34 protein-coding genes (2 of these 34 cut by a window edge) are annotated in these 57,671 nt (G+C 36.0%); 32 read left to right on the top strand and 2 right to left on the bottom strand.

Annotation, left to right across the window (positions count from 1 at the left end; all coding sequences use genetic code 11):
* From GON26_RS14795 to GON26_RS14665, 27 genes are all read left to right on the top strand, one after another.
* On the top strand, nucleotides 1-146 hold the 3' portion of the coding sequence (locus GON26_RS14795; RefSeq protein ID WP_160375557.1) for a c-type cytochrome. It extends 1,186 nt beyond the left edge of the window; the window shows 146 of its 1,332 coding nt (coding positions 1,187-1,332); its start codon lies off the left edge, out of view; it ends in the stop codon at nucleotides 144-146.
* Between the two features lie 32 nt (nucleotides 147-178).
* Complete coding sequence (locus GON26_RS14790) at nucleotides 179-3,232, top strand: TAT-variant-translocated molybdopterin oxidoreductase (RefSeq protein ID WP_160375556.1); 3,054 nt, start codon at nucleotides 179-181, stop codon at nucleotides 3,230-3,232.
* A gap of 28 nt (nucleotides 3,233-3,260) precedes the next feature.
* Nucleotides 3,261-4,661, top strand: a complete 1,401-nt coding sequence (nrfD, locus tag GON26_RS14785; RefSeq protein ID WP_160375555.1) for an NrfD/PsrC family molybdoenzyme membrane anchor subunit — start codon at nucleotides 3,261-3,263, stop codon at nucleotides 4,659-4,661.
* Entirely contained in the window at nucleotides 4,654-5,178 is a 525-nt protein-coding gene (locus GON26_RS14780) for a DUF3341 domain-containing protein (protein WP_041516373.1), read from the top strand. Before nrfD ends, GON26_RS14780 begins: the two co-directional genes overlap by 8 nt.
* Before the next feature lie 8 nt (nucleotides 5,179-5,186).
* Nucleotides 5,187-5,732: a c-type cytochrome gene (locus GON26_RS14775; protein WP_160375554.1), complete on the top strand. Its 546-nt coding sequence runs from the start codon at nucleotides 5,187-5,189 to the stop codon at nucleotides 5,730-5,732.
* Between the two features lie 27 nt (nucleotides 5,733-5,759).
* Nucleotides 5,760-7,322 (top strand): quinol:cytochrome C oxidoreductase, encoded by a 1,563-nt coding sequence (locus tag GON26_RS14770; RefSeq protein WP_160375553.1) that lies wholly within the window; start codon nucleotides 5,760-5,762, stop codon nucleotides 7,320-7,322.
* Between the two features lie 19 nt (nucleotides 7,323-7,341).
* Complete coding sequence (locus GON26_RS14765) at nucleotides 7,342-8,529, top strand: cytochrome c oxidase subunit II (RefSeq protein ID WP_160375552.1); 1,188 nt, start codon at nucleotides 7,342-7,344, stop codon at nucleotides 8,527-8,529.
* Nucleotides 8,530-8,560: 31 nt separating this feature from the next.
* Nucleotides 8,561-10,360, top strand: coding sequence for a cytochrome c oxidase subunit I (locus GON26_RS14760; RefSeq protein ID WP_160375551.1), 1,800 nt, complete (start codon nucleotides 8,561-8,563; stop codon nucleotides 10,358-10,360).
* A gap of 183 nt (nucleotides 10,361-10,543) precedes the next feature.
* Nucleotides 10,544-11,566, top strand: coding sequence for a Holliday junction branch migration DNA helicase RuvB (gene ruvB, locus GON26_RS14755; protein WP_160375550.1), 1,023 nt, complete (start codon nucleotides 10,544-10,546; stop codon nucleotides 11,564-11,566).
* Between the two features lie 110 nt (nucleotides 11,567-11,676).
* The gene (queG, locus tag GON26_RS14750; RefSeq protein ID WP_160375549.1) at nucleotides 11,677-12,600 is read left to right on the top strand and encodes a tRNA epoxyqueuosine(34) reductase QueG; all 924 of its coding nucleotides are present in this window, start codon (nucleotides 11,677-11,679) and stop codon (nucleotides 12,598-12,600) included.
* Nucleotides 12,601-12,868: 268 nt separating this feature from the next.
* A complete protein-coding gene (locus GON26_RS14745) occupies nucleotides 12,869-29,227 on the top strand; it encodes a PKD domain-containing protein (protein WP_160375548.1) in 16,359 nt (5,452 codons plus the stop codon).
* A gap of 448 nt (nucleotides 29,228-29,675) precedes the next feature.
* Entirely contained in the window at nucleotides 29,676-30,101 is a 426-nt protein-coding gene (locus tag GON26_RS14740) for a CBS domain-containing protein (protein WP_160375547.1), read from the top strand.
* Between the two features lie 159 nt (nucleotides 30,102-30,260).
* Nucleotides 30,261-32,552 (top strand): NADP-dependent malic enzyme, encoded by a 2,292-nt coding sequence (locus tag GON26_RS14735; RefSeq protein ID WP_160375546.1) that lies wholly within the window; start codon nucleotides 30,261-30,263, stop codon nucleotides 32,550-32,552.
* A gap of 78 nt (nucleotides 32,553-32,630) precedes the next feature.
* Complete coding sequence (gene ruvA, locus GON26_RS14730; RefSeq protein WP_160375545.1) at nucleotides 32,631-33,212, top strand: Holliday junction branch migration protein RuvA; 582 nt, start codon at nucleotides 32,631-32,633, stop codon at nucleotides 33,210-33,212.
* Between the two features lie 24 nt (nucleotides 33,213-33,236).
* A complete protein-coding gene (gene sov / locus GON26_RS14725) occupies nucleotides 33,237-40,484 on the top strand; it encodes a T9SS outer membrane translocon Sov/SprA (RefSeq protein WP_160375544.1) in 7,248 nt (2,415 codons plus the stop codon).
* Nucleotides 40,485-40,569: 85 nt separating this feature from the next.
* Entirely contained in the window at nucleotides 40,570-40,950 is a 381-nt protein-coding gene (gene gcvH / locus GON26_RS14720; protein WP_160375543.1) for a glycine cleavage system protein GcvH, read from the top strand.
* Nucleotides 40,943-41,320 carry a VanZ family protein gene (locus GON26_RS14715; protein WP_160375542.1) on the top strand — a complete coding sequence of 126 codons (378 nt, stop codon included), beginning with the start codon at nucleotides 40,943-40,945 and terminating at the stop codon, nucleotides 41,318-41,320. The genes gcvH and GON26_RS14715 overlap by 8 nt, the downstream gene beginning before the upstream one ends.
* 115 nt (nucleotides 41,321-41,435) lie before the next feature.
* Nucleotides 41,436-42,179 carry a deoxyribose-phosphate aldolase gene (gene deoC / locus GON26_RS14710; RefSeq protein ID WP_160375541.1) on the top strand — a complete coding sequence of 248 codons (744 nt, stop codon included), beginning with the start codon at nucleotides 41,436-41,438 and terminating at the stop codon, nucleotides 42,177-42,179.
* Between the two features lie 18 nt (nucleotides 42,180-42,197).
* Nucleotides 42,198-44,318, top strand: a complete 2,121-nt coding sequence (locus GON26_RS14705; protein ID WP_160375652.1) for an energy transducer TonB — start codon at nucleotides 42,198-42,200, stop codon at nucleotides 44,316-44,318.
* 304 nt (nucleotides 44,319-44,622) lie between these two features.
* The gene (cyoE, locus tag GON26_RS14700) at nucleotides 44,623-45,525 is read left to right on the top strand and encodes a heme o synthase (protein WP_160375540.1); all 903 of its coding nucleotides are present in this window, start codon (nucleotides 44,623-44,625) and stop codon (nucleotides 45,523-45,525) included.
* 2 nt (nucleotides 45,526-45,527) lie between these two features.
* Complete coding sequence (locus tag GON26_RS14695; protein ID WP_160375539.1) at nucleotides 45,528-46,115, top strand: cytochrome c oxidase subunit 3; 588 nt, start codon at nucleotides 45,528-45,530, stop codon at nucleotides 46,113-46,115.
* A gap of 42 nt (nucleotides 46,116-46,157) precedes the next feature.
* The gene (locus GON26_RS14690) at nucleotides 46,158-47,138 is read left to right on the top strand and encodes a cytochrome c oxidase subunit 3 (protein ID WP_160375538.1); all 981 of its coding nucleotides are present in this window, start codon (nucleotides 46,158-46,160) and stop codon (nucleotides 47,136-47,138) included.
* Nucleotides 47,139-47,156: 18 nt separating this feature from the next.
* Complete coding sequence (locus GON26_RS14685; RefSeq protein WP_160375537.1) at nucleotides 47,157-47,507, top strand: cytochrome C oxidase subunit IV family protein; 351 nt, start codon at nucleotides 47,157-47,159, stop codon at nucleotides 47,505-47,507.
* Between the two features lie 77 nt (nucleotides 47,508-47,584).
* Nucleotides 47,585-48,250 carry a hypothetical protein gene (locus GON26_RS14680; protein WP_160375536.1) on the top strand — a complete coding sequence of 222 codons (666 nt, stop codon included), beginning with the start codon at nucleotides 47,585-47,587 and terminating at the stop codon, nucleotides 48,248-48,250.
* Nucleotides 48,251-48,261: 11 nt separating this feature from the next.
* Nucleotides 48,262-48,951, top strand: coding sequence for an SCO family protein (locus tag GON26_RS14675; protein WP_160375535.1), 690 nt, complete (start codon nucleotides 48,262-48,264; stop codon nucleotides 48,949-48,951).
* A gap of 1 nt (nucleotide 48,952) precedes the next feature.
* A complete protein-coding gene (locus GON26_RS14670; RefSeq protein ID WP_160375534.1) occupies nucleotides 48,953-49,537 on the top strand; it encodes a DUF420 domain-containing protein in 585 nt (194 codons plus the stop codon).
* The gene (locus GON26_RS14665; protein ID WP_160375533.1) at nucleotides 49,527-49,793 is read left to right on the top strand and encodes a hypothetical protein; all 267 of its coding nucleotides are present in this window, start codon (nucleotides 49,527-49,529) and stop codon (nucleotides 49,791-49,793) included. Before GON26_RS14670 ends, GON26_RS14665 begins: the two co-directional genes overlap by 11 nt.
* A gap of 5 nt (nucleotides 49,794-49,798) precedes the next feature.
* Here the strand turns inward: GON26_RS14665 and GON26_RS14660 are convergent, their stop codons facing one another.
* Together GON26_RS14660 and GON26_RS14655 are read right to left on the bottom strand one after the other, a co-directional pair.
* Entirely contained in the window at nucleotides 49,799-50,386 is a 588-nt protein-coding gene (locus GON26_RS14660) for a hypothetical protein (RefSeq protein ID WP_160375532.1), read from the bottom strand.
* Between the two features lie 34 nt (nucleotides 50,387-50,420).
* On the bottom strand, nucleotides 50,421-51,830 hold the full coding sequence (locus GON26_RS14655) for a DUF4403 family protein (protein WP_160375531.1): 1,410 nt from the start codon (nucleotides 51,828-51,830) through the stop codon (nucleotides 50,421-50,423).
* Between the two features lie 175 nt (nucleotides 51,831-52,005).
* Here GON26_RS14655 and GON26_RS14650 point away from each other — a divergent pair, with 175 nt between their 5' ends.
* The 5 genes from GON26_RS14650 to GON26_RS14630 form a co-directional block, all read left to right on the top strand.
* Nucleotides 52,006-52,707, top strand: coding sequence for an ABC transporter ATP-binding protein (locus tag GON26_RS14650; RefSeq protein WP_160375530.1), 702 nt, complete (start codon nucleotides 52,006-52,008; stop codon nucleotides 52,705-52,707).
* Nucleotides 52,700-53,944 carry an ABC transporter permease gene (locus GON26_RS14645; protein ID WP_160375529.1) on the top strand — a complete coding sequence of 415 codons (1,245 nt, stop codon included), beginning with the start codon at nucleotides 52,700-52,702 and terminating at the stop codon, nucleotides 53,942-53,944. Before GON26_RS14650 ends, GON26_RS14645 begins: the two co-directional genes overlap by 8 nt.
* A 2-nt stretch (nucleotides 53,945-53,946) precedes the next feature.
* Entirely contained in the window at nucleotides 53,947-55,212 is a 1,266-nt protein-coding gene (locus tag GON26_RS14640; protein WP_160375528.1) for an ABC transporter permease, read from the top strand.
* Between the two features lie 38 nt (nucleotides 55,213-55,250).
* A complete protein-coding gene (locus GON26_RS14635) occupies nucleotides 55,251-56,369 on the top strand; it encodes an efflux RND transporter periplasmic adaptor subunit (protein ID WP_160375527.1) in 1,119 nt (372 codons plus the stop codon).
* A 78-nt stretch (nucleotides 56,370-56,447) separates the two neighbouring features.
* On the top strand, nucleotides 56,448-57,671 hold the 5' portion of the coding sequence (locus tag GON26_RS14630) for a TolC family protein (RefSeq protein WP_160375526.1). Its footprint extends 162 nt past the window's final position; the window shows 1,224 of its 1,386 coding nt (coding positions 1-1,224); it begins with the start codon at nucleotides 56,448-56,450; its stop codon lies beyond the right edge, outside the window.

The following is a 57,671-nucleotide window of genomic DNA, read 5'->3' as shown; positions in this document are numbered from 1 at the left end:
TTGATTGCCATAGAAAAACTGATGTTAAGATGGAAGGAAACGCATATTATGATAAAATTCATGCTGAACTTTCTAAAAAATACGGTGTAGAGAAATTGACTGCAGCGCAAATGGGAGGTTTAGAATGCGGTAAATGCCACTATTAATCGAATTATTAAGATTTTAATATTTATATACAATGTCATCAAACAAAAAATACTGGAAAAGTGTTGAAGAGCTAGAAAATAGCTCTATTGTTGAGGCGCTTAGAAATAACGAATTTGTTGAAGAAATTCCTACTGATGAATTTTTAGGAAATGCAGATGCTTTAGCTACATCTGGAACTTCACGTCGTGACTTTTTAAAGTACGTAGGATTTAGTACTGCAGCCGTAACTCTTGCTGCTTGCGAAGGTCCTGTTCACAAGTCTATCCCTTATGTGTTACAACCAGAACAAATCATTCCTGGTGTTGCAGATTATTATGCAACTACGGTTTTTGATGGTTTTGATTTTGCTAACCTTTTAGTGAAAACTCGTGAAGGTCGTCCAATTAAAATTGATAACAATACTATTTCTGGAGCTAAGTTTTCAGCCAATGCTAGAATTCATGCGTCTATATTATCATTATATGATAGTATGCGTTTGAAAGAACCTAAATTGGATGGAAAAGATAGTAGCTGGTCTGCTGTTGATTTAAAAATTAAATCAAGTCTTGCTGATGCAAAAGCAAAAGGCGGGCAAGTGGTATTGTTGACTAATACTTTGGCAAGTCCATCAACTGAGAAATTAATTGGTGAATTTATTGCTAAAAATCCAAATGCAAAACACGTTGTTTACGATGCTGTTTCTTCTTCTGAAGCTTTAGATGCATTTGAAACTGCTTATGGAGAAAGAGCTTTAGTTGATTACGATTTTTCAAAAGCTTCTTTAATTGTTTCTGTTGGTGCTGATTTCTTAGGAGACTGGCAAGGTGGTGGATATGATTCAGGTTATGCCAAAGGTCGTATTCCTCAAAACGGAAAAATGTCTCGTCATTTTCAGTTTGAATCAAATATGACTTTATCTGGAGCTGCTGCTGATAAGCGTGTTCCGATGACTATTGCGAATCAAAAACAAGCTTTAGTTCAAATATATAATATTGTTGTTGGTGGTAATGTGGCTGTTTCTTTAGATGGCCCTTTTAAAACTGAAGTAGTGAAAGCTGCTCAACAACTTAAAGCTGCTGGTTCTAAAGGAGTTTTAGTATCTGGTATAGAAGATAAAAATGCACAATTATTAGTATTAGCAATCAACCAAGCGTTGGCTAGTGAAGCTTTTAGTACAGCAGGTACAAGACAAATTAGAAAAGGTTCTAATGCTGTAGTTGCTCAATTATTGAAAGATATGAATGCGGGAAGTGTTCATACTTTGATTATGAGTGGAGTAAATCCTGTTTATACTTTGGCTGATGCTGCTTCTTTTGAAGCTGGATTGAAAAAAGTAAAAACTTCGGTGGCATTCTCTTTAAAGGAAGATGAAACTGCTTCTCTTACTACAATTGCTGCTCCAGCACCTCATTACTTAGAGGCTTGGGGAGATGTTATGATTACAAAAGGCACCTATAGTTTGACTCAGCCAACTATTCGTCCTATTTTCAATACAAAACAATTTCAAGACGTTTTATTGTCATTAAACGGAACTCCTGGAAGTTTCTACGATTATATCAAAGCTAATTCAGCTGGTATTACTGCAGGTTCTTCTTGGAATAAAGTATTACATGATGGTGTTTTTGTAATTGGTTCTACTGCATTATCCGGTGGAGCTGTTGATGCTGCTAGTGCTGCAAGTGCGCTTTCAAAATCAAGATCTGCAGGTGATTTCGAATTAGTATTATATACTAAAACAGGTATGGGTGACGGACAACAGGCAAACAACCCTTGGTTACAAGAGTTTCCGGATCCAATCACAAGAGTTTCTTGGGATAACTATGTAACTGTTTCTAATGCAGATGCTAAAAAACTTGGATTATCTAATGAAATTGTTGCAAACGGAGGTTTAAACGGAAGTTATGCTACAATTACAACTGCAGATGGAGTTAAGTTAGAAAACGTTCCGGTAATTGTTCAGCCAGGTCAAGCTGTTGGTACAGTAGGTTTAGCTGTGGGTTACGGTCGTAAAGCTGCTTTGAAAGAAGAAATGATGGTAGGTTTAAATGCTTACTCTTTATATAAAAACTTCAATAGTGTTCAATCTGTATCTATTGCGAAAGCTGGAGGAGAGCATGAATTTGCTTGTGTTCAGGGTCAGAAAACATTAATGGGTAGAGGAGATATTATCAAAGAAACTACTCTTGAAATCTTCAATACAAAAGATGCTGAACATTGGAACGAACAACCAATGGTATCTTTGGATCACCAGGAAGTAAAAGCTACAACTGTTGATTTATGGGAATCATTTGATCGTACTACGGGACATCACTTTAATCTTTCAATCGACTTAAACGCTTGTACTGGATGTGGAGCATGTGTTATTGCTTGTCATGCTGAAAACAACGTTCCTGTTGTAGGTAAAGCAGAGGTAAGAAGAAGTCGTGATATGCACTGGTTGCGTATTGACAGATATTATTCTTCTGAAAGTACTTTTGAAGGAGATAATGAAAGAAAAGAAGGTATCGCAGGTTTGTCTAGTTCATTATCTACATTTAATGAAATGGAAAAAGCAGGTGAGAACCCTCAGGTAGCTTTCCAGCCAGTTATGTGTCAGCACTGTAATCACGCGCCATGTGAGACAGTTTGTCCAGTTGCTGCTACATCTCACGGTCGTGAAGGTCAAAACCATATGGCATACAACAGATGTGTTGGTACTCGTTACTGTGCTAACAACTGTCCTTATAAAGTACGTCGTTTCAACTGGTTCTTGTATAACAAAAACAGTGAATTCGATTACCACATGAATGATGATTTAGGGCGTATGGTATTAAATCCAGACGTAAACGTTCGTTCTCGTGGAGTTATGGAAAAATGTTCTATGTGTATCCAAATGACACAAGCTACTAAGTTAAAAGCGAAAAATGAAGGACGCCCAGTTGCTGATGGAGAATTCCAAACAGCTTGTTCTAATGCTTGTTCTTCTGGAGCAATGATCTTTGGAGATGTTAATGATAAAGATAGTAAAGTAGCTAAATTAGCTGCTGACGAAAGATCATACCACTTGTTGGAGCATGTTGGAACAAAACCTAATGTGGTTTACCACGTTAAAGTTAGAAATACTTAAGAAATATTAAAAATCAATTTAAAGGATTATGTCTCATATATACGATTCAAGTATTAGAAAACCTTTAGTTATAGGTGATAAAACTTATCATGATGTAACAGTAGATGTAGCTGCGCCTGTTGAAGGCCCTGCAAACAAACAGTGGTGGATTGTATTTTCAATCGCATTAATAGCCTTCCTTTGGGGATTAGGCTGTATAATTTACACCGTATCTACCGGTATCGGAACTTGGGGATTAAATAAAACAGTAGGTTGGGCTTGGGATATCACAAACTTTGTTTGGTGGGTTGGTATTGGTCACGCAGGAACATTAATTTCTGCAGTATTATTACTTTTCCGTCAACGTTGGAGAATGGCGATTAACCGTTCAGCAGAAGCAATGACTATTTTCTCTGTTGTTCAAGCAGGTTTATTTCCAATTATTCACATGGGCCGTCCGTGGTTAGCATACTGGGTTTTACCTATTCCAAATCAATTTGGATCTCTTTGGGTAAACTTTAACTCACCATTACTTTGGGACGTATTCGCAATCTCTACTTATCTTTCAGTATCATTAGTTTTCTGGTGGACTGGTTTATTACCTGATTTTGCAATGCTACGTGATAGAGCTGTAACTCCTTTTACAAAAAGAGTTTATTCTATATTAAGTTTTGGATGGAGCGGTAGAGCAAAAGACTGGCAACGTTTTGAAGAAGTTTCTTTAGTTCTTGCAGGTTTAGCTACTCCACTTGTACTTTCTGTACACACTATTGTATCTATGGACTTTGCTACTTCTGTAATTCCGGGATGGCACACAACAATTTTCCCTCCATACTTCGTTGCAGGAGCGGTATTCTCAGGGTTTGCAATGGTAAATACCTTGTTGATCGTAATGAGAAAAGTTTCTAACCTTGAAGCGTATATCACATTACAACATATCGAATTGATGAACATCATTATCATGATTACAGGTTCTATCGTTGGTGTGGCTTACATCACTGAGTTATTTGTAGCTTGGTATTCAGGTGTAGAGTATGAGCAATATGCATTCTTAAACAGAGCTACTGGACCTTACTGGTGGGCATATTGGGCAATGATGACTTGTAACGTTTTCTCTCCACAATTTATGTGGTTCAAAAAATTAAGAACAAGTATCATGTTTTCATTTGTAATTTCGATTGTAGTAAACATCGGAATGTGGTTTGAAAGATTCGTAATTATTGTTACTTCTTTACATAGAGATTACCTTCCATCTTCTTGGACAATGTTTTCACCAACATTTGTTGATATTGGAATTTTTATCGGAACAATTGGTTTCTTCTTCGTGTTATTCTTATTATATTCTAGAACATTCCCTGTAATTGCTCAGGCCGAAGTTAAAACTATTTTGAAAGCAACAGGAGATAATTACATTAGAGAAAGAGCAAATAAAGATTCACACCATGAGTAATAAAGTAATATACGCCATTTATAATGACGATGATATTTTGATGGATGCAGTAAAGAAAACCAGAGCTGCACATCATCATATTGAAGAGGTTTTTACTCCATTCCCAGTTCACGGATTGGATAAAGCAATGGGTCTAGCGCCAACAAGATTAGCAATTTGTGCTTTCTTATACGGATGCGTAGGTATTTCTGTTGCAACAACGATGATGAGTTATATTATGATTCATGATTGGCCACAGGATATCGGTGGAAAACCAAGTTTTAGTTTCATTCAAAATATGCCTGCTTTTGTGCCTATTATGTTTGAGATGACGGTATTTTTTGCAGCTCACTTAATGGTTATTACTTTTTATATGAGAAGTAGATTATGGCCATTTAAAGAAGCGGAAAACCCTGATGTAAGAACAACAGATGACCATTTTTTGATGGAAGTTGCTGTAAACGATAACGAAGCAGAACTTGTTTCTTTTTTCGAAGGTACAGGAGCTGTTGAAGTTAAAGTAATTGAAAAGAATTAATTGTAGCTATGAAAAGGATATATAAAATAACACTTTTAGTTGGTATAACTATTTTAGTTTCATCTTGCCACAATAATTCGGCACCGAACTATCAGTACTTCCCTAATATGTATGAATCTGTAGGATATGAAACGTATTCTGAAGCTTCTGTATTTAAAGGTGGAAAAGAAGGACAACTTCCTGCTGAAGGAAGTATCAATAGAGGTTTTGAGCCTTATGAATATGAAAATTCAACTGCTGGTTACGAATTAGCTAAAGCTAATTTAAAATCACCTTTGACAGAAGAAGAAAAAGCTTCTGAAAAAGGAAAAGAACTTTTCGAAATTTACTGTATGAGTTGCCATGGTGCTTCTGGAAACGGTAAAGGTAAATTGGTTGAGAGAGAGAAATTTCTTGGAGTACCTAGCTATAAAGACAGAGTTATTACTGAAGGAAGTATCTTTCACGTTGAAACTTATGGTTTAAATGCAATGGGTTCACATGCAAATCAATTAAGTGCCCACGAACGTTGGTTAGTTGCTGACTATGTTCTAAAACTAAAAAGCCAATTATAATTGTTGAACAAACTGATCGTAATAGATATGTACACATTTTCAAGTAAATTAAAAACGTTTTCTTTCATTCTAATGGCCGTTGGTATATTAGGGATTGGATTTGGTTTTTTAAACGCTCCTAAAAATATTGAAGAGGTAGAAACTCTTCTTGCAAAAGAAGCATCTGAGCACGGTGGAGGACATGGTGAAGCTGCTCCGGCACATCATGAGGAATCTGCTGAGGCAACTCACCACGAGGAAAAACCAGAAGCTGTTCATCATGAAGAAGCTAAAGATGCACATGCTGAAGTTGCTGTAACGGCTGATTCAGTTGTTGCAAATAAAGATTCAGTTGTTGCCAATGCGGAAGTTGCTCACGAAGTAAAAGCTGAAGAAGCACATGAAGTAGCTGTTGCAGAGACTACTGTTGCTAAACATGAAGTAAAAGCTGAAAAACATGAGGAAGTTTCTCATGAGGAGCATGATCCTAAAGCGCACGCAGAACATGTTTTACACCAATTGCAAAACAAACCTTGGTCTGCTTTGTATGTAGCTTGTATTTTCTTCTTGTTACTTTCAATGGGAGTTTTAGCTTTTTATGCTATTCAACAAGTTGCTCAGGCAGGTTGGTCTCCTGTATTGTTTAGAGTTATGCAGGGTATCACAGCTTATTTGCCTGCTGGTTCTATCATTTTCTTTATTATTCTTGTGCTTTGCGGATTACACTTTAATCATATATTTGTTTGGTTAGGTGAAGGAGTTACAGATCCTACACATGCAAATTATGATGCTATTATTGCTGGTAAATCTGGATATTTAAACTTTCCATTTTGGATTGTTAGAGCGGGAGTATTTTTATTAGGATGGAACTTATACCGTCACTATTCAAGAAAAAACTGTTTAGCTCAGGACGAAGCTAATGATGATTTCTTCTACAAAAAGAATTTTAAATTATCTGCTGGATTTTTAGTATTCTTTATTGTTTCTGAGTCTATCATGTCTTGGGATTGGATTATGTCATTTGATCCACACTGGTTCAGTACTTTATTTGGATGGTATGTATTTGCTTCTTTCTTTGTAAGTGGTATTACTACTATCGCATTAGTTACTATTTATTTAAAATCTAAAGGATATTTAGAATATGTAAATACAAGCCACATCCACGATTTAGCAAAATTCATGTTTGGTATTAGTGTTTTCTGGACGTATTTATGGTTCTCACAATTTATGTTGATCTGGTACGCTAATATTCCTGAAGAGGTTACTTATTTCGTTACGAGAATTCAATTATACAACTTGCCTTTCTTTGGAGCTGTAGTTATGAATTTTGTTTTCCCATTATTGATATTAATCAATACAGATTTCAAACGTCTTAACTGGGTTATTGTTATGGCTGGTATTGTTATCTTATTAGGACACTATGTTGACTTCTTTAATATGATTATGCCTGGTACAGTTGGTGACAGATGGTTTATTGGAGTTTCTGAAATTGCATCTATTCTTTTCTTCTTAGGTTTATTTATTTTCGTAGTGTTTACTGCATTGAGTAAGTCTCCTTTGTTAGCAAAAAGAAATCCTCTTATAGAAGAGAGTAAACATTTTCATTATTAATATTTAAAGAAATAAACAGATGACAAGTTTGTTGGTAATTATAGTTTTAGTTTTATTAGCAGTTGCATTGTGGCAATTGACCAAGATATTTGATCTTACTCAAGTAGGATCTTCTTCGGACGATTCGCAAGTTGCATCAGATAATGACAATAATATTCAGGGATATATTATGTTTGGCTTTTTGGCATTCATTTATATCTTCACGATATACGGTTTACTAAAATGGGGGCATTTAGCACTTCATACACCGGCTTCTGAGCATGGTACTTTAGTAGATAGTTTGATGAATATTACTTGGGTATTAATCTTTACTGTTCAAGTTATTACTCAAGGTTTATTATATTGGTTTTCTTTCAAATACAAAGGGAACAAAGATAAAAAAGCATTATTCTTTGCTGATAGCAATAAATTAGAAGCAATCTGGAGTATTATTCCATCTGTTGTTTTAGCTGTTTTGATTCTTTACGGATTGTATGCTTGGAACAATATTATGTTTGTTGACAAAGATGAAGATGTAATCGAAATCGAATTATATGCACAACAATTTAAATGGACTGCCAGATATGCTGGTCCAGATAATGTTTTAGGAAAAGCAAACGTTCGTTTAATCGAAGGTATAAACACTTTAGGTGTAGATATGTCTGATCCTAATGCTCAGGATGATATCGTAGTTTCTGAATTGCATATACCAAAAGGTAAAAAAGTACATTTCAAAATGCGTTCTCAGGACGTATTGCACTCAGCTTATTTCCCTCACTTTAGAGCGCAAATGAACTGTGTTCCCGGAATGGTTACTGAGTTTGCTTTTGTGCCAACTTATACTACTGCAGAATACAGAGAGTTACCATTTATGGTTGAAAAAGTTTCAAATATCAACAAACTTAGAGCTCAAAAGAGTGCTGATTTAGTTGCTAAAGGTGGAACTGCTTTAGATCCTTATACATTTGATTATTTATTATTATGTAATAAAATTTGTGGTGCTTCGCATTACAACATGCAAATGAAAGTTGTTGTTGATTCGCCAGCTGATTACAAAAAATGGTTAAGTGAAAAAACAAGTTTAGCACAAGATATTAAAGCTGCTGCGGCTGCGGAAAAACCAGCTGAAGGTACAGAAGTTGCGAAAGATAGTAGTATCGCAAAAGATACTGTGAAAGCAGTTATCGATACAGTAAAAGCTGTTGTAGCTAAAGTGGCTATGAAATAATATTTATTAAGAAAATTTAAAGTATACATATATGTCAGCAGAAGCACACGATCACGGACACGATCACGAGCACGAACATCATCATCATAAAGACACTTTCATTACTAAATATATTTTTAGTATTGATCACAAAATGATTGCTAAACAATACCTGATTACAGGTATTATAATGGGAGTTATTGGTATTGCAATGTCTTTACTTTTTAGAATGCAATTGGCGTGGCCTGAAGAGTCTTTTAAAATCTTTAATGTTTTATTAGGAGATAAATTTGCACCGGATGGTGTAATGGCTAATGATATTTATCTGGCTTTGGTTACAATTCATGGTACCATCATGGTATTCTTTGTTTTGACAGCCGGATTAAGTGGTACTTTTAGTAACTTACTTATTCCACTTCAAATTGGAGCCCGAGATATGGCGTCCGGATTTATGAATATGATTTCATACTGGTTGTTTTTCTTGTCTGCTGTAATAATGTTATCGTCTTTATTTGTTGAGGCTGGACCAGCTTCTGCAGGTTGGACAATTTATCCACCATTAAGTGCTTTACCACAAGCGATTCCAGGTTCTGGAACAGGTATGACTTTATGGTTAGTTTCTATGGCTATTTTCATTGCATCTTCATTAATGGGATCTTTGAACTACATCGTAACTGTTATCAACTTAAGAACAAAAGGAATGTCTATGACTAGACTTCCATTAACAATCTGGACATTTTTTGTAACAGCTATTATTGGTGTTATTTCCTTTCCAGTATTATTGTCTGCTGCATTATTATTGATTTTTGATAGAAGTTTTGGAACTTCATTTTTCTTGTCTGATATTTATATTGCAGGAGAGGTTTTACACTATCAAGGTGGTTCTCCAGTTTTATTTGAGCACTTATTTTGGTTCTTAGGACACCCTGAGGTTTACATTGTAATCTTACCAGCAATGGGTCTTGTTTCTGAAATTATGGCTACGAATTCTCGTAAACCAATCTTCGGATACAGAGCGATGATTATGTCTGTTCTTGCCATTGCGTTTTTATCAACTATTGTTTGGGGTCACCACATGTTCCTTTCAGGAATGAATCCTTTCTTAGGATCGGTATTTACTTTTACTACATTATTGATTGCAATTCCATCTGCTGTAAAAGCGTTCAACTGGATTACAACTTTATGGAAAGGTAACTTACAATTTAACCCTGCTATGCTGTTCTCTATCGGAATGGTTTCTACTTTCATCACTGGAGGTTTAACAGGGATCATTTTAGGAGATAGTACTTTAGATATTAACGTTCACGATACGTACTTCGTAATTGCTCACTTTCACTTAGTAATGGGTATCTCTGCACTTTACGGAATGTTTGCTGGTATTTACCACTGGTTCCCTAAAATGTACGGAAGAATGTTAAACAAAAATTTAGGATATATTCACTTTTGGGTAACAGCAGTTTGTGCTTACGGAGTTTTCTTCCCAATGCACTTTATCGGATTAGCTGGTTTACCAAGACGTTATTATACAAATACAAATTTCCCATTGTTTGACGATTTACAAAACGTAAACGTTTTAATTACAATGTTTGCATTAATCGGAGGAGCTTTCCAATTGGTATTCTTGTACAATTTCTTTAGTAGTATTTTCTACGGTAAGAAAGCAGTTCAAAATCCATGGAGATCAACTACTCTTGAGTGGACTACTCCGGTAGAACATATTCACGGTAACTGGCCAGGTGAAATTCCTCATGTGTACCGTTGGCCGTATGACTACAGTAATCCAAATCATGATGTAGATTTTGTACCGCAAAATGTACCAATGAAAGAAGGTGAAGAAGTTTTACATCACTAAAAATATTTTAAAAAAGACCATCTGAAAAGATGGTCTTTTTTTGTTTTATTACAAATGGATTATAAATTCCAATACTTTAAATTCCAGTTTCAGTTCAAATTTGAAATTTAAAGTATTGGGATTTCCTTTTTTATTTGAAATTTATCTATTTTACAAACTGATTACTTTGTTTATCTTTGTAAGATGAATGAAAATCTAGACCCGACTACAAAAGGATATAACCCAGAAGAATTAGATCTCGAAAAAAGATTGCGTCCGCTGTCATTTGATGATTTTGCGGGACAAGATCAGGTATTAGAGAACTTAAAAGTTTTTGTTGCAGCCGCTAATCAGCGTGGCGAAGCACTTGATCATACTTTATTTCACGGGCCTCCTGGATTAGGGAAAACCACTTTGGCTAATATTTTGGCCAATGAATTGGAAGTTGGTATAAAAATCACATCTGGACCAGTTTTAGACAAACCAGGTGATTTGGCTGGATTGCTGACCAATCTTGACGAAAGAGATGTTTTGTTTATTGATGAAATTCATCGTTTAAGCCCAATTGTCGAAGAATATTTATATTCGGCAATGGAAGATTTCAAGATTGATATTATGATCGAATCGGGCCCAAATGCCAGAACAGTTCAAATCAATCTGAATCCTTTTACGCTTATTGGCGCTACAACTCGTTCAGGATTACTTACTGCTCCAATGCGTGCTCGTTTCGGAATTTCATCACGTTTACAATATTATACCACCGAACTTTTAACAACAATTGTCGAAAGAAGTGCATCAATATTAAAAATGCCTATTTCATTGGACGCTGCCATCGAAATTGCGGGCCGTAGTCGTGGAACACCTCGTATTGCTAATGCTTTATTACGTAGGGTCCGTGATTTTGCGCAAATAAAAGGCAACGGAACAATTGACATAGAAATTGCCCGTTACGCCTTAAAAGCCCTGAATGTCGATGCTCATGGTCTTGACGAAATGGATAACAAAATTCTGTTAACCATTATCAATAAATTCAAAGGAGGACCCGTTGGACTTTCGACATTGGCGACAGCAGTATCCGAAAGTAGCGAAACAATCGAAGAAGTCTATGAGCCGTTCCTGATTCAGGAGGGATTTATCATGCGAACTCCTCGCGGGCGTGAAGTGACTGATAAAGCGTATAAACATTTAGGAAAAATCAATACCAATATTCAAGGCGGATTATTTTAATTTAGGAGCTTTTTCCAGCCATCCACTATATCTTTGCCTGCCTAAAGAAGGCAAGCAAAGGATGCCGTTTCTGTCTGGGCTAGGCATTTCGTTTCATATAACATTTAGCATTGATAAATTCGAAAGAAACATATTCAAAATTCATAAAATCCGAAGCAAAAAGACTTGGTTTTCTTTCTTGTGGTATATCTAAAGCTGGTTTTCTGGAAGAAGAAGCGCCAAGATTAGAAGCCTGGCTCAATAACAATCATCATGGGCAAATGTCCTATATGGAAAACCATTTTGACAAGCGTCTTGACCCGACCCTGTTAGTTGATGATGCAAAAAGTGTGGTTTCACTTTTATTAAATTATTATCCTTCCGAAGCTCAAAATTCAGAGAGTTTCAAAATTTCCAAATATGCTTACGGACAAGATTATCATTTTGTCATCAAAGAAAAATTAAAAGAGTTACTGCATTCCATTCAAGAGAATATTGGTGAGGTTTCAGGCCGAGCATTTGTAGATTCTGCACCCGTTTTGGATAAAGCTTGGGCTGCCAAAAGCGGTTTGGGCTGGAGAGGAAAAAACAGCAATTTATTAACTCAAAAAGTAGGTTCTTTTTATTTTATTGCCGAGCTTATTCTAGACCTTGATCTGGAATATGATTACGCGACAACTGATCATTGTGGTTCTTGCACGGCTTGTATTGACGCTTGTCCAACCGAGGCAATTGTGGCTCCTTATGTGGTAGATGGTAGTAAATGTATCTCGTATTTTACCATCGAACTAAAAGAAAATATTCCTCATGAAATGAAAGGAAAATTTGATGATTGGATGTTTGGTTGTGATACCTGCCAGGATGTTTGCCCCTGGAATCGATTCTCAAAATCACACTCAGAACCATTATTCAATCCCAATCCTGACTTACTTTCTTTTACTAAAAAAGACTGGACAGAAATGACAGAAGAGACTTTTAGAATCGTTTTCAAAAATTCCCCAATTAAAAGAACCAAGTTCGAAGGTTTGAAACGAAATATTCTTTTTATGAAGTAATTTCTTTTCATTTACGATTTTTCACCTGCTGATATTTTTTCAAAAATCTGATAGATTGTTAATTTAATTTCATTATTTTTTATAAGAATTTTATTTCTTATATGTAATTAATTAAAAATCAAACAGTTGCGTTTGATTTTTGCTTAAAGTGTAACTACCTAATAATCAGTCTATTTATTAGGGTTTTACAGGTTTTTTTTATAAATTTGTGTTAAAGCCCCCAGTCTTATATTTTTTCGCCTTTGAATTTAATTCCAAAATTGTGATTATGAAAATAAATTACTCTGATGAATTTTTTAAAAGATTAAACAAGACTTTCTTCTTTTTTTTATTTCTAATACTTCCAATTTATGCTTTTTCGCAGGACTGTACTGTAAATGCAAATGTTGAACGTTCTATTTGCCCAGGTGGAGAAACTGGTATGGCGCCAGATAGATTTTATTTATTAGGTACTTCTAATGCCGGTAGTGGTTTTTTACAAAATCCTGTATGGACTCAGATTTCTGGGCCAGCAGTAAACATAGTTGACCCAAATTTAGTGCAAAGTTTAGTTACAGGAGCAGCTCCGGGTAATACTTATGGTTTTAGACTTACGGCTCAATGTCAGGATGGCTCTACAATATTTGATGACGTTCTAATAACAGTGAAACCTTTAACACTTGCAAAAGCAGGGGATGATAAAACCTATTGTCAGGGTACTTATCCTTTAGCAGGTAATCCAGTTGGAGCATCTGAAACAGGGACATGGTCAATTCAGGGAGGAAATAATGCAGGAATTAGTATCAGTAATCCCGGTTCGCCAACTACTAATATTACCGTTTCCGGTACTACATCCGGAACCACAACTTTACGATGGACAATAAATAATACAAGTTCAAATTGTCAGTCCTATGATGAAGTAGTAATTACTACTTTAGGAGGAGTGATGCCTGTTACGGCAGGATCTAATGTTACTCTTTCAAATTGTTATTCTTCGACACAATCGTATCAGCTAAATGGTAGTTATGGTGGAAATGAAAACGGAAGTGAAGAGCAAAAAGGGGTTTGGACAGTGGTTTCAGGGCCAACTGTGCCTGGGTTTTCAAATTCAAATGATAATAATACAACTGTCAATGGGTTAGTCGAAGGAGTTTATGTTTTAAGATGGACAGTTTCTGGGCCTTGTGCCAATGGTGTCGCAGAAGTTACCATAACGGTCCCTCCGCCAACTGCAGATGTTACGGATGTAGGTGATGCAAATTTGATATATTGTGATGGGCGTACCTCAACTGTTTTGCAAGGAACGGTTCCTTTATATGTAAATGAAAGCGTGGTTTGGTCACAAACAGGAGGTCCATCAGCAACGATTCAAAGTCCGAATTCACCTTCCACGGTTGTTTCAGGCATGATTACTATAGGTACTTATAATTTTGTTTATACGCTAAACAATAGTGCTACTGGTTGTACTAGTACAGGGAATTATAATGTTACTCTTGAAGAGATAATGTCAATATCTGGTACTGATCAGGTTTTAGCCTGTGATGTTTCTTCTGCAACTATACCCGTTACAACTTCAGGAAATGGACAATTAAGCTGGCAGATTGTAGATGGACCCACACGTATTATTCCTAATCCTTTTTATCCTTCGTATCCAACACCAACGGTTAATTTTTCAGGAAATTCACTCACTGTTGATAATTTGAATTATTCAGGAACTTATATTATTAGATTAATAAAAGCACCAAATCTTGGTAGCCAATGCGAAACGGTTTATGATGATGTTTATGTTACAGTTTCTAATCAACCCGATAATTCAAGTGCTGGTACTACACAAACTTTAAATTGTAGTTCGACTAGTGCTACGCTAGCCGGAAGCATCCCAACAAATGGTGTGGGTAGTTGGTCACAAGTATCAGGTCCTTCTGAAGCAATATTTAATAATGTTAAAAATCCTCAAGCACAAGTTACAGGCTTAGTAAATGGACGTTATGAATTTAGATGGACCATATCAGGAGGTGCGGCTTGTAGTGTTACACAAGATACTGTTGAAGTTTTAGTATCAAGTACTACTCCTACGGCATCAGAGGCAGGTCTGGATCAAACAGTCTGCTTTGGAGCTCCATTTGTATTACAGGGAAACACTCCTATCATTGATGAAACAGGAACTTGGACAGTTACACCAAGTGCTGGTGTAGTTTTTAGTGATGTAAACGATCCAAATGCTACAGTAACGGGCTTAGCGCAAAATACCGTTTATACTTTTACCTGGACTATTGTAAATGGATGTGGTACTAGTTCTTCAGATGTTGTCATTACAACTACAACTACCGAGGGAGCAAATGCAGATGCAGGAGCTGATCAATGCCTGGCAACGGGTGTAACTTCTATAAGTTTAACGGCAAATAATCCTTCACCTGGAACGGGTTTATGGACAAAAATAAGTGGAACAGGGGGAACAATTACTAATCCAACACAATTTAATACAACGGTTACTGGGGTTAGTGATGGCAATTATGAGTTTAAGTGGACGGTTACAAATGTTGGTTGTTCCGATGGAGAAGATACAGTAACTATAACTATTGCGCCTACAATTACAGTTGCAACGGCGGGACCAGATCAGAATTTTTGTGGAGACACAGTTACCGTTACAGGAAATACTCCAGCTGCAGGTGAAAGTGGTTTGTGGGAATTTGTTAGTGGCGGTGATGGTCCAGTGATCACTAATCCAACTAGCCCAACTACTACAATTACGGGTTTAACTGCTGGTTCTTGGGTTTACAAATGGACTATTTCCAGAGGAGTATGTGCAGTCTCATCAGATTCTGTGCAATTAAATATAGACCAGGCTCCTTCAACTGCTGTTGCGGGACCTGACCAGGTAGTTTGTAATCAAACCAGTGTAACGCTTGCAGCGACTGCTCCTTCAGTTGGTAGCGGAATTTGGTCATTAGTTAGCGGACCGAATTCACCCGTTTTTTCAAACGTTGCTTCAAATACTTCAACAGTATCAAATCTAGTTACAGGAGAATATATTTTGGAATGGACAACCTATACCGGTATAAATTGTCCTCCAAGTAAAGATCAGGTAAGCATTAAAGTGACTGAGGTTGCAGTAGCAGGCTCTGATTTTAGTACTTGTTTAGTAGGGCCTCTTTTGTTATTTGGAAATCCTACCAGTACTGGTACTTGGTCTTATGTTTCAGGAGGTACTACAGCTCCGACAATAACAACCACAGGAAACAATAGTGCTGCGGTTACAGGACTAACACCTGGAGTTTATGTTTTTAGATATACAATTCCAGCACAAGGATCTTGTCCGCAAAGTTCAGATGATATTCAGGTGACAGTTAATGGTCAGATTACAGGGACTCCGAATGCAGGACCAGATCAAACTTTATGTAGTGCTGGTAGTCCAACGATTCAATTAGATGCTAGTCCAGATACAGAGACAGCTGGGACATGGACTGTTCTTTTCGGGCCATCAGGAGGAACATTTAATGATGCAACATCGCCTAATGCAATATTTACACCTTCTGCTACAGGATTTGGAATTTATGTTTTCGAATGGAAGGTGAGTTCAGGAACTTGTAGTGAATCTGATCAGGTGAGAGTAGAATATGCAGCCTCACCATCAGCGGCAGTTATTGAGGGAGATAATGCTATTTGTGGCTCTACAACAGAACTTACGGCAACAACACCAACAATTGGAACAGGAAAATGGACTCAGGATTCTGGACCAACAACCGCAGTCTTTAGTTCGACTATTTTGCCTACTACGACAGTTTCAAATTTAACCACAACCGGAGGGGTCTATGTTTTTAGATGGACTGTCACAAATGGCGCCATTTGTACGCCTACAACAGATACCGTACAGATTACAGTTACAGCCAATTTAACAACACCAAATGCGGGCCCAGATCAAACAATTTGCCAAACAGAAATTGCAACTTTAGCAGCAAATGCAATAACAGTAGGATCTGGTCAGTGGTCAAGATTATCTGGCCCGGCTGGTACTTTTTCTAATAATACAAGTCCAACTTCAACCTTTACTCCAACAGGCGGAGCGGGAACTTATGTTTTGCGTTGGACCTCAACTAATCTTAGTTGTTCTTTTACCGATGATATGTCGCTAACTGTTGACCCTTTACCAACCACTTCGGTTGCAGGATCTCCGTTTTCAGTATGTCAATTTGAAAGTGTTAATTTAAATGGAAATTCTCCAACAGTTGGTACAGGTCTATGGTCACAGGTATCCGGTCCGACAACTGTAGTTTTTGAAACTCCAAATTCGCCTACAACAGCTGTTTTAGGTACACAAACTGGAAGCTATGTTTTTCAATGGACTATTTCAAATGGATCTTGTCCTCCAAGTTCTAGTAATGTTACAGTAACAATTAATCCCTTGCCTCCTTTGGCAGTTGCAGGACCAGATCAAACTATATGTAATATTTCAACCGTAACACTTGCAGGAAATAACCCTTCTCCGGCAACGGGCTTATGGTCTTTTGTATCTCCTGCAAATGGAGCAATAATTACAAGTCCTACCACTTTTAATACAACTGTGACGAATTTACCTGTTGGTATAACAAGATTAAAATGGACAACAAGTAATGGTTCATGTACTCCATATTCTGATGAAGTAAATATTATTAGACCATCAGACTTGATTACTTCTCCAATTACAAGCGATACTGTAATCTGTCAGGGAGGAACAATAAGTTTAACTACTAATCCATCAGGAAGTATAGCGCCTTATACTTATCAATGGCAAACATCAGCTAACGGAACAAGTGGCTGGACAAATGTTTCTGGTCAAACTAATGCTTCATTTACCACTGCAAGTTCTTTAGTTACTGGTATTTATTACTATAGAGTAATTGTTAACAGTTCATGTGCACAGGTTACAAGTAATGTGGCAAAACTAACCATCATTGCAGATCCTGTAATTACAACTCAACCCGTTGGAAATACAATTTGTTCTGGAGCAACTCATACTATGACAGTAGCGGCAACTACAACTAATGGTGCGGCTGGAACAATAGCGTATCAATGGCAAAGTTCTACAAGTTCTACTTCAGGTTTCGTAAACGTTACAGGAGGAACTGGTGCTACTTCAGCCACTTATACTACCGCAGCTTTGACTTCTAATTTATATTATAGAGTGAGAGTTACGCAAGCCGGAAGCGGTTGCGAAACTTTTACTAATCCGGCACTTGTAAGTGTTGTAACATTTACAGCACAGCCCTCAGCTCCGGCTCCAATTTGTATTGGAGGTGTCGTAACCGTTAGTGTTACGGCTTCATTAGGTGGAGGTTCAGGAAATATAACCTATCAATGGCAAAGTTCTGCAAATGGAACTTCAGGTTGGGCAAATGTTTCTGGTGGTACTGGTTCAACAACTGCTTCTTATACTTCTGGAGGATTGTCAGCTTCAACTTTTTATCGTTGTATAGTTACTTCTTCCACAACAAATTGTTCCATTACTTCTAATGCGGTTCAGGCAGTTGTAGTCGCAGACCCTGCAATTTCTACACAGCCAACAGGAGGTACAATTTGTACGGGAGGTACTTTTACTCTAACAGCTACAGCCACAGGAGGTACCCCAAGTTTAAATTATCAATGGTATAGTAGCGCAGACAATATTAGCTTTGCTTTAATATCCGGAGCAACCTCAAATACTTTTACAACCCCTGCACTTACAGCTTCTACTTATTATAGAGTTGATGTTTCGGCAACAGGAAACGGATGTGGAGTGGCTACTTCAAATAGTGCATTGGTAACAGTTATCGTTGATCCAACAGTAACGCAACAACCTGTAGGAAGTACAATTTGTTCAGGAGCTACTCATACAATGAACGTGGTTGCTTCATCAAATCCTGCTGGAGGTGCATTAGCTTATCAATGGCAAAGCTCTGCAAATGGAACTTCGGGTTGGGCAAATGTTACAGGAGGAACAGGAGCTACTTCGGCTACTTATACAACTGCAGCTTTAACTTCAAATTTATATTATAGAGTTAGGATAACTCAAGGGTTAAATGGTTGTGAAGTTTTTTCAAATGCGACACCAGTATATGTTACTAGAATAACTACTCAGCCAGTAACTCCTGCTGCTATTTGTATTGGCGGAATAGTCAATCTAAATGTTGTAGCCACATTAAGTGGTGGAGCAGGTACATTAAGTTATCAATGGCAAAGTAATACTGGAAGTTCTTGGGTTGATGAAGGGAACGCTTCTGCTACAACGGCTAATTTTACTTCGAATGCTTTATCAGTTACAACCCGATTCAGATGTATTGTAACATCATCTACTACAAATTGTAATTTAACTTCTAATGAGGTTACAGTGACGGTAGTTCCAGACCCATCTATTACTACTCAGCCAGTAGGCACAACAATTTGTTCTGGTGCAAATCATACGATGAGCGTTGTGGCAACAAATGGTACTCCTGGTTTAACCTATCAATGGTTAAGTAGTACAAATAATAGTATATTTACAGCTATATCCGGAGCTACATCAGCAACATATTCAACACCAAATTTAACACAAACTACTTATTATAGAGTCGATGTATCGGCAAGCGGAAATGGTTGCACAACGATAAATTCGTCAGTCGCTACAGTAGAGGTTTTATCAGATATTAAAATAACTGCAGATCCTCAAAGTACAAATGTTTGTAGTGGCTCTACAGCAAATTTAAGCGTAGCGGTTAGCGAAGGAACGGGTAGTTATAGTTATCAATGGAAAACTTCAAATTCAGTAGCTGGTCCATTTACTGATATATCTGGAGCAAATGCTTCAACATATACAACACCAGTGTTAACTCAAAATACATTTTACCAGGTTGTAATTTCAGACAATGGTTTAGGTTGTGATCCTATAACCTCTAAAATTGCAGCAGTTATTATACCAAGTATTGTTACGCAACCTGCAACTCCAGCTACAGTTTGTGTTGGAGGAACAGTTTCAGTTTCAACTTTGGCATCTGCTAATAATGGATCAGCAACTTTTGCTTATCAATGGCAAAGTTCTGCAAACGGGACTTCAGGATGGGCAAATGTAACTGACGGAACTGGAGCAAATGCAGCAAGTTATACTTCGGGACCGTTAACAGTAAACACTTATTTTAGATGTATAATTACATCATCAACTCCTACATGTACCCTTACAACAAATGTAGTAATGGCTAATGTGATTCCAGATCCAACTATTGCGACGCAACCAACGGGAGGAATCATCTGTGAGGGAGCCACTTTTACATTGTCAGCTACGGCATCAAATGGCTCAGGTAGTTATAGCTATCAATGGCAACAATCATTGGACGGAACAACAGGTTGGGCAAATATTTCAGGAGCAAATGCAACGACTTATACAACCGATGTTTTAAACATTGACACCTTTTATAGACTTCAGGTAACAGATTCAGGAATTGGCTGTGGAGTAGTAAATTCATCAGCAGCTCTTGTAGAAGTTTCACCAGACATTAAAATTAATACAGACCCACAATCTGTGAATATTTGTAGTGGAACTACCACTACTCTAAGTGTTGTAGTTAGTGAAGGAACTGGTGCTTATAGCTATCAATGGAAAACTTCAAATTTTATAGCGGGTCCATTTATAGATATATCTGGAGCAAATGCGTCAACATATACAACTCCGGCATTAACACAAAATACATTTTACCAAGTTTTGGTTTCTGATAGTGGTTTAGGATGTGATCCTGTAACTTCTGAAATAGCAGCAGTTATCATTCCAAGTATTGTTACGCAGCCTTTGGTGCCAGCTACAGTTTGTGTGGGAGGAACAATTTCGGTTTCAACTTTAGCATCTGCTAATACTGGTTCAGCAACTTTTGCTTATCAATGGCAGAGTTCAGCAAATGGAACATCAGGCTGGGCAAATGTATCCGATGGAACAGGAGCAAATACGCCAAGTTATACTTCAGGACCTTTAGCTGCAGATACTTATTTTAGATGTGTCATAACATCATCAACTCCTGCTTGTACACTTACTACAAATGTTGTAATGGCAACAGTAATTCCAGATCCAACCATTTTAACACAACCTAGTGGAGGAAATATTTGTGAAGGAGGAACTTTTACTTTGACAGCTTCAGCAGCCGATGGTTCGGGGGGATATGCTTATCAATGGCAAAAATCATCAGATGGAATAGCGGCTTGGTCAAATATTGCAGGGGCAAATTCGACTAGTTATACAACAGATATTTTAAATGTTGATACTTATTACAGATTACAAGTAACCGATTCAGGAATTGGTTGTGGTGTAGTAAATTCAGATCCTGCGAAAGTTAGTGTTTTTGAATCACCAATTATAAGTGCGCAACCAATAGATCAGGAAGTATGTATCAATCAATCAGTAACATTTACTGTTGCTGCAACAGGAAATGTTCCGTCAAGTACGTTGATCTATCAATGGCAGACTGCTTCTGCTTTAGCAGGACCTTATACCGATGTTACAACAGGCACAGGAGGTACAACTGCATCTTATACTACGCCAAATTATGCAACAGCCGGAAATAGATATTTTAGAGTTTTAATTTCTCAGTCGCAATCAGGTTGTCAGACTATTTCTAATCAGGTAACTCTGAACGTTTTTGATGCTCCGGTTGTGCCAATAGGTTTAGTAACTCAGCAGCCATCTTGTACGAATGATTTTGGAACCATTGCGATTACGAATCCAGATTTAGGAACGGGTTATGAATATAGTATTGACGGAGGTGCTTTTCAGGCAAGTAATATTTTTGAAAATCTAACTTCTGGAGCCAAACAGATAACAGTACGTAAGGTTGGCCTTACCACATGTGTTTCTAATCCTGCTAACTTCACTATTTTTAATAAAATTTGTGCAGTACCTGAAACTTTCGCAACAATTTCAGGAGATGCTGGTGGAGATACAGACCCTTTAACAATCTTAGATAGTGATACATTAGATGATGATGCTGATAATAGTGTGAATTCACTTGGAGCTTCGCCTAATGTTACCGTAACTATAAATACTGCATTGTCATCAAGTGTATTGATTTTCGATCCTCTTACAAATATAATCACTGTACCCTTCGGAACCCCAGCAGACGATTATATATTAACATATACTATTTGTGAGGTTGCAAATCCAGCCAATTGTTCTACAGCAACTGAGACTATTGTAGTAACGACAGCAGGAATTGATGCCAGAATTGATGTCGTTCCTTTTGTAGTAAACGGATATACTGGACAAACAAATGTAATTAATGCTTTGACAAATGATAAACTTAATAGTTTACAAGCCACTACAAGTAATGTAATAATAAGCATTGTAACTCCTGCGCAGCCTATAGTTACAGGAAATAATAATGTACCAGTTTTAAACACGGCAACTGGAAATGTCTCTGTTCCGGCTGGAACTGTAAAAGGACTCTATGAAATTAAATATAGAATTTGTCAGGTAGGTAATCTCACAAACTGTGATCAGGCGAGTATTTTAGTTCAGGTAGGAACCACTATAATTAATGCAGAAGACGATAGCAATTCACATAATATTAACGGTTATGTAGGGGAAGCAAACTCATTCAATGCAATTATAGATGCAAATGATACATTAGATGGGGTTCCAATTACAGCTCTTAATTTTAATCAAATTACAGTTACACAATATCAGGCAGCTACACCATTGTACGTTGGTGCAAATGTTCCCGTTTTTAGTGAAGCAACTGGAAATGTAAGCATTCCAGCAGGAACACCAGCTGGTACGTATTATATTAAATATAGAATTTGCGAAAAATTAAATCCAGCTAATTGCGATGATGCCAGTATTTCTATTGTTGTCGATCCTGCACCACTAGAAGTGAATGATGATGTCGTAAATAACGTAAACGGATATGAAGGAGCTGTAAACGTGATTAATGCTTACACCAATGCTTTAGGGGCTGATGAGTTTAACGGACAAGTTATAAATATAAATTTAACAGGTGTGTTAATTCCAACTATTATAGCTCCGGCAACTCCAATAAATGGCGGCCCGGTTCCTGAATTATTAATAGCTTCCGGAAGGGTTAATATTCCAGCAGGGACGCCAGCAGGTCAGTATCAAATAAAATATAGAATCTGTGAAAAACTAAATACACCTAATCTTCCGGCTTTGATACCAAGTAATTGTGATGATGCAATAATTACAATCAATGTAATCGAGCCCGTAATCATAGCAGATGATGATACTGTTTTGAGTGTGAATGGATATGAAGGAGCACCGGATGTCATAAATGCTTATGATAATGACTCTTTAAACAATAGTGTTTTAGATCTTTCAACAATAACGACAACAATAATATCTTCGCCAAGTGCTATAAATGGAGGCCCGGTTCCATCATTTGACACAACTACTGGTTTGGTGAGTGTTGCGGCAGGAACTCCATCCGGAAACTATAAATTTGTTTACGAGATTTGTGAAAACCTAAATGCCGGAAACTGCGATCAGGCAATTATATCAATTACAGTTATTTCTGCTGCAATTTCTGCAGTTGATGATACCAATTTCTCGGCAATAAATGGCTTTGTTGGAGATCCAAATGCAATTAGTGCTTTAGATAATGATACTTTAAATGGTATTCCTGTGGTATTATCCAATGTAACTATTAGTAATATTGTTCCAGCGGTTAGTATAAACGGAGGTGCTATTCCTGTGTTAGATCCGGCAACTGGTATTGTAAGTGTTCCTCCTGGTACATCGGCAGGAAGTTATACCATTGGTTATCGCTTAAGCGAAAATTTAAATCAGGCAAATTTTGACACAGCGACTATTACAGTTACGGTAGAAGCTCCGGTTATTGAAGCCAATCATAATATTGTTACAGGTATAAATGGTTATGTAGGGGCCGTAAATGCAATAGATGTTATTGTAAATGACAGACTTAACTTATTGCCTACAGATTTAACCAAAGTAACCATCACGGTTGATGCTCCAGCAGTTGCTATAAACTCAGGTCCCGTTCCAGTGTTAGAACCATTAACAGGAGTTGTTTCGATACCAGCGGGAACGCCAGCAGGAAATTATCAGATAGATTATACGATTTGCGAAAAATTAAATCCATTAAATTGTAACGATGCTTCGGTATTTATTAATGTAATTGCTGCCCCAATTGTAGCAAATGATGATGATGCAAGTGGAATTAATGGCTACGTGGGAGCAACAAATGTTCTAAATGCGCTTACTAATGACGAATTAAACGGAGTTCTGGTTTTACCATCACAAGTAGTGATTAGCGATATTGTTCCGGCAACTGCAATCAATGGCTCTCCAGTTCCGGTATTAAATGCTACAATGGGTATTGTGGAAGTTCCGGCCGGAACTGCAGCTGGTGATTATATTATTGAGTATCGTTTGAGCGAAAAATTAAACCTTAGTAATTTTGATACGGCTCTCATTACTATTAATGTTATTGAAACTGTCATTATTGCAAATGATGATTCTACAGGCACGATCAATGGTTATGTTGGAACGGCGAATGCTTTAAATGCTATTACAAATGACCGATTAAATGGGGTAGATATTGATTTAACTGAAATTACGATAACAGCATTAGGAACTACAGCACCGCTAACAGCTACAAACGGAATTGTTCCAATATTAGATACAACCACTGGCATCGTAAGTGTTCCAGCAGGAACTTCAGCAGGAGTTTATACAATAGATTACAGAATTACAGAGAACTTAAATCCATCCAACTTTGATGAAGCTGTTATCACAATCAATGTAATACCAACTTCAATTGATGCAAATGATGATTTTGCAGAGGCTATAAATGGTTTTGAGGGAGAAAACAATGTGGTTAATACTTTAGCAAATGATACACTTAATGGGGTTCCAGTGCAGTTTTTGGAGGTTGATATTCAATCTTTAGGTACTACAGTTCCTGTTGGTTCTACTAATGGAGTTGTTCCGATATTAAATACATTTGCAGGATTTGTAGATGTTCCAGCAGGTACATCCGCAGGCACTTATATCATTAATTATGAGATTTGTGAAAAATTAAACCCAACCAATTGTAGTCAGGCTAACATTAGAATTGTGGTAGAAGAAGCTTCAATTGTAGCATTAGACGATACTATTGCAGGTATTAATGGATACGAAGGGGCAGATAATGTATTAAATGCCTTTACAGATAATGATACTTATAACGGAGTGCTTTTGACAGATGTTAGTTTGGTAACGCCAACGATAACAAGTCCAGCTACTCCTATCAATGGAGGTTTGGTTCCGAGTTTAGATTTGGTAACAGGATTTGTTGATGTTCCGGCAGGTACACCAGCAGGAGCTTACCAAATAGGTTATTCGATTTGTGAGAATGTAAATCCAACGAATTGCGATGAAGCAGTTATAAATATTATCGTGATTGAGCCAACTATTGTAGCTACTGATGATGCAGTAGGTGGTATAGTAGGTTATACAGGAGCAAATAATGTAATAAATGCTTATGCAAACGATGAATTAAATAATGATCCGGTTGTAGTAGCAGACATCAACAGAACCTTAATAACTGCGGCAAGTTCAATCAATGGAGCGCCAGTTCCAGTATTGAATTTATTGACTGGAAATGTTGATGTTCCGGCAGGAACTCATGCAGGTGAATATAAAATTGTCTATAAAATCTGCGACAAACTAAATCCAACAAATTGTGACGAAGCGACTATTACCATTACTGTAATCACTGCTCCGATTGATGCCGTTGATGACGCTATTGCGAATATTAATGGTTATGAAGGTGCAGCTGATGTATTAAATGCCTTTACAGATAATGATACTTATAACGGAGTGCTTTTGACAGATGCAAGTTTGGTAACGCCAGCGATAATAAGTCCAGCAACACCAATTAATGGAGGTATGGTACCTGTTTTAGATTTAACAACAGGTTTTGTGAGTATTCCGGCTGGAACGCCAGCAGGTGCTTATCAGATAAGATATCAAATTTGTGAAAACTTTAATCCGGCCAATTGCGATGAAGCCTTTATAAATGTTATCGTGATTGAGCCAACTATCGTAGCTACTGATGATGCAGTAGCTGGTATAGTAGGTTATACAGGAGCAAATAATGTAATAAATGCTTATGCAAACGATGAATTAAATAATGATCCGGTTGTAGTAGCAGATATCAACAGAACCTTAATAACTGCAGCAAGTTCAATCAATGGAGCACCAGTTCCGGAGTTGAATTTATTGACCGGTAATGTAGATGTGCCGGCAGGAACTCATGCAGGTGAATATAAAATTGTCTATAAAATCTGTGACAAACTAAATCCAACAAACTGTGACGAAGCAACTATTACCATTAACGTAATCACAGCTTCTATAGATGCCGTTGATGATACAAATGCAATAGCAATTAATGGATTTGTAGGCACATCGAATGCTGTCAATGTATTGGATAATGACACCTTAAATTCTGTTTTGGTCATTTCATCAGAAGTTACCATTACGAATATCATTCCAGCGGCTCCAATCAATGGAGGTTTAGTTCCTGTTTTAGATGGATTGACAGGAATTGTAAGTGTTCCAGCGGGTACGGCAGCGGGAACGTATAGTATTTCGTATCAATTAAATGAGAACTTAAATTTAACTAATAATGATTCAGCAATAGCAACTATAATAGTAGATACGCCAGTTATTGAAGCCAATGATGATACCGTTGCAGGTATCAATGGTTATGTAGGTACAACTAATGCAATAGATGTTATTGCAAATGACAGGCTTAATTTATTAGCGACAGATGTAACCAAAGTAACCATCACAATTGATGCTCCGGCAGTTGCTATAAATGGAGGTCCAGTTCCGGTATTAGAACCATTAACAGGATTTGTAAGTGTTCCGCCAGGTACTCCAGCTGGAAATTATCAAATAGATTATACGATTTGCGAAAAATTAAATGAACTAAATTGTAATGATGCTTCGGTATTTGTAAATGTAATTGCTGCGCCTATTGATGCAATAGATGATACAACAATTGATATTAATGGATATGTTGGAGAAGCAAGTGTTTTAAATGCTCTAACTAATGACGAATTAAACGGAATTCTGGTTGTTCCATCGCAAGTCGTTGTTAGTAATATTGTTCCGGCAACACCTATTAATGGTTCGTCAGTTCCGGTTTTAGATCCTGTAACAGGAAATGTTGATGTTCCGGCTGGAACTGCAGCAGGAATTTATACAATTCAGTACCGTTTGAGTGAAAAATTAAATCTTACTAATTTTGATACAGCGGTAATTACAATTAATGTAATTGAAGCCACAATCATTGCAAATAATGATATTGAAGTTAATGTAAACGGTTATGTTGGAGCTGTGAATGCTTTAAATGTATTAGATAACGATAGTTTTAACGATTCTTCAATTGATTCGAAAAAAGCAAAAATTACGGCAATTAATATCAGTCAGATTACAATTACAGTATTGAGTCCTGCTAATCCAATAAACGGAAATCCTAATATTCCGGTCTTGGATACAGCAACAGGTATCGTAAGTGTGCCCGCTGGAACTCCTGCTGGATTGTACCAAATTCAATATAGAATTTCGGAGAATTTGAATCCATCAAACGCTGATGATGCAATAGTATTTATTACCGTAACAGCAACTACAATAGAAGCGAACAATGATACGGCTCTGAATATTAATGGATTTGAAGGTCAGGCTAATGTTCTAAACGTTATTCCGAATGATAACTTAAACGGAGTTGCTGTTGACTTAGCAGAAATTACAATTGGATTAATATCGCCAGCAACAGCTATTAATGGAGGACTGGTTCCAATGTTAGATTTGGCAACAGGAAGCGTAAGTGTTCCAGCCGGTACTCCAAGCGGAACCTATACGATAAGGTATTCAATTTGTGAAAATCTCAATCCATCAAATTGCAGCGAAGCCAATGCTGTAGTGACAGTTATTTCAGGTCCTATTTTAGCAGTTGATGATGAAGCTTTAGGAATTAATGGTCTAGACGGAGCAAATAATGTAGTGGATGTTCTTTTAAATGATGAGTTAGATTCTTCAACTCCGCCAACGTTGTCTCAAGTTACCATCAGTGTGCTTTCGCCAGCGGATAAAATAGATTCTGATGAGGTTCCGGTTCTGGATCCGGCGACTGGATTTGTGAGTGTGCCTCCAGGAACATCGTCTGGTATTTACACTATCGCGTACGGAATTTGCGAAAACTTGAACTCTTTAAACTGTAGCGAAGCAGTAATTAAGATTGAAGTATTACAGCCTGCTGTTGAATTGATAAAACGTGGTGTTTTTGTTGATGCTAACGGAGATGGATATGCGCAACCTGGTGAAATAATTCGTTATTCTTTCCTAGTTAGAAATACAGGAGCGATAGATTTGCAGAATGTTATGATTACAGATCCTAAAGCAACTATTGTTGGTAGTCCTATCGCAATTTTGACAGTTGGACAATCCAATTTTACGAATTATACCGCAACTTATACATTAACTCAGGCAGATATTAATTTGGGAACTGTAGAAAACCAGGCTTTGGTAACAGCTCAGCCTGCAATAGGTTCTGCGATACAAGACTTGTCAGATAGTGACGACCCAACTTTAGCAGGAAAAGACGACCCCACAATCACTTTGGTTAATCAATTTAAAGAAATAACCTTAATCAAAAGTGGTCAGCTTACAGGTACTGGTGGAGCTGGTTCTATAATTAATTATAGTTTTACGGTTAAAAATACTGGAAATGTATTACTTACCAATGTTGTTATTGATGATCCTTTGATAGGTGACAACCCTATAGTAGTAACTCCGAATGTTTTAGCGCCTGGTCAAATAGGTACTGCCACAGCTTCTTATACCGTAACGGTTCCTGATGTTGCAAATGGAGAAGTGATGAATACCGCAATGGTTATGGGAGAGGCCCCGGATGGCAGCGTAGTTGACGACATTTCTGACAGTAATGATCCAGCTTTAACAGGTGATGATGATCCAACCATTATAGATTTAACAATGGTTCCTCAGATAGATATCGAAAAAACAGCAACCTTTAATGATGAAAATAAAAATGGTTATGCTGAAATAGGGGAGACAATAACCTATAATTTTACGATTACCAATACTGGAAATGTTGTTTTAGTAAATGTTGTAGTATCGGATACCAAAGAAGGTGTGGTTCTTAGCGGAGGTCCTATTGTTCTGAGACAAGGAGAGACGGATACGAATGCTTTTAAAGGAACTTATGTTCTTACAAAAGAAGATATTGAGGCAGGAGAGGTGACCAATTTAGCAACTGTAAACGCTGTTAGTCCTGAGGGATTAACGACTACGGATAAAGATGAAGTGACACTTACTTTAAATCCTTGTGTAGTGAAAATTTACAATGCTGTTTCGCCAAATAATGATACTAAAAATGATTTCTTTAAAATACAAGGAATCGAATGTTATCAGGATTCGTATGTCGAAATATACGACCGCTGGGGAGTATTAGTATATGAAGTTGAGGGCTATGATAACAATGATGAGACACACAGATTTAATGGATTTTCTGAAGGCAGAACAACGGTTAAACAAAGCGAAGGATTACCTTCCGGAACTTATTTCTATGTGATTACCTACAAAACATTTTTAGGTGAAAATATACATCAAAATGGTTATTTGTACCTTTCAAGATAATTTTAAAAAAGAATTGTAACGAGAAAAAGACATGGCTTCGGTCATGTCTTTTTTGTTTTATGAAGTCTGGTTTATTTTAAGATTACATGACTGTACGTTAAGTTAACTAAATAAAAAAAAAGACCACAAGCTACACTGATTGAACAGATAAAAACGGTTTTTTAAGTTTTTTGTAAATCACAATCAGCATTAATCTGATAGAATCAGTTTCATCTGTGTGCCATTATCAATCATTGATATGAAACGGACAGAATTATAAGATTAATTCAAAAACCTGTCTTTTTCTCAAAAAAATAGTATAATGCATTCTTTTTTGTATAAGAACGTTTCTAAAATAGAAAATTTAGTGTATTATGTTTAAAATGAATTATTTAACTTTTAAAAAGTGAGTTAAAATTGAGTTTGTTTGCATTTTTTTTTAACTTTATAGTTCTAAAATTTTTCAGATATGACGGTAAATCAAATACTAAACACAAAAGGAAAAAATGTTTATTCAGTGCTTCCCACTAATACAGTTTATGAAGCCCTGAAAGTAATGGGGGAAAAAAACATTGGAGCTATTCTGGTTATTGAAGGAACGGAGTTAAAAGGAATTTTATCTGAAAGAGATTATGCCCGAAAAATTGTTTTGAAAGACAAATCTTCAAAAGAAACTTTTGTTCACGAGATCATGGAAAGTACTGTTTTTACAGTAACATTAGCAGATGATTTGGATGCTTGTATGGAGCTTATGAGCACTAAAAGAATAAGGCACCTACCTGTCCTGGAAGAAGGAATTGTAGTAGGGATTATTTCGATTAGCGATGTGGTAAAAGCGATAATCGAAATTCAAAAGGATACCATTAATCATTTGAATTCTTATATTTCACAATAAGATTTTTTTAAAATAAAAAACTACAAAATAGCCTGGATAAACACCGGGCTATTTTTTTGGAAGGAATTGAAAGTTATTTTTGAGAAAAGAAAGCGTTAAAATCACACCTTTTTAAACCAAGACTTATATCTTTGTAAGCTAGAATAAAAGCTAAAACGAATGAACAAAGAGAGTAAAAAAAGAGAAGCGTTACTGTACCATTCAGAACCAACTCCAGGGAAAATTCAGGTAGTTCCAACAAAAAAATATGCAACACAAAGAGATTTGTCATTGGCTTATTCGCCAGGAGTTGCTGAGCCTTGTTTAGAGATTGCAAAAAATATCGATGATGTTTATAAATATACTGCAAAAGGAAATTTAGTAGCCGTAATTTCAAACGGTACTGCCGTTTTAGGATTAGGAAATATTGGTCCAGAAGCTTCTAAACCAGTAATGGAAGGAAAAGGATTGCTGTTTAAAATATTCTCTGATATTGATGTTTTTGATATTGAAGTTAATACAGAAGATATCGAAGAATTTATTCAAACAGTAAAGAATATAGCTCCTACTTTTGGAGGTATTAATCTTGAAGATATTAAAGCACCAGAATCTTTTGAAATCGAAAGAAGACTGGTAGAAGAATTGGATATTCCGGTAATGCATGACGATCAGCACGGTACTGCCATTATATCTTCTGCAGCATTAATAAATGCTTTGGAATTAGCAGGAAAAAAAGCAGAAGACGTAAAAGTAGTAGTTTCTGGCGCAGGTTCGGCTGCAATAGCGTGTACAGACTTATATGTTTTATTAGGTGTTAAAGTTGAAAATATTTTAATGTTTAATAGTAAAGGACTTTTAACCAAAGACAACCCTTCGCTATCAGAATTACAATTAAAATATGCCATAGATGGACCTAAAATTGAGTTAGCTGAAGCAGTAAAAGGAGCTGATGTTTTCATTGGATTATCCTCAGGAGATATTTTGTCGGCAGAAATGTTATTGACAATGAAAGACAATCCTATTGTTTTTGCAATGGCCAATCCAAATCCTGAAATCGATTATAATTTAGCTACAGAAACCCGTAAAGATGTTATTATGGCTACCGGGCGTTCAGACTTTCCTAATCAGGTAAATAACGTTTTAGGTTTTCCCTATATTTTTAGAGGAGCACTAGACGTAAGAGCGACAAAAATTAACGAAGCGATGAAAATGGCTGCGGTAAAAGCGTTGGCAATTTTAGCAAAAGAACCCGTTCCGGAACAAGTAAACGTGGCGTATGGCGCAATGAAATTAGGTTTTGGTCAGGAGTATATTATCCCTAAACCATTTGACCCTAGATTGATTACGGTAGTAGCGCCTGCAGTTGCAAGAGCAGCTATGGAATCCGGAGTAGCCAAAAATCCTATCACAGATTGGGCGGCCTATGAAGATACGCTTCGCGAACGTATGGGTAACGATAATAAAATGGTGCGCTTGATTACAAACCGTGCTAAAATAGACCCTAAGCGAATTGTTTTTGCCGAAGCAGATCATTTGAATGTATTAAAAGCAGCTCAAATTGTTTATGAAGAAGGTATTGGTTTTCCAATTTTATTAGGGAATAAAGAAATCATATTAGAACTTAAAGAGGAGCTTGGCTTTGATGCTGATGTTCAAATCATAGATCCTAAAACGAAAGAAGAAGAAGCAAGAAGAGATAAATTCGCAACTTCGTACTGGAAAACAAGAGAAAGACGCGGAATCTCGTTGCTTGATGCTCAAAAATTAATGCGTGAGCGTAATTATTTTGCAGCTATGATGGTGAACGAAGGCGAAGCGGATGCTTTGGTAACAGGTCATTCCAGAAGTTATCCTTCGGTAGTGAAACCAATGTTGCAGTTAATCGATAAAGCACATGGAGCTTCGCTGGTTGCTACGGCGAATATGATGATGACGGCGAGAGGACCAATGTTTTTATCAGATACCGCAATTAATATTAATCCGTCTGCGCAGGATTTAATAAATATTGCTTTGATGACGGCAAAAACGGCAAAAATGTTTGGTGTTGAACCTGTTATTGCAATGGTTTCTTTTTCGAATTTTGGTTCATCTACAAGCGAAAGCGCCTCTAAAGTGAGAGAAGCTGTAGCTTATTTGCATAAAAATCATCCTGAAATGATTGTTGATGGAGAGATTCAGGCAGATTTTGCCCTGAATCCGGAAATGCTTCAGGAGAAATTTCCTTTTTCTAAATTGGCAGGAAAAAAAGTAAACACGCTGGTGTTTCCTAACCTAGAATCTGCGAATATAACTTATAAAATGTTGAAAGAACTTTATAAAGTAAATTCTATTGGACCAATTATGATGGGAATGGGTAAACCGGTTCACGTTTTCCAATTAGGAGCAAGCGTAGAAGAAATGGTAAACATGGCTGCAATAGCGGTTATCGATGCTCAGGAAAAAGAGATTAAAAAAAATAAAATTGCAAAATAGTATAGTTCTGTAAAGTATCGGGTAAGATTGTGCTATTTTACCTCAATTTTATTATATTTGGAACTATTAATATTTACTATGATAGCACATTTGCAAGGGAAATTAGTCGAAAAGAATCCCACAGAAGTTGTAATTGATTGTGGTGGAGTAGGATATCATGTAAACATATCCTTACACACCTTTTCATTAATTCCTAATGCTGATTTTATAAAATTGTATACGCATCTTCAAATTAAAGAAGATGCGCATACTTTATTTGGTTTTGCCGAAAAATCGGAACGTGAAATATTTAGAATGCTATTGTCGGTTTCAGGAATTGGAGCAAACATTGCAAGAACGATGTTGTCATCGATTGAGCCAAGACAAATAATAAATGCAATTGCCTCCGGAGATGTAGGTGTTATCCAGTCTATTAAAGGGATTGGAAGCAAAACGGCGCAAAGGGTAATACTTGATTTAAAAGAAAAAGTATTAAAATTATATGATTTAGATGAAGTTTCTGTTGTTCAAAACAATACAAACCGAGATGAAGCGTTATCTGCTTTAGAAGTTTTAGGATTTGTTAGAAAAACTTCTGAAAAAGTAGTAGAGAAAATCGTAAAAGAAGATCCGGACGCTACTGTCGAAACAATCATCAAAAAAGCGTTAAAGAGTTTATAAACCCTCATCTGAAACTTAAGGTATATGCGTAAAATTTGTATTTTTTTGTTTGTCTTATCATGTGGTTTTGCTTCGCAGGCTCAGGTAAATCAAACAGTTCAAGATACAACTAAAACAGGCTTTTCTGTTGGAAAAGTTGAACTTAAAAATCCTGAAAGTATTCTTTCTGCTTACAAATATGATCCTGTTACAGATCGTTATATTTATACCAGTTCGGTTAATGGTTTTTCGATAGACTATCCTCTTGTTTTAACTCCTAAGGAATACGAAGATTTAGTGCTAAAAGAATCCAGAAGGGATTATTTTAGAAAAAAAATGGATGCCATTGATGGCAAAAAAGCAGGCAGTGAAGAAGCTAAAAAAGATTTATTGCCACGATATTACATAAATTCAAGCCTTTTTGAAAGTATATTTGGTAGTAATACCATCGATGTAAAGCCTACGGGATCAGTAGAAATGGATTTAGGGCTTCGGTATTCCAAACAAGACAATCCTTCCTTTTCTCCCCGCAACAGATCCAGTCTTACTTTTGATTTTGATCAGAGAATCAGTATGAGTTTGATGGGTAAAGTAGGGACAAGACTTGCCGTAAATGCCAACTATGATACGCAATCGACTTTTGCTTTTCAAAATTTATTCAAATTAGAATATACTCCTTCAGAAGATGATATAATTCAAAAAGTCGAAGTAGGAAACGTGAGTATGCCTCTTAATAGTACTTTGATACGAGGAGCTCAGAGTTTATTTGGTGTAAAAACACAATTGCAGTTTGGAAAAACGACTATTACCGGAGTTTTCTCGGAACAAAAATCTCAAACCAAAAGTGTGGTAGCCGAAGGAGGTGGTACCGTACAAAATTTCGATTTGTTTGCTTTAGACTATGATAATGACCGTCACTTCTTCCTTTCACAATATTTCAGAAATCTATATGATGCTTCATTAGAAGATTATCCTTTTGTAAAAAGCCGTGTTCAGATTACAAGAATAGAAGTTTGGGTAACCAATAAACAAAACAGAGTTAGTACAACCAGTAATAATTTACGAAATATTGTCGCGCTTCAGGATTTAGGTGAAGCGAGATTAACCGGACTTACAGATTCTGAAGTAGTGGTTATAGATTCTCCAGTCGATTTTTTTACCAAGCCTACAGATTCTCCATCGGATAATAAAAATAATAAATATGATCCTGAAAATATTGGTGGGGCTAATTCTTATTTGAAACCACAAATTAGAGAAATTGTAACAGTTAAATCTGGTTTTACCCAGACAGGCGTTAATGAAGGTTCTGATTATTCGATACTCGAAAATGCCCGAAAATTAACGTCTAATGAGTTTTCTTATAATGCACAATTGGGTTATATTTCTCTTCAGCAACGTTTAGGCAACGATGAGGTTTTGGCGGTAGCGTACGAATACACAGATGGAAATACCATACATCAGGTGGGAGAGTTTGGTAGTGATGGTGCAGATGCTACCGTGGTTACGAATACTGGCGGAGCTAATGCAAATCAGGCAATTATCACCCAAAGTTTAGTTTTGAAAATGCTTAAAAGCAGTTTGACTAAAGTAAGTAATCCGGTTTGGAATTTGATGATGAAAAACGTTTATCAAATTCCGGGAGCTTATCAAATTAAGCAGGATGATTTTAGATTTAATATTTTATACGCAGATCCGTCTCCAATAAATTATATAAAACCTGTAGATGAAAGCAACCCTCTGCCAGCAGGTGTTCAGGAAACGCCTTTGTTGAATGTATTGGATTTAGACAGATTGAATTATAATAACGATGAGCAAACAGGAGGAGATGGTTTCTTTGATTTTTTACCCGGAATTACTTTTGACGCACAGAATGGACGAATAATTTTTACTACCAAAGAGCCATTTGGAGAGCGTATATTTCAAAAATTACAAAGATCTGCTTCTACAGCAGAATATAATAATGAAACATCTTATAATGCTGATCAGCAAAAATATGTGTTTAGAAGCATGTATCGAAACACACAGTCAGGAGCTTTACAGGATAGTGATAAAAACAAATACTTATTAAGAGGAAGATATAAATCTACAGGAAATGATGGTATCCCTATTGGTGCCTTTAATGTACCTCAGGGATCTGTAGTGGTTACTGCTGGTGGTAGAGTTTTAGTTGAAGGGGTAGATTATAGTGTAAATTATCAATTAGGAAGAGTTCAGATTTTAGATCCATCACTTCAGGCATCCAATACGCCAATTGAAGTTTCTTTGGAAAACAATTCTATTTTTGGACAGCAAACCCGAAGATTTATGGGTTTGAATGTAGAGCACAAAATTTCGGATAATTTTGTGGTAGGCGGTACATATCTAAAAATGACCGAAAGACCCTTTACACAAAAATCAAACTACGGACAGGAGTCAGTAAATAATACTATTTTTGGATTTAATGGTAATTTCTCCAGTGAAGTTCCGTTTTTAACACGCTTGGTTAATAAATTACCTAATATAGATACCGATGTTCCCTCGAATATATCGATACGTGGAGAAGTTGCTTTTTTACGTCCGGATGCACCAAAAGCAAGTGATTTTCAGGGTGAAGCTACTATTTATGTTGATGATTTCGAAGGTACTCAGTCCACTATCGATATGCGTTCTCCTTATGCCTGGAGTTTATCATCTACTCCGCAAAATGCAACTTCCAGTACTTATGATTTTAATGGCGATGTTGATGGTTTAGAATATGGACATAGAAGATCTAAACTTTCCTGGTATTCTATCGATCCGGTGTTTTATACGGATAAACCATCTGGCATTACAAATGATGACCTTTCGCTGAATTCAACCAGACGTATTTACAGTAAGGAATTGTATCCTAATACCGATATTGCTCAAGGTCAGATTCAGGTAATTAGTACCCTCGATTTAAGTTATTATCCTTCAGAAAGAGGGCCATATAATAATAATCCCACTTTTAATACTGAGCCGTCAGCATCAAATTTTGGTGGAATTATGCGTGCCATAAATTCAACCAATTTTGAGCAAAGTAATGTAGAGTATATTCAGTTTTGGGTACTGGATCCTTATGTGGGTTCAGGAGCCATTCCACAATCAAATACAGGAAAAATTTATTTTAACCTTGGTGAAATTTCCGAAGATATTTTAAAAGACGGAAGAAAACAATATGAAAATGGTTTAGGTCCTGATCAGGCACTGGTAACGCCTCAGCCAACTTGGGGAGATGTTCCGGCTTCGCAGTCTTTAATTTATGCTTTTGATACGAATGCAGGAAACAGAACCAATCAGGATGTCGGTTTAGACGGTTTGCCAAACTCAAAAGAAGGTGCTGTTTATCAGAATTATGCAGGAGAAGACGATCCCGCTGCTGATGATTATACTTATTTTTTAAATACAGATGGAGGTGTTCTGGATCGTTATAAAAAATACAATGGTGTTGAAGGAAACTCAGCTGTCGATATCAACGATGCCAATCGTGCTGCAACTACATTGCCTGATGCAGAGGATATCAACCGTGATAATACCATGAATAATATCAATGCCTATTATGAATATGCGATTGATATGAGACCCAATATGGCTATTGGACAAAATTTTATTACAGATATTAGAGATATTGCTGCTGTGGGTGATTTGCCTAACGGAAGTACTACTGCTGCGAGATGGATTCAGTTTAAAATTCCGTTGAGCAATCCAAGTGATGTTGTGGGTATTACTGAAGAAGAGAGAAAACAAAACACTCTTTTACGTTCGGTTCGCTTTATGCGAATGTTCATGACTGGTTTTAACGATCAGGTTACGGTTCGTTTTGGAGCTTTAGACTTAGTTCGTGGTGAGTGGAGAAGATATACCAATCCGCTTTCTACAACGGCTAATCCGGCTGCTCAAACTGTTTTTGACGTGCAGGCTGTGAGTATTCAGGAAAACGACACAAAATGTCCTGTAAATTATGTGGCGCCACCGGATGTTAGCCGAGAGCAGTTGTATAATAACAATACAATCATTAATCAAAACGAGCAATCGTTAGCATTACGCGTTTCAGACGAAGGTTTGCGTCCTGGAGATTCAAGAGCTGTTTTTAAAAATGTAAGTATTGATATGCGTCAGTACAAAAAACTAAAAATGTTCCTTCATGCGGAATCATTAGTAGATGAAGTCGCTCTTAATGATGGTGATATGACTGGTTTTTTACGTTTTGGAAATGATTTTACAGAGAATTTTTATCAGATAGAAATTCCATTAAAAGTAACAAATACCACCGGAGGGTGCGAAAAAAGCGCTACTGAGGTTTGGCCAGAAGAAAATCAAATGAATGTACCACTTGATTTGTTGACACAAATGAAGATTGTAGCTATGGCTAAAGGTCTTGATGAACGCGATGTGGATGGTATTTATTATCCTGATGATGATCCGGAACAGGAAAATGGTGACGGTGATGATACTATTCGTTTGGGTATAAAAGGAAATCCAAACTTTGGATTGGTTCGTAATTTAATGGTTGGACTAAAAAATAATCTTTTGCATGAAAATGTAAAAGGTGAAGTTTGGTTCAATGAATTACGTTTGGCCGATATGGACAACAAAGGCGGTATGGCTGCTATTTTAAGTGTTGATAGTAATATGGCCGATTTTGCAACGGTATCTGCAACAGGTAGAAAAAGCACTATTGGTTTTGGTTCTCTTGAGCAGGGTGCAAACGAAAGAAGCCGTGAGGATATTCAGCAATATAATATTGTTACTAATATGAATCTGGGTAAATTATTACCACAAAAATGGGGAATTAATTTACCGTTCAACTACGCTGTTGGCGAAGAAGTAATTACGCCGGAATATGACCCGTTTAATCAGGATATTAAATTAGAGCAGTTATTAGATTACACTACAGATCCTGAGGAAAAAGCGAATTTTAAAAATCGTGCTATAGATTATACCAAGCGTCGCAGTATCAATTTTATTGGCGTTAAAAAAGAGAGAGCAGCGGAGCAAAAACCGCACGTTTATGATCCGGAGAATTTAACTTTCTCTCAATCTTATAATGAAGTTGAACGTCATGATTTTGAAATCGAAGCCTATAGAGACCAGCAAACCAATACAGCTGTTAACTACGCTTATACGTTTCAGCCGAAAGAGGTAGTGCCATTTAAGCAGACCAAATTCATGAAAAAAAGTGAATATTGGAAGTTATTAAGTGATTTTAATTTTAATTATCTTCCTACTAATATTTCTTTTAATACCAATATTTTAAGGCAAAGCAATAGTCAGCAATTCAGACAGGTAGAAAATGTTCCTGGAATTGGGCTGGATCCTCTTTACAGAAGAAATTTTGCGTTTAATTATCAATATGGTTTTGGATTTAACCTAACAAAATCATTAAAATTAAATTATACGGCATCGTCTAATAATATTGTCAAAAACTACCTTAATGATGATAATTCGCCTAAAGAAGATTTTAATATTTGGGATGATTACTTAGATATCGGAACGGCAAATCAACATACGCAGCAATTGATTTTAAATTATGAAATTCCACTATATAAAATACCAGTTTTTAGTTTTGTAAAAGCAAATTATTCTTATACGGCTGATTACAATTGGCAGCGATCCACGTCAGCATTGTCTGAAGTACAAGTTGGTGAAACGACATATGATCTAGGAAATACGATTCAAAATGCCAATTCAAATACTTTGGCTACAACCTTTACAATGACAACTTTGTATAAATATTTAGGTCTGGTGCCGGGAGGTAAAAAAACACCTAAGCCAAAACCTACTACACCACCTAAGCCTGGGGAGAAAATTGTAAATACAAATAAACAGCCAGTAGCTCAGAACAGACCTTTTTATGATGCTATGATTGGAGTCTTAACAAGTGTAAAAAACATTCAGGTTAATTATACAGAGAATAGCGGGACAGTTTTGCCTGGATACACGCCGGGTATAGGATTTTTAGGAACCTCTAAGCCAACTTTAGGATTTATTTTTGGTAGCCAGGATGATGTGCGTTACGAAGCAGCTAAAAATGGCTGGCTGACCACGTATGATAATTTCAATCAGAATTTTACACAGGTAAATACCAAAGCATTAAAAATAACGGCAAATGTAGATTTGTTTCCTGATTTCAAGATTGATATTGCAATGGACAGATCGTATTCTAAAAACTCATCTGAGCAGTATTTTGTTGATGTGAATGATAACAATCGTTATACTCCATTAGCGCCTTATACTTACGGAATGTTCTCCATTTCTACCATATTGATTAAAACGGCTTTTTCTACAAGCGATGAAAATCAATCAGCTGCTTTTGATGATTTTAGAAGCAACCGCCTTGTAATTGCCAATAGATTGGCCGAAGATTATTATGGTGCAGGAAATGTAATTCCTAGGTACGGAGATGCAGCAAACCCAATTCCGGCTGATCCAATTGATCCAAATGATGATCCAGAAAAAAAGAAAAGAGAAATCTATTCTTCTAATCAGGGGTATCCAATAGGTTTCGGGAAAAGTAATCAGGCTGTATTGCTGCCATCGTTTTTAGCGGCATATTCAGGAGGCAGTGCTTCTAGTGCTTCAACAGGAATTTTTAAAAGTTTTCCGCTTCCAAACTGGAGCGTAAAATACAATGGCTTGATGCGTTATAAATACTTCAAAGACAGATTTAAGCGTTTTTCATTGCAGCACAATTACAGAGCCTCTTATACGGTAAGTCAGTTTAGATCTAATTTTGATTATGATGATCCGGAAAGAACTTCTAATCAGGATGTTAATTTAAACTTTTTTAATAAAACCGTTATGTCAAACGTCAACCTGGTGGAGCAGTTTAATCCGCTTATGCGTGTTGATTTTGAATTAAAAGGTTCTTTACGAGTCCTGACTGAGGTAAAAAAAGACAGAGCTTTGTCGATGAGTTTTGATAACAACCTTTTGACTGAAGTAAAAGGATTGGAATATGTTGTAGGTTTAGGATACCGTTTTAAAGATGTTATTTTTTCTTCCCGTTTAGCTGATAACCCAACCGGAATCATTAAAAGTGACATCAACATCAAAACTGATTTTTCTTATAGAAACAACCAGACTCTAGTGCGTTATTTAGATTATGATAACAATCAATTAGCAGCGGGTCAAAACATCTGGTCAGTAAAGCTTACGGCTGATTATGCTTTCAGCAAAAACTTAACCGCCATATTTTATTATGATCATTCGTTTTCAAAAGCGGTTATTTCAACATCGTTCCCGTTAACGAATATCCGATCAGGATTCACGCTTCGATACAATTTTGGAAATTAATTTTTGGTTTCTAAACTAAATTTCATTAGAAGATTATTACATTTGTGGCTTAAAAATTAAATAATCAATTTTCAAACATACTATTATGAGCATACCAGCAAATTTAAAGTACACAAAAGATCACGAATGGGTTAGCATCGAAGGAGATGTTGCAACTGTAGGAATTACTCATTTTGCTCAAAAAGAGTTAGGAGATATCGTGTATGTTGAAGTAGAAACTTTAGATCAGACACTTGATAAAGATGAGGTTTTTGGAACAGTTGAAGCTGTAAAAACAGTTTCGGATTTGTTTTTGCCTTTAACAGGAGAAATTATTGCTTTTAATGATAGTTTAGAAAGCGCTCCGGAAACTGTAAATTCAGACCCATACGGAGCTGGATGGATGATTAAAATTAAAATTGCAGACGCATCAGAAATCGATTCTTTATTGTCTGACGAAGCTTATAAAACACTTATCGGTGCATAAATTAATCCTTTTATGCTGGTCGTTAATTGTTTCAGGAGTTATTGCTTATTTTTGCCTGGCAGAGTCGAGTAATATTCCAGCGGTTAATATTCCAAGCATAGACAAAATTATACATTTTTGTTTTCATTTTGGATTTACAATTTCGTGGATTACTTTTTTCAAAAAAGAACTCAAAGGAGCAGATGATGCAAAAGCATTTTTGATTTCGTTTATCTTTTCGGTTTTATTTGGAATTACAATCGAAATCATGCAGAGTGTTTACACTACAACGAGAGCCTCAGATGTAGCCGATGTTTTGGCCAATACATTAGGCGCTATGTTTGCCATTTTTATGGCAACAGTTTTTAGAAAGCAGCTCAATAAAATATAAAATCAAAACCCACTTCGGTGGGTTTTTTATTACGACAAATTCAACTTTTAGAAAGAATACTTTTTTAAGAATTTAAAATGTATTTTTGTCCTCAATTCGATGAAGTCTCAAAATCATGAATATCAAGCAATATCTGGATTCTACCTATTTAAAAACTGCCTCTCAAGCTGGTCTTTCAGAAGCAGAAAATGATGTTGTAGTCAAAAATGCTATTGCGGAGGCAATCACCGAAGGGTTTAAACTCATTATGATTCGTCCTGACAAAGTAGCTTTGGCAAAAGAAATGATTTCAAGAGCCAATTCTACTTTGCTTATCGGAACTGTAATTGATTTTCCAGAAGGTAAATCAGATTTAGAGACGAAACTTAAAGAAGCTAACGAAGCAATCGAAAATGGAGCCGATGATTTGGACTTTGTATGCAATTATGAAGCTTTCAAAAACGGAGAAATTACGCTCGTTAAAGAAGAAATTCTAATTGGTACGCAAATAGGATTGGCCAACAATAAAACCGTCAAATGGATTATTGAAGTCGCAGCTCTTGATGATAAAGAAATTATGCAGCTTTCGGCATTGATAAAAAATGTGGTGATTTCGAATTTCAAAGAAGAAAACTATGCAGCAGTTTTCGTGAAATCATCCACCGGATTTTATCAGACTCAAAACAATTTACCTAACGGAGCCACCATTCCAACTATCATAATGATGTTAGAAAATGCATCTCCTTTACCGGTAAAAGCAGCTGGAGGTGTTCGTACTTACGAAGATGCTGTCGAAATGATTCGTTTAGGTGTTAAACGCATCGGAACTTCGGCCGCAAAAGCAATTGTAAACGGTGAGAATACCACAAATCAATATTAAATGATAATAAAAAATGATATGAATAAAAGCTTTTTTACCTTTATTCTAACTTTGTTCTCTGTTTTTGCTTTTTCGCAAGAAACCAATAATTCAAGTATCAAACCTGGTTTTCTGGCGGAGCAATTTCCGGTTTTTCCTAATTGTGAAAATCTGCAGTCTAAAAATCTTGAAAATTGTTTTTACAAAGAAGTTCAGGATTTTGTTTATCATAATTTTGAAGTTCCTGATAATTTAAAACAAGAAAATTATAAAGGAGAGGTAAAAGTACTTTTTGAAGTGGATGCCAATGGTGAGTTCAAAGTAATTTATGTTAGTGCTGCAAATGAAGCCCTGACTGAAGAAGCTAAACGCGTTTTCGGAAAGTTTCCTAAAATAAAACCCTCTACTTATAACGGAAAACCAACCTATTCAAAATACACCATTTCGATTGATTTACCCCTTAAAAGTGCAGAGCAAATTGCGGCTGAAGCTTTGGCGGCATCGAAAATCGAAAAACCAGAGGAAAAACCAATGACAGAATTGGATAGTATTGTCTATAAAAAATACACCAATCCGGAATTCGAAAGTCATCTTAATATTCCTTTTTCCCACAGTTATTATGCACAGTTTGATGGTGCGATGAATAAGGTAGGCAGCAATAATCATACTGCGTCGAAACCTTATACGTATGCTGAGGTTTCAAAATATTATGATTTAAAAGCCACAAACGAATCACTTCAAAAGAAAACCACCGGCTGGCTGGGAAGAAAATTCTGGAACGAAAACATGGTTCAGATTGAAGGGGAAGATTATTGGCTGAGCTTAAATCCTATCGTTGATTTGCAAATGGGGAAAGCTTCAGATTTAGACGCATCGACCTATGTGAATACCCGGGCACTTAATTTTCGTGGTGGTTTAGGAAAACAAATCAATTTTACGACTACTATTTTTGAAAGTCAGGGACGATTTGCAGGCTATTTTAATGATTATGCCGAAACATTAAAACCTTCAGGAGGAAATCCGGCGATTATTCCGGGAATGGGAATCGGAAAGCGATTTAAAGAGGATAGTTACGATTTTCCTTTGGCAGAAGCTAATATTACGTATGCACCAAGTAAGTTTTTCGATTTGCAATTAGGTTACGGAAGGAACTTTATAGGTGATGGATATCGCTCATTATTGGAGAGTGATGGGGCAAGTCCTTATCCATATTTCAAAATCAATACGACTTTCTGGAAAATAAAATACACCAATACCTATATGTGGCTCAAAGATGTTCGCCCGGAAGTGACCGTTGATAGAACATACGCAACCAAATTTATGGCGAATCATTATTTAAGCTGGAATGTTTCGAATAAACTGAATTTAGGTTTTTTCGAATCGGTAGTGTGGTCCGATCAAAATGATCGAGGTTTTGATGTCAATTTTGTAAACCCAATTATTTTTTATCGTTCGGTAGAATTTGCCTCTTCCTCACGAAGCGGAAATGCACTTTTAGGAATGTCTGCAAAATACAAATGGAACAATCAAATCAATTTGTACGCACAGTTTTTAGTCGATGAGTTTTCGTTTGGAGATATAAAGTCGGCAGATAATAGCTGGAAAAATAAATTTGGTTATCAATTAGGAGCGAAGTATTATAATGCTTTTAATGTAAAAGACTTATTGCTGCAATTAGAGTACAACCATGTGCGTCCTTACGTCTATTCGCATAGTGCTGTTATTACAAATTATGTTCATAATAATCAAAGTTTAGGGCATCAGTGGGGAGGGAATTTTGATGAATTGGTTGCAATTGCCCACTATCATAAAGGAAGATTGTTCGCCGATGCTAAATTGACAATGGGAACCAGAGGACTGGATTTTGATACCGCCGAAGATAGTTTCAACTACGGTGGAAATATTTATAAAAGTTACGATGAAGACCGTCCGTATGACAACAATGTAAAAGTAGGACAGGGAAACAAAACCAGTATTTTTATTGCCGATGTTCAGGCAGGTTATTTAATAAATCCTATGACAAATCTGAAGTTGTTCGGAAGTTTTATTTTTAGAAATTTTGATCCAACACAAGAAACCGCAACGACTTTTAAGCAAAGTACAACCTGGTTCAATATAGGATTCCGTTCCGATATCTTCAATTGGTATTTTGATTATTAGAAGATCTGATTAGTTTTGAGGTTTTAGGAGCTATTTCCAGCTATCCGTTGCAATCTTTTGTGGCGAACCCCGCCACAAAAGGATTTCCACTTCTATCTGGGCTAGGGCATTCGTTTTCATAAGAACAATTTTATGAACAGAAATAGATTATTTAATAAGATTTTTCGAAATAATTGTGTTAAAGATGTGCAACTCCTTATTTTTAATAGCTTTATTCGAAAAAAATCTAAAGTTATAGCTCGAATTTCTATAATCTAATTTGTACATTTGCACCACTCAAAAAAACATACAAACAACAATAGTATTGAATACTTCACAAAATACAATTTCATTAAAATCAATTTTTACCGATTTCAAAGAAATCACTAAAGCAGGTTTAGCTATTAGTGTTTTGTTTTCTTCGATTGCGGGTTATTTGTTAGGTGTTAATGATGAAAATCCTTTTCAATGGAGTGTTTTGGCAGTGTTGATGATTGGTGGTTACTGTATGGTTGGAGCTTCAAACGCTTTTAATCAGGTAATCGAGAAAGATATTGATATCTTGATGGACAGAACCAAAAACCGACCGGTTCCATCAGGTCGCATGTCTCCCAAAGTAGCTTTGTTTGTGGCGAGTTTGCTAACTATTATAGGTATTACATTATTATATACTATAAATGCAAAATCGGCTATGTTTGCCGCAATTTCAATATTTTTATACACAAGCGTTTATACACCATTAAAAACGGTGACACCTTTATCTGTTTTTGTGGGGGCCTTTCCGGGTGCCATTCCTTTTATGTTAGGATGGGTTGCTGCCACGGGAGAATTTGGTATCGAGGCCGGAACATTATTTTTGATCCAGTTTTTCTGGCAATTTCCTCATTTTTGGGCTATTGGCTGGTTTTTATTCGAAGATTATGAAAAAGCGAATATCTTCATGTTGCCAACAGGGAAAAAAGATAAAGGAACTGCTTTGCAGGTGATTTTATATACGGTTTGGTTGATAATTGCTTCGTTATTACCGGTTTTAGGATATACAGGACAATTGTTTATTTCGCCTATTGCTGCTGTTTTAGTGTTTTTATTAGGTTTGTGGATGTTGTTTTACGCGGTAAAATTATACCAGTTAAGAACCCCAAAAGCAGCAAGAACACTAATGTTGGTGAGTGTTTCGTATATTTCGCTATTGCAGATAGTATATATAGTAGATAAATTTTTAAGATAGTTATGGAAATGACAATGACAACAAGCGAAGAGCAATTAAGAAAAGCAAAGTCGGCAAAACTGATTTTGTTATTTGCGATGGTAAGTATGACTATGATGTTTGCAGGGCTTACCAGTGCATTTGTGGTAAGTAAGTCAAGAGCAGACTGGTTGAAAAATTTCGAATTGCCAGCAGCTTTTTATTGGAGCACAGCCGTTATTATAGGGTGTAGTGTTACTTTTTATCTGGCTAAAAAAGCGATTCAAAAAGACAACAGAAGTGCCACAACAGGATTTCTTTTAGGAACATTGGCTCTTGGGATTTTATTTGTGGTTTTACAATTTGCCGGTTTTGGACAAATCGTAGATCAGGGATATTATTTTACAGGTCAGGGTAGCTCGATTACTACAACTTTTCTTTATGTAGTAACGGTTACACACTTATTACACTTGGCGGGAGGGCTAATTTCTCTTTTAATTGTAATTTATAATCATTTTAAACAAAAATATAATTCAACTCAAACTCTTGGTATAGAACTAGGTGCAATGTATTGGCATTTTCTAGATTTATTATGGGTTTATTTATTTTTATTTTTATATTTCTTTAAATAAGAAAAAAACGTAAATTTGGGAACTTTTTAACGAATATCTTTTATGGAAGCGACAGTTACTACTGCAAATAACGAAGAAAAAACTTGGGGAGGCGGCAATGAGCCATTAAGAGCAAGTTATGGTAAAATGATGATGTGGTTTTTTATCGTATCAGATGCCTTGACATTCTCTGGATTCTTGGCGGCTTATGGTTTTTCTAGATTTAAATTTATCGAAACATGGCCTTTGGCTGACGAAGTGTTTACACACTTCCCATTTATGCACGGAGTTGATGCTCCTATGTATTATGTAGCCTTAATGACTTTTATTTTGATTTTCTCATCTGTAACAATGGTTTTGGCTGTTGATGCAGGTCATCAGTTGAAAAAAACAAAGGTTGCTATTTATATGTTCTTAACCATTATTGGTGGTTTAATCTTCGTAGGTTCTCAGGCTTGGGAGTGGAAAAACTTCATCAAAGGAGAGTTTGGAGCAGTAGAAACATCTGGCGGAAGCTTATTGCAGTTTGTTGATAAAGACGGAAAGAGAGTGGCGTTGGCTGATTTCGCTGTGAAATTGCCGGAACAAAGAGAAGCTTTAACAAGAAGTCATGGTACTTGGTTTACTGAGTCTGCTGAAGCTCCAGCAACATATTCTGTTGCAGAGGTACAAGCTGGTTTCGCAGCTAATCCGGATTTATTGATAAGAACGGAACAACTTACTGCAAAAAAGAAAAAAACGATATTGACAAGAGAAGAGTCAATTGCTCGTCTAGGTACTGCAAAATATGTAGTTGAAGGAGCAAACCTTACAAGAAACGAATACGGTAGCAAATTATTTGCTGATTTCTTTTTCTTTATTACAGGTTTCCACGGATTCCACGTATTCTCTGGAGTTATCATCAATATTATTATTTTCTTTAATGTATTGTTAGGAACTTACGAGAAAAGAAGAAGCTACGAAATGGTAGAGAAAGTTGGTTTATACTGGCACTTTGTCGATCTGGTTTGGGTATTTGTATTCACTGTTTTCTACTTAGTTTAATTTTAAGATTTATTTATTATGTCACACGAGCACGTATCAAATACAAAAAGAATCTGGTTTGTTTTCGGATTACTTTCAGTTGTAACTACAGTAGAAGTTATTTTGGGTATTTTAAAACCTGAATCTTTAGAATTTACATTTTTCATTGGTTTGAATTTGTTAAACTGGATTTTTTACATCCTGACTATTTTCAAAGCATATTATATTGTATGGGCATTTATGCACATGGAAGGTGAAACAAGCAGCCTTAGATGGTCTGTTGTTGCACCAGTTATCTTCCTGGTTTTATATTTATTGTTCATTCTGTTGACAGAAGGACATTATATTTATGGGGTTTTTAAAGATTCTACTATTAAATGGAATTTTTAACATGATATTAATTCGAAAAGAGTCCCGATAACATCGGGATTTTTTTATTTTTGTACCTCAGTTATTCTTCCAAAAAAATGAAAAAAAATATAGTTCTCTTCTCGCTTTTTGTACTGCCAATTGTAGCTTATTTATTTTTTGCTTCTGGGGTAAATAGTTTTACAACACTTCCTGTTATAACACCTAAAGTGGCTGATTTCGGTAACTGGAAATCATTAGACGGAAAAGATGTTAAATTGAATAAAAAAATTACTGTTTTAGGCTTTTCTGGTTCGAATGTCCTGGACAACCGCGGTAATTATTTTAATCTAAACGAAAAAATATACAAACGCTATCACGGTTTCGAAGATCTTCAGTTTGTAATTGTGGCTCCTTTAGGTTCAGAAATCGAAGCTCAAAAAGTAATAGATGCTTTGGCTCCTTTTACAGAAGTTTCCGGATGGAATTTTGTTTTTGCTTCTCCTGACGAAATCAAAACGTTTTACAATCAATTGCAATTAAAAGGAAAATTAAACGAAAACTTAGGAACTTCTTATGTTTATATCGTAGATAAAGAGCGCAATGTTCGTGGTCGTAAAGGAGCTAATAAAGCAAACAAAGATAAAAAAGACGAATATAAAGAAGGGTATGATACTTTTCATCCTTCGGAGTTGAGCAACGAAATGCTGGATGATTTTAAAATCATTTTATATGAATATCGTGCCGCTTTAAAAAAGAATCATAACGCTACAAAGCAACTTTAAATTTCAAATAAATGTTTAAAAATAAATCCTATATTGGAATTTCGTTGATCATTTTGATTTTCGGAATTTACGCAGTGCCAAAAATTGTAGAAAGAATAAAAAGCGGTGATGTTGTAAAAGGAAACCGTTTGGATAATGTTGGATTAAAAGGTTCAAAAGACAGTGCCAAATTGTTAACGATTGGTCCTGCTCCTCAATTTGAATTGACAAATCAGGATAATGTTAAAATTTCGAATGAAAGTTTTAAAGGTAAAGTATATGTTTTGGAGTTTTTCTTTACCACTTGTCCTTCAATCTGCCCGAAAATGAATTTGAGCATGTTAGAAATCGAGAAAACATTTTTTGGTAATCCAAACTTCGGAATTGTTTCTATCACCATTGACCCGGCTCATGATACGGCACAGGTTCTGAAAGATCATGCGAAACTTTTGGGAGTAAAATCTTCAAACTGGCATTTCTTAACAGGAGATAAAACTACCATTATGGATTTGTCTAACAAAGGATTCAATTTATACGCTGGCGAAAATGCTAAAGTAAATGGCGGTTTCGAACATTCCGGTTTATTTGCTTTAATTGATAAAGATGGAAAAATCCGTTGCCGTAAAGACGAATTTGGAAACCCGATTTTGTACTATGATGGTTTAGATAAAAAAGGCGTACGAGACATTCAGCAAGACATAAAAATATTATTAGAAGAATAGGATGGAAGATAATTCATTAGAAAAAAAGTACAATAAATACATTGTAGCAGTTTCAATCGTAATACCGGTTGTGGTTGGTATTTTGTTCGGAATTAAACTCAAAGATTTTGGTATAGAGGTGGAGCCGCTTTCGTTTTTGCCGCCTATTTATGCTACAACAAATGGTATTACAGCGATTGTTTTGATTGGTGCTGTAATGGCCATAAAAAAAGGAAACCGTAAGTTACACGAACGATTGATGACTTTTGCTATAGCATTGTCCTTAGCATTTTTAGTGATGTATGTGGCCTACCACATGACGGCAGATTCTACTAAATTTGGAGATTTAAATCACGACGGAGTTCTGGATAAAATCGAAGAAGCTGGAATTGGTAGTCTTCGTTACCTGTATTTTGTTATTTTAATAACCCATATTTTATTGTCTATTGCAATTATTCCATTAGTACTGGTAACGTACGTAAGGGCTTTGGCACAAAAATTTGACAAGCACAGAAAAATTGCTAAAATAACATTTCCTCTTTGGTTGTATGTAGCGATAACAGGTGTAATAGTTTATGTAATGATTTCTCCTTATTATGCGAATTAAAAATAAAAATATTCAAATTGTAAATTCCAAATTCCAAACTTTAGTTTTTGGAATTTGTTTTTTCCTTACAGGAATTTCTTCTAATGCTCAATGTGCGATGTGCCGTGCTGCGCTGGCAGGAGAATCAAACATAAAAAAGGCAGAAGCTGTAAACGACGGAATTGTATATCTTATGGTGATTCCATATTTGCTTGTTGCAATAATTGGCGTTTTGATTTATAAAATGTACCAGTCAAAAAAGAAAAAGGCCGAATAATAATTTTATTCGGCTTTTTTCTTGAGTACCATTTTTAATTTGCTTGTTGCCAGATAATATATTCCAACAAATAATAAGAATACTAGTATTTTGCAAAACAACGCGAGAATGAAATTTGGCGGATAGATATCTAAATCACGATGCATAGTCCAGCCACCTGGAAGATAGTCATCATCAAACGCTGTCATCATTATTACGAATCTTTCGATTGAAATAATCAGTATAAAACTGAAAAGTAGTCTTAAAAAGATGTTTTTATAAACTCTTTTTATCCTTAATAGTTGAGTTACTAAAAACCATAAAATCGGTTGGGCCCAAATTCCGAACCAATATCTCCCAAACATTCTGTTCAACATGCTATTTTGTGCTTCTATATTGCTTTCAAAGTAAAAAACAAATAATCCTATAATCCATACTGCAAAATAAACAAGACCGGTAAAAGAAATGAATTTAGCAGCTTCGTTATCTACTTTATATAAAGCAGCATTTTTTGTAAATATCGATACAATTAAAAACAGCAAAGAATATAATCCGAAAGCTGTGAAAAAATCGATAGTTATTATCTGAAGTAAAAGCATTATGTTCTCTTTCATTAAAAGATCTTTAAAATTTTAAAAGTGAATAATTTTACTTCAGCCCATCAACAGCAACATTTACGCTTCCATTTATTTTGATGAAAGCAATAATCGCCTGATTGGTTAATTGAATTTTGTCAAAAACAATATCTTCCATTTTTCCGTTTATAAAAACGCCGGGCATTGGCGAGTAATTTTTTAGATATTCAGCCATATTTTTCTTTCCCTCTTCTAAATTAGGCTGAATAGAATAACGGCAATTTTCTTCCATTTTTCTTAAAATAAAACCTTGGGCAAGCCAGCTGGCAGTGCGCTGCAATTTGCTTTTGGTATCTAAAACATAATCTAGTTTATCAAAATAAATTTCTTTGGTTTTAGGATTATATTGTGGAAATCCGTTTAGATAAATCGTTCCGGTAACGGTTCCCAAAAGATCTAAAGCAATAATCATTTTACCGTCTTTATGCCAAATAGCAACATTTTGTACGGTTACTTTTTTGCTTCCGGAACCAAATTCCTGTCCTGCAAAATTCTTTGTCATAATTTTCGAAGCATCTGCATAACTCGAAATTGCCGCAATATTGGCCGAGATTTGGTTCGGAATTTTATCAACGGGTTTCAATACAATTTTGCTTGCATTAAATTTTGAGTCGGGTTGTTTGCCAACAATGGTTTCCATGTTGCATTTCATTCCCATATCCAGTAAAAACAAATCATTTTTAAGCTTTGCATTGGTCGAATATACTTCTACAGGTACAATTCGTAACCAGCTTTCATAGGTATCACTCATTTGGAAAGGCGTACATATTTTTTCTAAAGCCGATAGGACATTCGGTTTGAAATCCATAGATTTTTCTATTGCAGCGTCAATTTGTTTTTCGATTTTCGATTTAAAAATAGAAACAGCAGGATTTACCAGATAGGTAATAGGCAGGTTTTTTCCGAAAACAGTCATCGTGGGACTTTCGTTCCAGTCCAGGGATTTAAATTCTGTTTTGGTGTTCAGTTTCCAGTTGGTCAATGCAACTTCACTTGATAATGTAATAACACCATTCAGGTTAAATTCGCGTACGTCATAAAGCTCAACGCCCAATTTTTTGGTTCCAATTCTATATTTAATATTTGCTTTGAGCGGCAAAATGGTTTTTATCTTTTTGTTGGGACTAGCTGGATCATTTTCGATTCTTATCGGGGCCTGTTTCCAGATTTTCATCTCGATATCGTCGTCTTCAATATTTTTATCCTCATATATTAATCCGTTTAGCAGTGCGTTGGTCTGGTTTTCAATATCATGCAGTTTTACCGTAATCGGCAAGTTGATAAACGAAGGATTGCTATCATAAATTAAAGGGCTTGCATCATCAGGTTCCGGTTTTAAAGTGGCTATTTTTTGAGAAGTAGAACAGCCTGAGACCATTAGGAATGCTAGGAAAATCGTTAATACAGATAAAAATTTTAACATATAAAGGTTTTTATGAATCGACAAAAATAAGAAATTTAATATCTTTTAATAATATTGTGTAACATTTTGATAATAACGGAGTCTTATTGTTGAAGCAAAGTCAAAATTATTAACTTTTCTTTATCATAATTAACTTAATATAAATGTTATTATTGTTTTAAAATTTAACAATATCATGATCGAAATCAAAGACTTGCATAAATCCTATAAAATGGGAAGTTCGGAATTACATGTGTTAAAAGGCATTAATTTTAATATCGCAGAAGGAGAATTAGTTGCTATCATGGGATCATCAGGTTCCGGCAAATCTACGCTGCTTAATATTTTAGGGATTTTAGACGAGGCTGATTCGGGGAGTTATATTTTAGACAACACACCTATCAAAAAATTAAATGAAACATTAGCATCTAAATACAGAAATAAGTTTTTAGGATTTGTTTTTCAGTCGTTTAATTTAATTAATTATAAAACAGCGCTCGATAACGTTGCAATGCCTTTGTATTATCAGGGAATTAAAAGAAAAGAACGGTACGAGATTGCGATGAGATATCTTGAAAAAGTAGGCTTAGGATCGCATTCGCATCACTTGCCAAACGAACTTTCCGGAGGACAAAAACAGCGTGTGGCAATTGCAAGAGCTTTGGCGTCAAACCCAAAAGTTTTATTGGCTGATGAGCCAACAGGAGCCTTGGATACGAAAACTTCCTATGAAGTTATGGAACTGATTCAGGGGATTAATGACGAAGGAAAAACAATTTTGATTGTTACCCACGAACCGGATATTGCCGCAATGTGCAAAAGAAACGTAGTCCTGAAAGACGGACTCATCATTGATGATAAAATAGTAGAACAAGTTAGAGCTTCAGCTTATGTTTAATATTGAGCGTTGGCAGGAAATATTTGAGGCAATTGCCAAAAATAAGTTAAGAACCTTCTTGACAGGGATTTCTGTGGCTTCAGGTATTTTTATTTTAGTGATTTTGCTGGGTGCCGGAAAAGGACTTCAGAACGGAATCGAAAAGCAATTTGAAAATGACGCCAAAGGAATTATCGAAGTGTGGTCGAATGTTACGACCAAAGAGTACAAAGGACTAAATCCGGGAAGGCAAATCCAACTTAGAAACAGTGATTTTGAGCTTCCATCAAAAAAATATGATGGCGAAATTGATAAAAAATCTGCCACGAATATTACCTGGGGAGCAACGGTAACCTACGGAAAAGAATCGAGCACCTATCAGTTTAGAGGAGTGAATCCGGATTATCTGGCAATCGAAAATGCAACGATTATTTCAGGGCGTTTCATTAATGATAATGATTTAAAAAACAACGAAAAAGTTACAGCAATCGGACTAAAAGTTAAACAGGATTTGTTTAAAGAAAGTAATCCTATTGGTAAAGAAATTTTGGTAAACAATATCAATTTTAAAGTAGTTGGGGTATTTACAGATCCTTCTGGCGAGAGAGAAGAGTCAAGGGTTTATATGCCGATGACTACCATTCAGCGTGCATTTGGTGCCGGAGATAAAATTAACGGAATGATGTTCGTTTTGAACAAAAGCGATAACTACGATCAGGCATTGGCAGAATCTAAAAGATTTACAGATGGAGTGCGTGAAATGCTGAAAAGCAAAAATATAATTGCGCCGGATGATGATAGTGCTATCGGAATTTATAATTCGGTTGAAGAAGCCAAACAATTTTATGATTTGAATCTTTACATCCGACTGTTTTTCTGGTGGGTAGGTATTTGTACCATCATAGCAGGAGTAGTGGGTGTAAGTAATATTATGCTGATCATCGTAAAAGAAAGAACGAAAGAAATTGGAATCAGAAAAGCATTGGGTGCATCGCCGGCTTCTATCATTGGAATGATTTTACACGAATCTATTTTTATTACCACTATTGCTGGTTTTACAGGTCTTTTGGCAAGTTTATTATTGCTTGAATTTGTGGGTCCATTAGTTCAGAGTGAATATTTTAGAAACCCTGAAGTCGATTTTACTGTAGCACTTACCACTTTAGGTTTACTGGTGTTTGCAGGAGCAATGGCTGGTTTTTTTCCAGCATACAGAGCCGCCAAAATAAAACCTATTGTAGCACTTAGAGACGAATAATTATGTTTAAAAAAGATAATTGGGACGAGATTTTGCAGGCTTTAACAGCCAATGTTTTTAGAACAGTCCTGACTGCATTTGGAGTTTTCTGGGGAATATTTATTTTGGTAATATTACTCGCAGCAGGAAATGGTCTGGAAAACGGAGTTAAAAAAGGCTTTGACGGAATCGCAACCAACACCATGTTTATGTGGAGTCAAACCACTTCGAAAGCCTACAAAGGATTGCCTAAAGTGCGCCGCTATGATTTTAGAAATAGTGATGTTCAGGCTTTGAAAGAAGCTTTTCCGGATTTATTATATGTTTCGCCAAGAAATCAGTTAGGAGATTTTAATGGAACTAATAATGTGGTTCGCGGTACTAAAACTTCGGCTTTTACCATTTATGGCGATTATCCGGAATTGATCAAGCAACAGCCAATGGATATCATAAAAGGCCGTTTCATAAATCAACAGGATATTTTAGATAGAAGAAAGATTGCTGTAATTGGAAAAGGAGTAATCACAGAGCTTTATGAAAAAGCAGAAGAGGCCATTGGGACTTATGTAAAAATCAACGGAATCAATTTTATGGTGGTTGGTGTTTACAATTCGAAACAAACGGGCGGAAATGCGGAGCAGGAACAAAAGAACATATTTATTCCGTTTACTACTTTTCAGCAAGCTTTTAATTATGGTGATAAAGTAGGCTGGATGGCACTGACAGCAAAAGATGAAACTTCGATTACGGATTTGAAGCCTAAAATTTTAGAGCAAATAAAAGTATTGCATTCTATAAATCCAAAAGACGACCGCGCAGTTGGAAATTTTGATTTGTATGAACAATTTAATAAAGTACAAAGTTTATTTAATATTCTAAAAATTATTGCCTATTTCGTAGGAACGCTGGTTTTGATTTCAGGAGTAATCGGAATTTCGAATATTATGCTTATTGTGGTCAAAGAACGTACAAAAGAAATCGGAATTCGTAGAGCCTTAGGAGCAACTCCCGGGGCGATTCGGGGACAAATTTTATCCGAATCCATATTTTTAACTATTATTTCAGGAATGTTGGGGATTGCAGTAGCAACAGGAATTATTGCGCTCCTTAATATGGCTTTGGATTCCATGCCGCCCGGTAGCAATACCATGTTTGCCAACCCAAGTGTTGACTTGGGAGTGGTATTTGTTGCCTTATTAATATTAGTAGGTTCCGGTTTGCTGGCAGGATTTATTCCGGCACAAACTGCAATCAATGTGAAGCCTGTAGATGCTTTACGAACAGAATAAATTATCAATCAAAAAATAATCGATTAAACCAAAACAAAATGAAAAAAGGAGTAACCGTAACTGTTTTAATTTTTATAGCTATCGTTTTTTTTGGCGCACTATATTATTTGTATGCCAAAAATCAGGAATCGCCAATAGTTTTTAAAACGGAGAAAGCAGAAACTAAAACAATTGTAAAAAATACTATTGCAACAGGAAATATCCAGCCTGATGAAGAGGTTTTAATCAAGCCAAACATCTCAGGTATTATTGAAGCAGTTTACATCAAAGCTGGAGAAAAAATTAAAGCTGGAGATATGATTGCCAAGATTAGGGTCGTAGCCAATGTTTCGAATGTGAGCAGTACGCAAAATCAGGTACAGACAGCTAAAATTGCTTTGGATAACCAGGAAAAAATCTATAAAAGACAAAAAACATTGTTTGAAAAAGATGTAATTTCTGCGAATGATTTTGATGCCGCACAATTGGCTTACACACAGGCAAAACAAAATTATCTGGCTGCAAAACAAAGTCTGGACATTGTAAAAACAGGTACAACATCTTCATTAGGAAGTTATGCCAATACCCTGATTCGTTCAACGGTAAACGGAATGGTATTAGATGTTCCGGTAAAAGTAGGGAATCAGGTAATCGAAAGTAATAATTTTAACGAAGGAACTACAATTGCAAGTGTTGCCGATGTGGGAAGAATGATTTTTGTTGGAAAAATAGATGAATCGGAAGTAGGAAAAATCAAAGAAAAAATGGCGATTGAAATTACAGTTGGAGCTATTGAAAACAAAAAATTCGATGCCGTTTTAACCTATATTGCGCCAAAAGGAGTTACGGAAAACGGTGCGATCCAGTTCGAAATTAAAGCTTCATTAGAAAATAGAGATGCTACTTTTATCAGAGCAGGTTTGAGCGCAAATGCTTCTATTATTTTAGAAAAAGCAGACAAAGTTTTAGCTATCAAAGAATCATTAGTTCAATTTGATAAAAAAACACAAAAGCCTTATGTAGAAATTGAAACGGCACCGCAAAAGTTTACAAGAAAAGATGTGGTTCTGGGGGTTAGCGACGGAATCTATGTTCAGGTTAAAAGCGGCGTTACGGCTTCAGATAAAATTAAAATCTGGAATCAGGGTTTGATAAGTGAAGGAGAAGAGAAAAAATAATTTGTAAGCAGAAATTTTTTTTGGTTTAAAAAATGTTAAATTTGTGTAGTATCTTTACTGCATTATCATTCAAAATATATGAAAATAAATAAATATAATAGCCTTGTTGTAGCCCTGATAGTTGGGTTTGGATTATCTGGTCAGGCACAAACAAAACAATGGACTTTAGAAGAATGTGTGCGATATGCAATGGATAATAATATTTCGATCAAGCAATCGGAGCTGGATATTCAAAACTCAGAAATAAATAAAAAAGATGCTTTTGGAAGTTATTTGCCTACTGTAAACGGAAGTGCATCTCATTCCTGGAATATTGGTCGAAATGTGAATCCTGTTACGAATGTTGCGAGTACTGAAACTACTCAGTACACACAATTAGGAGTAAGTTCTGGGATCGATATCTACAAAGGTTTGCAAAATCAAAATATATACAGAAGAACAAAACTTTCTATTATAGCATCACAATATCAATTGGTTAAGATGCAGGAAGATATTGCTTTGAATGTGGCGAATGCTTTTTTAGAAATTCTCTTCAATAAAGAAAATTTAAAAGTTAGACAAGAGCAATTGGCTATTGATGAAAAACGTTTTTCTCGTTCTGAAGAAATGGTGAATGCCGGAACAATACCGCGTGGCGATTTATTCGATTTAAAAGCGACAGTGGCTACTGATAAACAAAATATTATTGTGGCAGAAAATGCTTTGTTGATTTCTAAATTAAGTCTGGCACAGTTGCTACAATTGAAAGATTTTACAGATTTTGATGTAATTGATGATACGAATGCTAAAGATGAAAACGGAATCTTATTACAAAACCCAGTTGATATTTATAACAAAGCCAAAGAAATAAGAACGGATGTAAAAATAGCACAAACCAATCTGGAAATTGCAGAAAAAAATGTTGTCATTGCAAAAGGAGCCTATCAGCCGACATTGAGAGGTTTTTATTCTTTCCGTACAAGTGCGAGTTACAGTGATATTCTTACTGGGCAAGATGCAAGTGGTAATCCCGTTTATATGGCCCCGGATCCTGTTTTAGATCAGTTTAGTGATAATAAGGGACATAATTTTGGACTAGATTTGCAAATTCCTATTTTTAACGGATTTTCGGTAAGAAATAATGTTGAGCGTAATAAAGTAAGTTTAGAAAAATCAAAAATAGAATTAGAGCAAAAAAGTTTAGATTTGCAACGTAATGTTTATACTGCTTTTACAGATGCAAAAGGAGCTTTGAACATGTATGAATCTGCTGTAGTAACACTTGAGGCAAGACAACAAGCCTATGACTATGCTAAAGAAAAG

The sequence above is a fragment of the Flavobacterium hydrocarbonoxydans genome (assembly GCF_009789235.1).
Lineage (GTDB): Bacteria > Bacteroidota > Bacteroidia > Flavobacteriales > Flavobacteriaceae > Flavobacterium > Flavobacterium hydrocarbonoxydans.
The sequence above is the reverse complement of the archived record's forward strand: the minus strand, read 5'-3'. Positions and strand labels throughout refer to the sequence as shown.

Excerpts from the sequence above, each read along its gene's own strand:
- GON26_RS14790 (WP_160375556.1), top strand. The coding sequence starts at position 179 with ATGTCATCAAACAAAAAATACTGGAAAAGTGTTGAAGAGCTAGAAAAT.
- nrfD (WP_160375555.1), top strand. The coding sequence starts at position 3,261 with ATGTCTCATATATACGATTCAAGTATTAGAAAACCTTTAGTTATAGGT.
- GON26_RS14780 (WP_041516373.1), top strand. The coding sequence starts at position 4,654 with ATGAGTAATAAAGTAATATACGCCATTTATAATGACGATGATATTTTG.
- GON26_RS14775 (WP_160375554.1), top strand. The coding sequence starts at position 5,187 with ATGAAAAGGATATATAAAATAACACTTTTAGTTGGTATAACTATTTTA.
- GON26_RS14770 (WP_160375553.1), top strand. The coding sequence starts at position 5,760 with ATGTACACATTTTCAAGTAAATTAAAAACGTTTTCTTTCATTCTAATG.
- GON26_RS14765 (WP_160375552.1), top strand. The coding sequence starts at position 7,342 with ATGACAAGTTTGTTGGTAATTATAGTTTTAGTTTTATTAGCAGTTGCA.
- GON26_RS14760 (WP_160375551.1), top strand. The coding sequence starts at position 8,561 with ATGTCAGCAGAAGCACACGATCACGGACACGATCACGAGCACGAACAT.
- ruvB (WP_160375550.1), top strand. The coding sequence starts at position 10,544 with ATGAATGAAAATCTAGACCCGACTACAAAAGGATATAACCCAGAAGAA.
- GON26_RS14745 (WP_160375548.1), top strand. The coding sequence starts at position 12,869 with ATGAAAATAAATTACTCTGATGAATTTTTTAAAAGATTAAACAAGACT.
- GON26_RS14740 (WP_160375547.1), top strand. The coding sequence starts at position 29,676 with ATGACGGTAAATCAAATACTAAACACAAAAGGAAAAAATGTTTATTCA.
- GON26_RS14735 (WP_160375546.1), top strand. The coding sequence starts at position 30,261 with ATGAACAAAGAGAGTAAAAAAAGAGAAGCGTTACTGTACCATTCAGAA.
- ruvA (WP_160375545.1), top strand. The coding sequence starts at position 32,631 with ATGATAGCACATTTGCAAGGGAAATTAGTCGAAAAGAATCCCACAGAA.
- sov (WP_160375544.1), top strand. The coding sequence starts at position 33,237 with ATGCGTAAAATTTGTATTTTTTTGTTTGTCTTATCATGTGGTTTTGCT.
- gcvH (WP_160375543.1), top strand. The coding sequence starts at position 40,570 with ATGAGCATACCAGCAAATTTAAAGTACACAAAAGATCACGAATGGGTT.
- deoC (WP_160375541.1), top strand. The coding sequence starts at position 41,436 with ATGAATATCAAGCAATATCTGGATTCTACCTATTTAAAAACTGCCTCT.
- GON26_RS14705 (WP_160375652.1), top strand. The coding sequence starts at position 42,198 with ATGAATAAAAGCTTTTTTACCTTTATTCTAACTTTGTTCTCTGTTTTT.
- GON26_RS14695 (WP_160375539.1), top strand. The coding sequence starts at position 45,528 with ATGGAAATGACAATGACAACAAGCGAAGAGCAATTAAGAAAAGCAAAG.
- GON26_RS14690 (WP_160375538.1), top strand. The coding sequence starts at position 46,158 with ATGGAAGCGACAGTTACTACTGCAAATAACGAAGAAAAAACTTGGGGA.
- GON26_RS14685 (WP_160375537.1), top strand. The coding sequence starts at position 47,157 with ATGTCACACGAGCACGTATCAAATACAAAAAGAATCTGGTTTGTTTTC.
- GON26_RS14680 (WP_160375536.1), top strand. The coding sequence starts at position 47,585 with ATGAAAAAAAATATAGTTCTCTTCTCGCTTTTTGTACTGCCAATTGTA.
- GON26_RS14675 (WP_160375535.1), top strand. The coding sequence starts at position 48,262 with ATGTTTAAAAATAAATCCTATATTGGAATTTCGTTGATCATTTTGATT.
- GON26_RS14670 (WP_160375534.1), top strand. The coding sequence starts at position 48,953 with ATGGAAGATAATTCATTAGAAAAAAAGTACAATAAATACATTGTAGCA.
- GON26_RS14665 (WP_160375533.1), top strand. The coding sequence starts at position 49,527 with ATGCGAATTAAAAATAAAAATATTCAAATTGTAAATTCCAAATTCCAA.
- GON26_RS14660 (WP_160375532.1), bottom strand. The coding sequence starts at position 50,386 with ATGAAAGAGAACATAATGCTTTTACTTCAGATAATAACTATCGATTTT.
- GON26_RS14655 (WP_160375531.1), bottom strand. The coding sequence starts at position 51,830 with ATGTTAAAATTTTTATCTGTATTAACGATTTTCCTAGCATTCCTAATG.
- GON26_RS14650 (WP_160375530.1), top strand. The coding sequence starts at position 52,006 with ATGATCGAAATCAAAGACTTGCATAAATCCTATAAAATGGGAAGTTCG.
- GON26_RS14645 (WP_160375529.1), top strand. The coding sequence starts at position 52,700 with ATGTTTAATATTGAGCGTTGGCAGGAAATATTTGAGGCAATTGCCAAA.
- GON26_RS14640 (WP_160375528.1), top strand. The coding sequence starts at position 53,947 with ATGTTTAAAAAAGATAATTGGGACGAGATTTTGCAGGCTTTAACAGCC.
- GON26_RS14635 (WP_160375527.1), top strand. The coding sequence starts at position 55,251 with ATGAAAAAAGGAGTAACCGTAACTGTTTTAATTTTTATAGCTATCGTT.